Below are 46,863 nucleotides of genomic sequence, written 5' to 3' on the forward strand. Positions count from 1 at the left end.
CCAGGTCCACCGCGACGCGCCCCGGGTCGTGCCCGGTCCCGCGTGGCCGCAGCCGGTGCAGAGCTTCCGAGAAGGCACTGGTCAGCGAGGTGGCGCCAGCCAGATCCGCGAGCAGACGCGAGCCGGCGCGGCTGACCACCCCATGCCCGTCGGCGCTGACAACGAGCTTGGGACGTGAGCGGGTAGGGTGCACGCAGAAAGTGCCTTCCTGCTGGAACGACTGGGACCTTAGACAAGCCTCATCGTTGCAGCTCAGAAGGCACTTTCGCTTTTTCGATCATGATCCGGACGCGACTCCAGATGAAACACGCAGGCTAGCGTTGCGCCCAACGGTCTTGTTGCCAAAGTCATAGACATGAAGATAACCTGGCCTTCCACCCGTGTTCGACTGAGCCGGAGATCACACCTTCAGATGATGCGGCGACCGAGATTCTCTCAGTCATCTCGTCGCTGTCCATTTCAGCTCCTCAGTCGATACATCCGACTCCGTCGGGTCACGGCGATTACCAATGGTGCTTGAACGCGTGCTTACAACTGCCACCAGGCGCACCCGGTTCGCACCACATAGAAGATCGCATCCACAATCCGCCGCTGCGGATGCTTCTCCCGCCGCCTGCCCTTCAACCCCACCCTCGCTGCTCGCAGCAACGGCTCCACCAGGGCCCATTGCTCATCCGTTGAATCCGACGGGGTACCCACCCCCAAAACCACTCATGCAGGGCTCAACGACCTCTCCCGCCCCAAAGCACGGCAGATCTCAAACGCGGCCTGACGGGCACCGGGCCACTACATTCACCGCGCAGCCTTCTGATCAGGAAAACGCCGAAGTCCTGCTGGAATACTAACCGCCGCCTACGCAAGACGCTCGGCTGGGGAAACCCCAGCCGAGCGTCTGTCTAAGCTGATCGCGGCCTAAACAACCAGCCCCCATGCTGCAAACACTGACCATTGCTGGTCAATCATTTGGGGCTGTTGTCACCAAGAGCCGAGTGCTATCGCCCGAGCGGACGTAGAACAACGTCCCAGGCTCGGAATCTTAGTCGGAGTGTGGGTGCCAGAACTTCGAACACCGGCGGGAGATCGGCCCCGTACTCGTAGTACGTTATCGTATCGATCCCTTCTGGATCGTCGTTGGGGACACCGTGCCAACCGTCCGAGCTCACCACGGTCTGCTGCATGATCAGCTCGCCGATGTCCTGAAACTCCAGGGTGAAGCGTCCACGGCGCGGGTGCCCGAACTCCAGCCGCAGAGTCGACTTCGGGTGACCCACCAAGGAGACTCCCAATAGACCGAAGTCGTTATGGAGATCAAGGAAGCCGCCGTTCGGGAGGTCGACGTCAGAGTAGTCTCCCGGGGCGCCCCACGGCTTCATGCCGTCAAATCGGGCCTTCACTTGTTCCTCTTCTTCAAGATCTTCCGCACCTTATAGACGTCACGCCAGGACATCGACTTGGTATCGTTCCTCTGGAATTGGCCCCAGCCGTTCGGCGCCCTGGGGTTGGGGTGGCTCGGCACCTTGTGTGGCGTTGGAACCTTCTGCGTCTTCCCGCCACCGAGCTTGATGGTGTGAGTCGCCCCGCGGAGGTCGTACTGCCATCTCATGTTGGTACCCGTGTGGAACACCCGGCTCTTGCCACCATTGTACTTGTCGGCCAGCTTGCTGGTGTAACGGGCTTTGGCCTCGTAGTTCTGAATCTGCGCGTACCGGTAGACCGCCTTGGCTTTCTGGACTACCTTCGCTGCCTTCGTCGCGGCCCGGGTGCACTTGACGCCGACCACTACAGCCTTGACCACCGGGCCGGCGCCGACTGTCTGGGCGACCGCCGTGACGGCCATTTCGGCGGCTTTCTCCCAGTTTCCGGTGGCCGCATAGGACACCGCCGAAACCGTCGCCGCGATCGCGCCGATGGGACCGGGGATGTTGGAGGCGATCTCGGCTACGACCGCGACGACCTCGACCGTCTTCTTCAGCCACTTGGGCATGCCCCAGTTGCCGTCGAGGTCGGTGCAGTTGACCGGGTCGCCGGTGCAGTAGTCGTACGCGCTGGCGTTGCCACCCGGCATCGGGTCGATCTGGAGAAAGCGGCCCAGCGCCGGGCTGTAGAGGCGGGCGCCCATGAGGATGTCGCCGTCCTGGGCTTCGGCGGAGCGTTGCTTGCCGCCGAGCCAGCCGTAGCGGACACCGGCCTGGCCGTCCTGGGGGATGCCGAACTCGTCGAAGTCGAGAACGACGGGCTTGGTCAGCGCGGTGTCGGTGGTGATGACGACCGAGCCGAACAGGTTGGTGAGCTGGAGCTGGACGTCACCGGTCTTGCTGGTGGTGGCCACCAGGTCGCCGTCGGGGCCCGAGACGTTGCGGGTCAGGGTGCCCTGGGTGGTGTCCTCGACGGTCCAGCGGACCTCGTCGGAGTCGTCGCCGTAGTGGTTCAGCTTCGACGTGGCGTTGGCCCAGGAGCCGTCCGCCTGCTTCTTGCTGGTGGTGAACGAGGTCAGGCGGTGGGCGGCGTCGACGGCCCACTCCTGCTTGGTGTCCCCCTTCTCTTGGGCGGCGACGCGATCGTTGGCCCAGTAGGTATTGGTCGCACCGGTCGCGGTCTTCACCGTGCGCCCGAAGGCGTCGTAGGTGAAGCCCGCGTCGGTGAGCCGGTCGGCGCTGTCGTAGGTGTGGCTCTCGGCGACCGCTCCAGCCATGCCGCACTCGCCGGACGTCCCCATTGGGGAGGTCTGCTTGGAGAGGCGGTTGGAGTGGGCGTCGAAGGTGTACTGGCGGGTGACGCAGCCGGTGGCGACCGTGCTCTGCTCGGCCTTCACCAGCCGGCCGAGCCGGTCGTACTGGTAGGTGCGGGTGGCGGTGGAGCTGGTGTCCTTGGCCACCTGGCCCTGGGTGGAGATGTCGGCGCTCTGCGCCCAGATCACCTTGTTGTCGCTCGTGCGGGTGTAGGTGCGGCCGGTGGCCTCGCCGACGGCGTTGACGGTGTCCTTGCGGACGATGCCGCCGGGGTAGGTCTGCTCGACGAGCTGGCCGTCCGGACCGTACTTGGCGGTGAACTCCCCGGCAACGCTGTCCGTGACCGAGGTGACCAGGCCACGCGGCTCCTTCGCCCGGTCGTAGGCGTAGGTGGTGGATCCGGTCGGGTCGCTCACCTTGACCGGCTTGCCGAACCTGTCGAACTCGCTGGTGGTGGTGCCGCCGTCGGCGTCCGTGTAGGAGATCAGCCGGCCGAGCGAGTCCAGGACGCGGGTCAGCGACTTGCCGCCGGCGTTGGTCTTGACGATGTCGCCGGTGGCCGGGTCGTACTCGGTGGTGACCTTGGGCAGCGGCTTGCCCTCGTCCGAGGTGATCTCGGTGGAGAGGATCCGGTCCGCGTTGTCGTAGGTGGTGACGGTCTTGCGGCTCTTGCCTGCGTTGGTCTCGGTGGTCTCCTCCGGCTCGCCGAACGGCGAGTATCGGGTGACGCGCTTCACCGGCAGGGTGGTCGGCATCCGAGCGGCGTCGGCCCCGGTGATCGTGCCGCCCGGCATCGTGACGCAGGGCAGGCCCGCCCACTCCGGGCGGTTGGCGCACGCCGCGTCGTCCGGGTTGGCGCCGGCGGTGTAGAACACCGACTTCACCGTCCCGGCGTCGGTGCCGTTGGAGCCCGGCTTGCGGGACTCCAGGGCGCGGCCGGAGGCGTCGTACTTGACCGTGGAGGTCAGCTTGGCGCCGAGCGCGTCGGTGGTGACCGAGGTGGCGGTCTTCAGTGTCCAGCCTGCGGTGCCGCCGATGGGGGTGTCGTAGCCGGTCCTGGTGACCCGGAGTTCGACGTCGTCGGCGTAGTTCTCGATGCGGGCGCCGTCGGTGGCGGTGGTGACCAGGTGGTAGGCCTGGCCGTCGGGCTTGCCTTCGTCGTAGGTGCTGGTGTTGTGGTCCCGGGCCACCACCGAGGTCCCGGGCAGGAGGGTCTGGTTGAGGGCGGTCTTGGTGAGGGTGACGGTGTCCAGGCCGGCGTGGAAGCGCTCGCCCTGGCTGGCCGTGTTGGTGTCGGTGACCGTGAGCTTCAGCTCGTGGTCACCGCGCGCCAGGTGGATCGACTGACCGACCGTGTAGGGGGAGGTGGCCCCGTTGTCGTCGGCGTCGTAGGTGTCGATCGGCGTGCCGAGGTTGTGGCCGTCGATGGCGAACTGGATGAAGCCGTGGTCGTTGAACCGGGTCAGCTGGCCGGAGAGGAGGTAGTCGCCTTCCTCGGGCACGCTGACGCGCATCGTGTCGAACACGCCGGCCTGGGTGCCGGCCAGACTGAGCTGTGCTCCGCCGGACCAGACGAGGGCGTTGTTGTCGTTGATGACCCGCACCGGCGCGCTCGCGCCGAGCTGCGGGAGCTTCTCGGCCTCCCAGGTGACGGTGACCGGGTTGGTCTGGCCGTTGACCTGCTCGGTGAGCGAGGCGCGGTAGACCGGGCCGAGGGTCTCGGTGACGTCCAGGCCGTCCGGGGTGTACGTGGTCCGTGAGTCGAGCAGCCGGGCCCGGGAGGCGCTGTCCGTGGGCAGGTTCAGCTCGTCGATGAACTTGTCGGCGTCCGGGTGGGTGCCGAGCGCGATGGCGCGGTTGGTGGCCTCCAGGGTTCGCACGACGTGGCCGTAGCGGTCGTACTCGCTGGTGTCGATGTCACCGCCGGGGGTGACGGAAGGGCTGGCGGTGTTGACCTCGTTGCCGGAGGCGTTGAGGTAGTGGACGGTGGCCGGCTTGTAGCCGTCCGCACCGGGCTTCACCACGGTGGCGGTGTTGGTGCCGGGGTCGTCCTCGGGGCCGAAGACGGCGGTGGCGTCGGTGGGGGCGTCGGTCTGCGCCCACTTGGCGACGTCGGCGCCGGCCAGGTCGTACGGGCCTCCCGCGCCGCGGGTCAGCGGCACCTCGTAGACGACCTTGGTCGCGATCTCCCCGTTGACCTGGTCCTTGCTGCCCGGCACCAGGGTCGCGCGGCGGACCTGGAGCAGGCGGCCGGGGTCCTGGTCGGTGGCGGCCTTGCCGTAGTCGAAGTTCCACGGCAGCTCGCCGGCGGCGCTGACCTGGGTGACCCGGCCGTCGGTGTCGTAGGTGTACGTGGTCTTCAGCGGCTGGGCCAGGCGCAGGTCCCAGACCTGGGCGATGCGTCCCTTCGCGTCGTAGACGTAGTGCGTGACCTCGACGGCCTCCTGCTGGGAGGTCACGGGGTTCCACGACCACACCTTCACCGCCCGTACCCGGTCGAGGTAGTCGCCCGGGGTGGTGGCGGTGGCGGTGGTGACCTTGGCGTAGTCGTACTCCGAGACCTCGCAGCCGCGCGGCAGCGGGTTGACGGTGCAGTGATTGACGTCGTCGACGCCCGGCTCCACGGCCGGGATGACACGCTTGACCAGGGAGCGGCCGTCGGTGGTGTCGTACTGGTAGCGGGTGGTCGAGGCGGCCTCGGGACCGGTCTCGCTCACCACCTGGTAGATCGAGGAGCCGGCCTGACGGGCGAAGACCGTCTTCGAGCCGTCCAGGTCGGACAGCTCGTAGGTGGTGCCGGCGGTCTGCACGTCCCAGACTTGGTTCGGTCCGGCCCAGCACACCCACACCGACGCGCCCTTGTCGGTGTCCAGGCACTTGCCGGAGTGGCGGTTGATGACCGTACCGTCGGTGCGCACCTCCCACTGCTGGTTCTCACCGGCGTTGCAGTCCCACAGCACCAGCTGCGTGCCGTTGTCGACCTGGCCCCAGGCGTTGTCCAGGCAGTAGCCCAGCAGTCGCAGGGTCAGGTCGTCACCGCGGGTCCACTGCTGGTTGGCACCGCCGGTGCAGGGCGCCGGCTGAAGCTGGGCGCCGTTGCCGGCCGAGCCGTTGGGGACCTCCAGGCACTGGCCGGAGGTGGAGAGCACCAGCGCGCCGGCCGCGGCCGGGACGGGCTTGAGGGTGAGCGACTCGGCGCCCGGTTCGGGGAACAGGGTTCCGTCGGTGCCCTTGGCGAAGGTCAGCGCGGTGTCGTCGTTGCCCTTGATCTCGACCAGGTCGGACTGCGGGAAGGACAGGGCGCGGTAGTCCGAACCGGTGCCGGCGTCCGGGCCGCCGGCCCACTGCGGGCCGAACGGCGCGACGATCTCCTTCAGCGACAGGTCGTCGAAGAAGACCTCCTTGCCGGTGCCCGCGTCGAAGCCGTTGCCAAGCCGGAACCACGCCTCGGTGGCATCACCCGGCACCGCCATGTCCACGGTCAGCTGCTGCCAGCCGTCCGTGAACGAGGCCTTCGGCGACAGCACGTCGCCGTAGCCGGCGGGCGTGCGGTAGACGCCCGCCATGCGCAGGCCGATGTCGGCCCGGTCGGGGTTCAGACCGGTCGCGCCCGGGACGTAGATCCAGCCGGTGAGGCGGTACGTCTTACCGGGCTGCATACCCTGGGCGAAGGTGTACTCCGGGCCGACGGCCGCGTACGAGGCCCAGCTGTCGGCGGGCTTGATCAGCAGCGAGTCGGTCGAGCTGTCGTGGCCACGAACCGTCGAGCGGGAGACGTCGGCCGGTCCGGGAGTGAATCCCGTCAGGTCCGTGCCGATCTGACGCTGGTTGATCGTCAGGCGCTCGCCCTGCGGCTGCCAGCCCCGACCGAGATCGCGCGAGGAGGCGGTGCGGGTCACCGACATGCCGAACTCGTTGGCGTCCGTGACATCGGTGGACAGGTCACCCGTGAGCAGGTTGACCGAGCCCGGGCCGATGCCCGTACCAGCCGCGCCGTCGGCGTTGCGGTCGACGGTGATGGTGTTCCATACGGTGGCGTAGCCGTCGCCGGAGCCGTCCTCGGGGAACAGCTTGGCGCGGACCTGGACGACGCCGCCCACGTTGCCGAGGGTGTCGAGGACCGTCCAGTTCGCGTGCGGGCCGAGGTCGGCGAGCAGCGGCTTGTCCTCGGTGACGGCCGTGTTGTCGGCCTTGGTGAGGTTGGTCCGGGGGACGGTGTACTCGGTCGCGCCGGGGCCGCGGCGGTACTCGTAGAGCACCCGCTTGAACTGTGACTGCGCGTCGACGGACAGCTTGACGCGCTTTGCGGCCTGGGTGCCGTTGACCGGCGAGCTCATGCCCGCCTTGCCGACCTGGAAGGGGTAGGTCACCGGCGGGGACAGATTGCCCGCGCGGTCCTTGGACTGCACGCTCAGCACGCGCCGGCCCTCGGTGGTCGGCGTGATCGAGGTGGTGATGGAGGCGGTCGTGTTCACGGTGACCGGCGCGGCGCCGTCCAGCGTGTAGGTGTAGCCGACCAGGTCATCGGTCCCCGCGGGCGGGGTGAAGGTGAAGGAGCCGGGCTGGTCGGCCGCGCCGTGCCACAGCCCGTCCGACGGGTAGTCGGCGGAGGTGACGAACGGTGCTCCGGGTTTGGTGGTGTCGGCGATGACGTTGGTGCCGGCCCAGGCTGAGCGGGCCTTGCCGTCGTCGAGCATGGCCCAGATCGAGTACTGCACGCCCTCGTCGAGTCGGGCCAGGCCGTAGTCGGACGGGCGGACGGTGGCGATCGCTCCGTTGGGAACGTCACGGGCGATGCTGCCGACGAACGTGCCCTCGCGCCACAGGTCGAGGTAGACCTTCAGCGGGTCGCCGTCCACATCGGCGGCCTGCACCTGGAACCTGGGGTTCGCGTCCGGGGTGTAGACCGGGCTGCCGGGCTGGGACGGCTGCACCTGCACCGCCGCCGGAGTCTCCGGGACCGAGTTGTAGGTGATCGAGACGAACGGCGGAGCGCCGCCCTCGGCCGAGCTGAACCGCTTCCAGGACAGCGGGCTGGACTCGTCCGCCGCCTTCAGGCCGATGCCGTAGTCCGCGTAGTTGTGCGACGCGAAGTACCGGATCATGTCGGTGACATCGGCCTTCGCCCACACCGAGCCGTCACCGGCCGCGCAGTCGTGCGAGTCGTCCGGGTCCTCGTCGAAGGTGTCGTTCGACGTGGACCACTTCTGACCCCACACCGGCTGGTCGTTCCAGCGGGTCCACCAGGCCGCACCGCCGGCGTTCCACACCTCCCACTGCTTCGCGAGGCAGGAGGAGGAGTGGTAGTTGTACAGGTTCAGCGTGGCGCCGAGGATCTGCTTCCCGTTGAACTCGCCGCCCGGGATCGTCAGGAACGAGCGCGCCACGACCGAGCCGTTGTAACTGCCCAGCTTCAGATCGCCGGACGACGAGGCGTCGACGTTCTCATTGCTCTGCACGTAGGTGTCGTACGTGCTCAGGACGTCGACCACCGGGTCGATCGTCACCGGGTACTGCGTCCTGGCGTCCGCCAGGAAAGCCGCGTCCGGGGTGAACACCAGCTCGGTGTCCGCACCCTGACCGCGTACCTCCATCTTCACCGCTGCCCGGTGCAGGTGCTCCAGCGACGCCAGGTCCACCGCCGCGTCCCACATCACGGGCGCCGGTATCTTGACCGTGGGCTTGCCGGACACCTTGTCCAGGAGCTGGATCGAGCCGTCCTGCTGCGGCGCCACCGTCAGACCGGTGGTGTCCAGCGGAAGCGTCAGCGTGCCCGCCTGGGACACCGCCGCGCGGTCCTTGACCACCAGGAACTGCTCGAAACCGGTACGCGTGGCCTGCAAGACCAGGTCGACGCCCGGGCGGGCGTCGACATAGGTCGCCTTGCTGCCCTCCAGCCTCGGCTTCGGCAGCTTGCCCAGCCAGCCGAACCTCAGCTGCTGGTCACCCGAACCGACCTTCACCAGCTCGCGCTCGACCGGCTGCGCCGGGGCCGGGTCAGCCGCGGGAGCCGCGGCCCGCGCTGCCCCCCGCGAGGCCCGCTCTGCCGTCGCGCTCGCAGTCGGGGACGGGGCCACGGACGGGGCCAGGGAGGCTGACGGGCTGTTCGACGGCGAGGCGGTCGCGGCAGGCGTCGCCGCACCGGTCGGGGACGCCGAGCTGCTCGGGGCCGCCGAATCCGGGGAAGGGGACGTGGCTGAGGCCGACGGGCTCGGTGAGGGCGAGGCGGTTGGCTGTGGCGTCGCGGGCGTGCCGGGAAGGCTGTCGCCCACCGTGACCCCGGCGTCCCCGCCTTCAAAGACGAGCCCTTCGGGGTGTGCCTTCGGCGCGACCTTGCCGTCCGCCGTCTGCACCAGCGTGGTGTCCACCGGGACCCACGCCTCACCGACCTTCATCCGAGTCGGGCCGGTCGACCTGTCGGCGGTGAGCGTGCCATCGGCGTTCGCCCACAGCGTCGTCGTCTCGGTGCGGGCACCGGTCACCTCGACCCGATGGCCCTGCAACCGTGCCGACAAGAGAGCCGACGCCTCGTCCGGCGCCTCATTGCCCTTCGGAGCGGGAGCGGGAGCCGGAGCAGGGGCGGGAGCCGCCGCGGCAGACGCCGGGGCGAGCGCGTCCAGCGCCACCCCCGTCTGGACCAGCAGCCCCAGCGTCAGAAGGCCGGACATCCGGCGCAGCTTGCGCGTTGAGAAGGCCCCACCCGCGAACGCGGGCGAGGCCTGGAACCGTCGTGACATCAAGTTTCTTTCAATCGGTGCTCGATGAGCATAGGTAAGCCGCACATAAGTGCAGCGTGCACCAACCTCTCATCCACCACTGGCACTCAGATGCCAACCGGCATTGCGAACAAATAACGAAACGATGATTAACCGTCAGAAGTGATAGAATGTCTGATATCATCTTATTCCTTCCGGCGATTCCGGATTCTCCCGCACCTTCTACGACGCCTTCCCACCCGCCGCACCATCCCGGCACGCCGGCACGCGCCCACCGCGAGCCGGACCTCGCCACCATCGAGAGCGCCCTCGTCGCCCAGTTGCTTGTGGCGAACTTCCATGACGGCTCCAGGGCATTCCTCAACCACGCCCGCTGACCCGCCCGGCCGCCCGCTTGGCCAGCCCATCACTCAGTCCCGTTCGTCGTGGCGTCCGACCGGCCGGGTGGCCGCCTCACACCCGCGTGCGCCCACGTGCTCTCCCGCGGTTCCAGGCCCGCCTGCCCCGGGAGCTGACGGGTCGAGGCGCCGCACCAGATACGACTCCTCCCCCACCGCCACGACCAGCAGCCGGCGCCCGGGCCGGGCGGCCTCCGCCAGGAGGTCTCCGACGCGATAGCGGGGGCCGGCAGCGCTCACCCCATGCTCGCGCGCGGACGGCCGCGGTGCGCCGCCTGGCGGTGCGGGGTGCCCGCCCGGGCGCCGGACGGCTCATCCTGGGAGACATGGCGCCCAGAGGATCCGCACGGCTCAGGCTGCCGCACATCGAACCGATGCTCGCGACGGCCGGCCCGCTGCCGTCCGGGCCCGGAGCGCCGGAAGCTCCTCGCTGGCTCCCCGGCCGCCTACCTGCTGTCGGCAGAACGCAACCTGACTACCTCTAGGATGCTTGAACGCCTCACAAGGCCGCGGCCTGATTTCCGGTGATCAGAAGGGCTCTGGAAGCTCTTCCGAGCTAAGCCAGCAATGCGTACATCCTGTCGGCAGCCTCTCTCGCCTGGCTCTCCGGAGCCCGGTTCGACGTCGCTGCCTTCACGAGGCGTCGTCGATCCGAGTCCGCCTTCTCCGACAAGCAGCATCTCGCATAAACGACCCTTTCCGGGAGCAAGATGCCGGGCACGGCCAGGCCCTGGGAGCCGGCAGTGCCGCGGCCATGAAGTGTTGTCCTTCGAGCAGCGGGTCTCAGGAGAGCGGTCGGCGGTGGACGAGGGCGCGGCGCGAGTCCTTGTCCGTGGTGTACGGGATGGGCAGGTTGTTCTCCTTCAGGAGTTCCTTCGCGCCGCTCTGGTCCAGTCGCCTTCTACCAGGGAAGGTCTTGACCTCCACTTCGAAGCCGTCGGCCTCGTAGCCTCCCAGGCGGGTGCGTCCGAGTGCTGCCAGGTGGTACTGCTTCTCCTTCTTCCAGTTGCTTTCCTGTGCGGCGGCTTCGGTGTAGCCGAGGGCGTGGGCGACGACGTCGGCGTTGGTGCGCACCTCGGCGGCCTGGGCCGGCTCGGCGCCGGGCCAGCACCGGGACATGAACGGGCAGGAGTCGCAGATGATGTCCAGGCCAGGGCCTCGGTGGGCGTCGCGTGGCGCGAAGGCGGGTGCCTCGGCGTGCCGCAGCAGGTCGCGCACCCGAGCGTCGACGTAGGCCTCCTGCCGGGACCCGAACTCGCCGATCCACGTCCCGGAGGTGCCGCCGTGAATGCGCGACATCGGCACCACCGCCACCCCCTGGATCAGATATCCCATCAGGCGTAGCGCCATGGCGTAGCCGTAGAGCTGCAGGAGGCGGGCGCGCGAGGGTTCGTCGCCGTCGTCGCTCTGGTCGTAGCCGTGGGTCTTGAGGTCGACGAGCAGTCCGCCGCCGATGGCGGGGGTGAACAGGTCGAGCCTCCCCGGGATCTGCAGGCCCCGTACGCCGAGGACGACGTCGTGTTCGACGAGGGTGAGGTCGTGGCCGAGCTGGGCGGCAAGGCGAGGCAGGACCCAGTCGTGGACGGCCTGGCCCAGATGGGAGGCGCGCTGCTCCTGGTGGGAATGGTCGTCGGTCGGTTGGTAGCGGGCGAGTTGGTAGGCGGCGCGGCGGGTGCAGCCGCCGAGGCCGGAGATGGACAGGGTTCCGGGGTCGTGGTGGTTGGTGGCGGTGGCGGTGCGGAATACCGCTGCCAGCCCGTCTTCGAGCTGGCGGCGGCGTCCTTCGAGTTCGGCTCGGTTCACTGTCGGGAGTCCGGGCAGTCGTTGCGGTGGTGGCCAGCGGCAGCCTGCTCGCAGAGGCACAGGTCGGGCAACTGTGCTCGGGGGGCGAGCTGGAGCGGGACGGGGGGGCTCTGGTCGGGCTCGGATGCGGCGGGCACGTTCGGCTTGCGCAACTGCCGGTAGATCGCGTGGGCGGAGATCCCGAGGGTCCTCTGTGCCTCGAGGATGCGCTGCTCGGCTTCGTCTGTGAGCGTGCCGCTCGCCTTGTCCTTCTTGATCTTGGATTCGTTGCCGACGAGGGTTTGGTAGACGCCGTTCGGCTTGAGTGCCCGCGCCTCGCGGCGGAGGACTTCCCAGGCGGCCTGGCGGGGGTCAGGGGAGTCAGCGGTGGCCGCCGTCGCGGGGTCGTTCTGGTGAGGGGTGCGCTGGACCGGGTCTACGTCGGGCGGTGGGGCGGGGAGAAGCGCCGGGGCGGCGTGCTCCGGGATGGGCGTGTGGTCGTCGCGTTCGGTGGTGCCAGCCGGGTCGGTTGTGGGTCGATCGGTGGGTTCGGCGGCCGGCACCATCACCATCAGCGCAGTGGCGGGCGTGCGGGTATCGATCGCCTGCAGCGGGTTCGCCGGCGGAGTCGGCAGGACGGGCGCAGCCGCCGAAGTGGCGTCACCCTGCGGCATCGGAGCCTCATTGCCGAGTTCGGGCGCGGGGACCGGGTATTGAAGGGGGCGCTGCGGGGTCGGGGCGCTGTTCGGGATGGACTGTGGGGTGGCGTCGGGGGTCGCAACGGGGAGGGGGGCGGGGTCGGTGGTGAGGAGGTTGCCCCAGCCGCGGGGGGCTCCTCGCACGACGTGCGCGGCGTGGGCGTTGACAGCCAGGGTGGTGACGCGGGCGTAGAGCATCTGCTTGGGGTAGCGCCGCCAGAAGTCGGCCCGCGGGCCGCTGGTCAGCTCCGCCACCAGGGCGTCGCGCATCGTGTAGGTGGTGAGGAGCTCGCCCTGGCTGGGCCTGTTCGGGTCGGTGACGGCGACGACGCAGCGCTCGTCGGTCGCTTCGACGATGCGCCAGCCCCAGCCGGCGCGGCGCAGGAGGGCCCGCTGCGCGGAGGCGTGGAGGGCCAGCCCGCTCTCCTCGCTGTCGTCAGGGTAGAAGCTGTTGATGGTCTCCCAGGTGGTCAGGCCGAGGTCCTGTCCGGCCAGCAGGACGAGCACGAGGTCGACGGCGTTGCCCTTGAGCCAGCGCGGAAGTCCCCGGGCGTGCGAGAGCAGTTCGGCGCGACGGACGTGCCGTGCGAACTGCGGGTCGTCGTCGAAGAGGTCGGCTACGTCGGACAGGGCTGGGAACGGCGACGCAATGGGTGTGCTCATGACAATCCATCTCTCGTGGTTCTCGTCCGTGGGCGGACAGGTGCTTGGCAGGGTCAGCAGGGCCGTTGAGCTGGATCGGGGGGTCACGTCCCCCTTGCGTGGCGGGTCACGGCGGTTACTCCGCTCCCGCAAGGGGGCGCGCCACGTGCGGATGCCGCCGCAGAGGCTCGAACGTGCCGGGCCTCAGGAGCAGGCCCCGGCTCACAGGGTGAGTACCAGCGGGCCTTCGATTATCGGGCAGTGGGCGGCGATGAGCTCGAGGAACTCGTCGTACCCGTCGAGGTCGGCGAAGACGGCAGTGTCGCCGTAGGTGATCTGGACTCCGTGCTGGCTCCAGCAGTCCCCGTCGCTGGCAACGGGGAAGGCCAGCTCGGAGGCAAAGCGACCGTCATCGGTCCTGCCCTTCGGGTGGCTGTGGAAGTGGCCCCAGATCTCGGCCCGGAGCACCGCCAGTGCCGGGTCGGCCTCGGGTCCGCCATCGCAGCGAAGCCGGCGAGCCCCCCGGATCTCGGTGGCGTCCTGCTCCGCGGCGGCGGGCACAGCCCGACCGAGCAGGACGTGAGCAATGACCTCGACGACTCGGTGCGGATCGCACAGGGGTGTCAGCGGAAGGGGGGTGGGGATGTCACTGGTTCCGTCTGATCGGACGGCTGCGCCCTGCCAGCCGTGCGTGGCGGTCCAGGTCGCGACGGCGCCATGGGGAAACCGGTCCGGGTCAAGCCGGGAGTGGCCGGCCGGCCAGGCCAGGACCGCGCCGGGAAGCGCGGTCACGCTGCCGTCGGCACGTTCGTCGGTGTCGCCTACGGTGAGCTTCTCGGGGCGCAGGCCCGTGGAGGTCAGGGCGCCGTCGACGGCGTCCAGATAGTCCTCGGCCTGCTGGCTGGTGACGCTCATGGTTCCTCATCTCGTGGTGGCCTCATTGAGGCTCTGCGTGCGAAGATGCGGCGCGAAGCTGCCCGGTACGGGTGGTCCGGTCGCGGCGCGGGAGGAACCTAGCCGGATTCAGGCGCGGGTCAAGGGGGGTTCAACGGCGACGTGGGCCTGGTTCGCGATCCGAGTTCTCGCCTCGAAACGCGCAGGCCAGAGGGTATGAGTTCGAACGTGCCGAGTCGACGGGGCGATTCTGGTGGCATGGTCGGCGGCATCGGAGCGGTAGTCGGCAACGGATTGTCGTGCCTCACCCAAACTGGCGCCATGGTGGCCGGACGGTTCACGGCCGATGTCATGGAGAACTGTTGGTCCGTCCGGACCGGCTGCGGCCTGCTCGGCGCCCGCCTGGCCCGGCGGCACCATGGATTGATGCTCCTCGCGCCTACGCCGACAGTCCACCGAGGCACAGCACCGGCTGCACGCCTACGACACTGAACGAGGCCGTCACGATGCCTCCCCCAAGAAACTCGCTCAAATTCGCTCTCGGGTGAGGTCACGCCCGCCTACGCGTTGGAGGTTGGCGTATGCCTGACGGCGCTCCGCCCGACCGGCGCAGGCCCAGACTCGGCCGGATACCCGCTCCTCATCGGCCGGTACAGGGCATACGTCAGCACCGACCAGCACCGCTGGCGCTGGCTGGCTTGGTGCTGGGCCCCGAGGAGCAGGGGAGCACTGCCACCTGGGTGTTGAGGACAACGAGGTGGCCGCCGCTGGCAGAGTGATCGCGACGCCATTCTCGGGCGCCGGACAGAGCGCTGCCTCCCAAGGCGGTAGTTGGTCGGTCGATGGCGCGGGAACCCGGCCGGCTCGAGGCGGGATCTCCGGGCGGGTGGGGGGGAGGGGTGAGGTCAGCTTCAGGCTGCTCTGACGGGCGGCCAGGAAGGAGCAGCCACGAGCCACGGTGACGCCCGCCGGCGAGGTGTCCATCTCGGTGCCGGCGGGCGCTGCAGGAGAGGGTAGCGCGTGGGCTGACCGGCAGGCTCCGTCCCCTCGCCCGGCTTGGCCGTCTCGCCGGGGCGCCTACTGGGGTTCTCACCCGGCGCAGGAGGGAACCGCCCGGTCGGCAGCCGACCGTGGCGTGGTGCCGCCCCCCTTCACGAAGAACGCCAGGACAAGATCGTGGGCGCCTGGAACGATGCAGCCGGCCGGCGCGTCGGAGGTTGTGTTGGTCAGCAGGCGGCGTTGCAGCAGCTGCTCGGCACTGCGTAGGTGGACCCTCACGGTGGCGGGGTGGAGGCCCACTAGATGGGCGGTATCTTCGATGCGGGCCTTGGCCTGGATCCAGGCCGACAGAGTCTCTCGCAGCTGGCGCCGGTCGCTGTCCAGGCGGCCCAGGAACCGTTCGGCCCACTGTCGCACCGGCGCGGTGTCCAGTATGTCCGTGACCACGAGAGCGTCCGGATCTTGCTGAAGGTGTGCGGTCGCGGCCCAGACTTCCAGGGCCAGGCCGATCAGAGCGCGCTGCCATACGTCTTGGAGGTCGATTCCCAACAGGGCAGCGGCATCGGCCAAGCGGCGCGCGACGGTGTTGCGGTGGGTGCCCAGGGTTCGGGCGGTGGCGGCCGGAGTGAACAGCAGCCCCAGGCCGAGCGTGGTCAGGAGCTGGTCGCGGCGGTTGTCGGGCAGCTCGAGCAGCGGGCGTAGCTGATGCCGGGCCCAGGCGCCGGCGTGCAGCTGGTCGAGGACGTGGGCGAGTTGGACCTCGGAGATATAGAGGTGTACTCGGCTGGAGGTGCGTTCGGCCACTGCCAGGGCGCGGGCGGCGTCCCGGTAGGCGCTGGCGGTCTCGTCGAGGGTGTGGAGGGAGCTCCCGCCGAGGTAGCGCTCTGGCGCCGCCTGCGTGAAAGTGACGAGACTCCTGATCGTCTTGCTCTCGAGGTCGCCGGCGGTGCTCGGAATGAGCACGATGATGCGGTCACCGTGTGTGGGGCAGCCGCTGACGATCGCTCGGTTTCCGATGGCCTGGTGGCACTGCATGATGATCGCCAGCCGTTGCGCCCGGGGGACCTTGAGGATGAGGGTGCGGGCGACTCCGTCGTCCAGCGTTTCGGGGGCCAGGCTGGTCGCGGCGCTCCTGGCGGCACTGACCTGGCCGGTCATGAGGAGGTTGAGGATCGCGCCGCGCACCACATGCTCGCTGCACTGCAGACGGCTCCGCCCCCGGTCGGCCTCCTCGATGGCCAGCCGGGCAGCGAGGAGGTCCAGGACGCGTGCCATGGCAGCGCTGATCTCCGGGCAGAGGTCCTCGCAGGCAACGGCTAGGACCGGAGCGGGGCGGGTGGCACCGACGGTGAACAGGCGTATCTGGCGGCGGCCGTGGGGAAGGTCGATGGCGGCGGAGCGGCCCCGGCCGGCGGCGGCCAGTTCGGCGATTCGGGCGCCGGCCGGGACCATCGTGGTCGGGGCGCTCTCGGGAACGGCCGCCAGCACGGCACCCCGGGGCGTTGTCAGGGTGATCTCGGCGTCCATGGTGGAGGCGAGCCAGGAGATGATCCGCTGGGTGCCGTCAGATCGGCCGAGGTGGCGTACCTGATCGATGAGCTGGGAGTGCAGGCGAGCGGTACGCAGGATCCTGCGGTGGACTTCTTCGGTGACCGCGCGGTGCAGGCGCATCCAGGCGGCGGGCTGCGGGGATACGGTGAGCAGCGGCACCGCGTGGCGGTGGGCCGCGCTGCGCACGTCGGTGGTGATCTCGGTTGTGGCCGGGGCCGCGACGGCCAGCCCCGCTGCCTGCCGGAGGGCGAGATGCGTCATGAGATCGGTAAGTTGCTGACCGTCGGACAGCCGCGGGTCGTCGGCCTCGATGATGACGAGTTGATGGCGTGTCCGGTCGGGATGGAGGACTTGCTCGGGGCCCCACAGGTACACGCCTTCCAGTGGCCGGTCCGTGTGGGCGGCAGGGGGATCTCCTACAAAGCGGAGGTCCGCATCATGCAAACTGGTGGCGAATTTGAGCGTGGACACAGGTCTGGTCCCTCCCCGAGAGTGGAACCCGTGGCTTCGGGCCCATCCACTTGCGTGCTCTGGGTGTGCGGCGGCACTGTCGGGGCATCTGCCTTCGAAGTCTGCACAGATTCAGAGAACGCAAGTGGCGATCATAGGTAGAAATCCGGCCGGCTGTAACCAGAAGTGACAAGGCGGTAGCAGAACTGCTTCCTCCGATGGTCCTGCCGGGACACGACTTGGAGGCGGAGCTGCTGTGATTCACGCGGACGGCAAGCCCGGGCAAAGCCTGGCGGAGAGGTTCGAGACCCTGCGGCGTGCCGTGACCCCGGCCGGTGGGCGGCCGCCGTCCGACGCCGCCGTCGCCGCGGCGATCGCCGCCAGGACCGGTGCTTCGCTGGTGGACGAGAACACCCTCTACCGGCTGCGCACGGGTCGGTCCGCCAACCCGAGCATGAAGGTCCTGAAGGCATTGGCCGACCACTTCCAGGTCTCCCCCGGCTTCTTCTTCCCCGGCTCGGTCTGGGAGCCCGAGGAACACCTGGCGCTGGCCGACGCCTTGAGGAGCCCTCAGGTGCGCCGTCTGTGCGTGCGGTTGGGGCAGATGTCCACGGACGAACTCGCGCAGGTGGACCGGTTACTGCCCGACGCCCACGCCTGAGCTGCCTACGGGGGGCGCGCGCCGGAGCGAAGTGCGTGCGCCGGGTGTGCGCCCGCTGAGGTTTCGGCCGACGCGGTGGTGCGCTCGTGCAATATGTGGCCGCGCGGACTTTGATTATGTTCAAGGTTCTCCGCCCGACAGTATGACGCTGAACATCGCCGGAGCCCGGGTCGGGTCCTCGCGGCCCGGGCGTACGGTGGTGCGGGCGACCATCACGAGGAGGCCGCCGGCCATGTCCGTGAACATCTTGTCCGCCCCCGAGGACCTGCGCGGGATGCTGGCGTCCTGCCGGGACCGGGTCGAGGTCTCGCAAGAGAAGCTCGCCGAGATGGTCGGGGTGTCGGGCCGCCACTACGGAGACTTCGAACGGGGCAAAGTCCCTCATCCCAACCCGCAACTTCTGGAGCGGGTCGCCGCCGTGCTGCAGATGAGCACCACCGAGAAGCAGTCCATGTATGAGCTGGTCTCCGGACTCCAGGTCGCCTGACACGTCAACACCCGCGCCCGGTCAGGCCCGAACGCGACAGGCAATCACCACGGGTCTCCGTTCCCGGGCGGCGTGGCGGATCCCGGCCCGGGCGTCGACGGCGGCCGCCTCCTGCCGGCAGCAGGCCGCGTCCTGGGCGATCCGGGCGCGGTTCGCGTCGGCGTCCTGGGCCCGCCGCATCCACCCGGCGGCGCTGGCCAGTCGGCGGCGGTGCCGTGCCAGGGCCATGGATTTCGGTCCCCGGCCGAACAGGGCCTCCGCACGCAGCCCGCTGCCGCCGAAGGACGCGGCACAGGCGCGCTGGTCGGCCTGCCACATCGCCCACTCCGCATGCATCAGGGCCCGGGCGAGGTCGTCGTCGCCGCGGTGGCCGTGGGGACGCGGCACGGTGGCCGCGGTGTCCGGCCGGCTGTCGTTGTCGTTCCCGGTGGGGAGCGGTCCGGGAGTCCACCCAGTGGGAGGCCGGAGGTCGAAGGCGTCCTCCAGCGCCGCGCTGGCGGGCCTCGGCACGGCCTGGTCGGGGATCGAGGGCAGGTCGAGTTCGCGCTCCAAGTCGCGCAGCCACCGCTCGACGGCGGCCCGCTCCTGGACGGTGGAGGACTCCAGGCGCAGGCTGTCCGGCACATCCGGGTCGGGGTCCGGGGCGGCCGCGACGATGCCCTGCTCGCGGCCCCAAGTGTCGAGGTCACAGCCCTGGAGGTAGCGGCGCCGCTCGATGGCGTCCAGGCTATCGGTCGGCGCCGCCGTGGTGTAGCTCTCCTCAGGGAGGTACTCGAAGGCGAGCTGGCCGAGCGGTTCGTCGGGCGCCGACGGGGAGGTGAGGAGCAGCCAAGCGCCGTAGAGGTGTTCCGGGTGAACGCCTTCCAGCAGGAGGTGCAGGGCACCGGAGGAGCGCAGGGCGTACAGGGCGCGGGTGCCGGTCACGGCATGGTGGTCAACGAGGGTGTAGAGGGTGTGCCCCACCTGCCAGGACGGGCCGATGGTGGTGAACGCCGCTTCGACCTGGCGGCCGATGGGATCGTCCTCCTCGACGGTGCGTTCCTCCTGCGGGATGCGCAGCCACGGCGAGGCGGCCCACCAGTCCCGTTCCGTCCACCAGTCGGGGCGCACCGCGCGAGTCCTCCTTGTCCGGTTACGGGGTGACAAGCCGGGCAGCGCGGCTCGCTGGCCGCGCGCGGCGCGCTGAGGAAGCCGGTGGTGCCGGGCGGTGTGCCAGCGACGGTGATGCCTGGAGCTGGCGGAAGCCGGACGGGCTGAGGAACACCTCGGCCAGCGTGCTGGCCGGATAGACGAGAGCGTCGTAGGGGACGAGAGTCGGCGCCCGCCAGGTCGTCGAGGTTCTCCCTGGCGCCGGCGTGGTGGGATCAGTCCGCCCGCCGCTCGTAGCCGTCGTCGTCGTGGCCGAAGACGTCCTCGATCCTGCGGCCCATCGCCCGCTCCCACTCCTCGTCGCTCACCTCGTCACGCTCCAACGGGCTCCTCCTGGTCTGGCGTGCGGATGGGCCGGGACGGCGAGCGGTCATGGGGGGGAGCTCGCCGTCCCGGGTGGCCGGCCCGGGTGGGCCGGGTCCCCGCCACAGTGCCGCGCCGCAGGTCCTCGGCGCAGCCCGGCGGGCGGCGTATCCCGCCTGACGGGATACGCCGCCCGCGGTTTCCTCCAGGCGGGATCGGACGCCTTGTCAGCTGCCCGGTGTGCCCTGTGCGGGCCTTTCATGGCTGGGCAGGGCCCGCCCCCACGTGCCTGTTCGGCGGGCTGCGGTGGCGGGATACGACGACGGGAAGGGACGGGGGCCATGGCCTTGAGCGACGGGCAGCTGTCCTCCTTGGCGGACTTCGCCACGGCCCGGGCGGAGCGGCTGCGCTCCGGGCCGGTCAGCATCGAGGCGATGCGCCAGCACCTGGACGCCTGCGATGCCGTGCTGCTGGGTGACTTCCCCGGTGCGCCGGTGCGCTTCGTGGAACGGTGGTGGCGTGCGGGTGAGGGGTGGTGGGAGCCGCTGGAGGAGGCGGCCGTCGCGGCGCTGGACGAGCAGGCTCGGCGCTGGGCCCTGTCCCAGGAGGCCGTCTTCACGCAGGCTGCCCCGAGTCCGGTGGAGCTCCGGTGAGCGGCCCGGAGGCGTACTCCGAGGAAGCCTTGCTGGGGTCGGTCCTTCAGGATCCCCGCCGGGCGCTGGAGGTGCGCGACTGGCTGCGGGCCGAGGACTTCGCGGACCCGTGGCGCCGGGAGATCTACCGCGTGCTGGTGGACAACCATCTCTACGCCCATCCGACGGTTCTCGCCGCACCGCCCCGGCAGCGGACTCAGGTGCTGGGGCGGCTGGTGGTGGACGACCTGCACACGCGGGCCGTCGCCGAGGGCTGGGTGGACACCGCCGACTGGCAGCAGGTCGCCGCCTACGTCACGGGCCTGCCCGCCAGTGTGCCCGACGCCGCCAACGCCGCCCAGTACGGCCGGGTGGTGGCCCAGTCGAGCCTGGAGCGCACCGTCGGCGCGCAGGGCGAGTTCGCGGAGCAGGCCGTGCTGGCCGCCGTCCTGGCCCGGCCTGAGGAGGGCGCGCGTCTGGCCGGCTGGCTCAAGGCCGGCGACTTCCAGGACCCGTGGCTCGGGCAGATGTACAAGGCCCTGGTCGAGGAGAAGCTGTACGCCCACCCGGCCGTCACCATGCGCCACTCCCCCGCCGAGCGGCGGGAGGTGCTGGCCCGGATGCTCTACGAGCAGCTGCAGCACAAGGCCGCCGACGAGTACTGGACGGTCCCCGCCTCCGCCTGGCTGGCCGTCGCCCAGCAGGTCCACGCGCTCGCCACCACGCAGCAGGTCCCCCACCCCGAGCACGCCGCCCAGCTCGGCCAGCGGGTCCTGCAGACCAGCATCCAGCAGCAGGTCGCCGAGGGCTCCTGGCGTGTGGAGAACACGTTGAAGGTGCCGGGCACGCCCGCCGCCGAGATGGAGATCAACGCCATGCTCGGCACCCTCCAGCAGCTGGAGGGCCGCTGGGAGCAGGCCATGGGCCGGCCCGCAGCCGTCGGCGCGGCGATGGCTCCGCAGTCCTCCCCGCGTCCGGAGATGGCGTTCACCGAGGACGCCGTGCTGTCGTCGCTGCTGCGCGACCCGGGTCAGCTGGAGCAGGTGGGCCGCTGGCTGCGCGCCGAGGATTTCACCCAGCCGGGCCGGGCCCAGCTGTTCACCGCCCTTCAGGACGCGGTGGCCAACCGCGGCACCGTCGACCCGGCGTTGATGGTGTGGGACGCCCACCGGCGCGGCACCGCCGGGCCCGGATCGCTCGCTCCCGAGCAGGTCTGGGCGATGTACCAGAACGGCCGGCCCGGCATGGCCCACGGCGGGGGCCGTCAGTTGGTGGAGGCCAGCATCGTGCATCACGTGCGCTCCGCGACCTCGGCGATCAACGCCGCCGTCGGTGATCCCACCGCCACCCCCGGAATGGTGATCGGCACCGCCCGCGGACACCTGCAGCACGCTTCCGCCCAGGCCGCCCGCCTCACACAGGCCACCTGGGCCACCGCGCGCACCGGGCAGGGAGTGCGGTGACGGTCCGCGCCCAGGCGGCGGTGCGTCCTCCGGCCGCCTTGCTCGCCCCGTGGTGGCGCCTGCCGCAGCTTGCCGGTGTTCTCGCGCACGCCTTCGCCCCCGCCGCCGCCCGCCCCCGATGGCTGCGCGCGGTGTTCGCCCCGTTCTGGCTGATTGAGACGGCCGTCCACCGCTGTGCGCGCCGGGTGATGTGCTGCGGGCCGGCAACGCTGGTACTGCGCCAGCCCCAGTCCTGGGCGCGAAGCCTCCTGCAGACGCTGCTGCTCCTGCCCTGCGTCGTGGCGGTGTTCTCCGCCATGCTCGTCCCCGTCTGTCTGGCGGCCGCCGGCGTCGGGGGCGCCGTCGCAGGGCTCGACGGCAGCCGGTACACGATGACGGGGGTACTGCTCCTGGTCGCGGTGCTCCTGCTGTGGCAGGTCGCCTCTGTCATGCGGGCCGCCCCTGTGGGTCTCCGGCTGCGCCGTGACGTCAAGGTCCTACGGGGGCAGGGGCGGTGGGCGGAGGTGGGGTCGCTGGCGGGCGGCCGTGACGGTCAGGCGACCCGTGATCTGGTGCGCTCGGTGCTCGTGTTCGCCGACGACCACGGCATCGCGCTGGTGGCGGTGGCCGCCGACGAGCGCCTCGGCGGCCTGTACGGGCGGGTCGGATTCGTGCCGCTGTCCCCCACGTCGCCGGTCCTTGTTCGCCGGCCCCGGCCGTCCGGATCCTCCTGGCGCCCGGCGCCGCGGGCCGCCGACGCCGGTTCGTCCGAGGTGGAGATATGAGCGGGGGTGCCCGTGCGGGTGCGGGCCGCCCGGAGTATACCCCGGGCGGCCCGCCGGCGAGGGGTCATGCTGACGGGGAGGTCCAGGTCACCAGGAGCGCGCCCATCGCCACCCCCGGGCCGAGGCCGAAGACCAGGCCGCGCCCGCCATCGGCGGGAGGGGTGCGGTACGTGCGCTCCAGGACTGAGAAGATGGTCGGCCCGCCCAGGTTGCCCTCCTCGGCGAGGACCTCACGCGAGTGCCTGGTGAACTCCTCTCCGACGTTCAGCGCGGTGGCGAGCTTGGCCAGGATCGCCGGGCCTCCCGGGTGCAGGACGCCGAAGTCCAGCGGGCCCTGTGCGTTCTTTTCCAGCCACTCCAGCAGGACCGGGGACAGGTCGGTGACCGAACGCAGCGATGCCCGGGTCGAGGAGAAGTGGTCGCCGTGTTCGTCGGTCTCCTTGCGGTAGCGGTCGGTGGTGTGGGGGATCACGTACTCGAGGCTGTGGTCGATGCGCAGGCTCGCGTCCGCGCCCAGCGGCTTGGCGCAGACAACGGTGGCGGCCACCAGGTCCCCCCACAGCGCCTTGTAGATGAGGTCCTCAATAGACAGGAGCGACTGCTGGTACAGCGAGGACAGGAACTCTCCCGCGACGACGAGCACGTTGTCGTCCGGGTAGCGGGCCAGGTGCTCCTCCGCCATGATCAGCGCCTGGGCTCCGCCCGCACACGCGAGCTGTGTCATGGGGCGGCGCCGGATGTCGGGGCGCAGGGGGAGGGTGTTCTGCAGGTGGACGTCGAGTCCGGGCATGCGGTCGCCGGTGGAACTGGTGGTGATGATGCAGTCGATGTCGGCGGGGGTGACGCCGGCGTGGTCCATGGCGGCACGGGCGGCTTGTTGGGCGGCTTCGAGGATGACGCCGAAGACGTCGTCCTTGCGCTGGGTGGGACTGCGCTCGGCGACTATCTCCTCGTAGGGGCGCAGGTAGCGGCGGGTGCCCGGGAGGTTGGCCAGTGCCTTGCGGGCGACTTCGTACTTGGGGTGGTCGGGGTTCCAGGCGAGGATGTCGTCGCGGACCCGGGCTGCGTCGACGACGTGCTCGCCGAGGACGAGGGCTGGGCGACTGATGTAGGCCGTGGTGGTGGTCAAGTCGGTGTCCTTCGGGTGTGGCCCGCGGCGGCGGGGCGTGGGTGCAGACGAGCCCCCACCTGGCCCGGGCGTCCGACCTGCTGGGCAGGTGCGGGCGGCGAGGCACGGGCGGGGGCCCTGGGGTGCGCACGCAGGGCGGCGCGAGGGCTTGGGGTGATTGATCCGGCTCAGGCGAACGGCCGGGGCGCGTTCGGACAGTCAGCACCTGGGAGAGGCCGTGGGGGCGGGCCGCCGCACAGGCTCTTCACGCCGGCGGTGGCGCGGCTCCCTGCGGACGTCCGGCAACACGGCCACCGGCTCGCGGCGCCCGGCCGGGAGGGTGCGCACGGCACGTGCGGGCCACTACGGGATCTTCCGGTCCTCGGTATGCGCACGGTGTTGTGCGCGGCGGTACGACGGCCGAGCGCCATGACATCCTTCCCCCCTTGGCGGATGCTGATGGCGATCACGCTACCCCGCGGTATCGGGTCTGCCATCGGCCGCTGGGAAGCGGGCGTCGCATCCCACCTTGTTCAGGTCGGTGGTTGACGGACCGTCACCCGGTCTGCGCGCCGGGGCCGCGGCTGTCACAGCGCACCGGCCACGGCCGCGTGCTGCGTGATCTTGTGCATCTCGAAACCGTCCAGAACCTGCCGCAGTGCCCTGTCCGGGTCCACGACGCGGGCGGTGCCGGCGTCACTGTCCGGCGCGAGGGGGAGGTCGAGGCCGAGCAGGTGATGCAGGCAGGCGCGCGCGAGCTGCGCCGCGCAAGTGACGAGCGGCAGCAGGGCGACGACGGGCTCCGGCGCGGCCAGGGCGCAGCCGAGAGGCTTCGTCGCGCTCTTGCGCAGGGGGCGGCCGCCGGGCATCTGCTCGGCCAGGGCGAGGCGGGTGAGCTCGATGAAGCTTCTCTGCGCCACGTCCAGGGGCGCGGCGCCGGTGCTGCGCAGGCCGGCACCAAGCCGGTCGAGGACACCGGCGATTTCACGGGCATGCGCGGCGGTCGGCGCCGGCCGGTCCTCCGGGGTCTGGGCGGTCAGCGGGTCGTGACGCGAGGAGGCCGCGTGCAGCACCGTGCAGGACAGCCGGGCGAGCGCGGCGGTGAGACCGATCGCGGCGGCCTCCTCGGCCAGGGCCGGATGACGCTGCGCCAGGTCGCGCACCGCGTGCTCGGCGCGGGCGGTGGCAGCCGGATCGGCAGCCCGGCGGACGAGCTCCAGCGCGAAGATCTCGCTGTCCTCGTAGAGAGGCCGGTAGGGGTCGGCGGGCACGGCGTTCTCCCGTGGTGCGGCAGGACGGCCCGGGCCGGGCGCACTGCAATCGGCTTGGCGGGCGGGGGCGTTGCTCGGCCTCCAAGGAATATCACCTCGGCTCGAACAAGGCGGTTCCGCCCCGAGGTCGCACCCGCGCGCGAGGGAGAAAGGGGTGGCCGCCGGCAGGCCGGGCTGTGCTTGCGCTCCGGAGGGTGTCGGACCGTGCGCGGTAGGCGCTGAGTTACGCCCTGGTGAGCGCGGGGGCGGCGGCAGGCTGATGGCGGCACTGCTCCTGGTGGCCGGTGTTCTCGGCATCCTTGGCCTGCTTGGCCTTCCCGGCCAGACGACGGGCGCGGGCGGCACGACTGCGGATGGCGCGTAGTTCGTCCTCGCTGACGCCTCCCCATACGCCGGATTCCTGGTTGGTCTCCAGGGCCCACAGCAGGCATTCGGCCCGCACCGGGCAGCGGTTGCACACGGCCTTGGCCTGGTCGATCTGCAGGAGGGCCGGCCCCCGGTTGCCGACGGGGAAGAACAGTTCAGGGTCCTGTTCGCGGCACAGGGCCCGCTGCAGCCAGTCGCGCCGCGGGGCCTGGAGGTCTTCACGGCGGGTCATCGCATTCCTCGCTTCACAGGGGTGGGACGGGTCTCGTGCCGGGGCAGGTCGCGGGCTTGGCGCGGCCCGGGTGGTGCGGTGGTGGTGGCCGGGAGGCCGCCGGTGAGGTGCTCGGTGAGCCGGCGGCGGTGGCGGGTCAGCCGGTCGGCGCCGTCGCCGGGCGCCGCTGGTGCGGGCAGATCCATCACCGCGCGCAGCGCTCTCAGCGCCGCGGCGGTGGCGGGTCTGTCCTTGGTGACGATGTCGTCGTAACGCCGGCGCGCTGCGGCGGCGCGGGAGCGTGCCTGGGTGATCTGCTCGGCGGTGGGCCGCAGTCGTGCGGCCGGGTCGCGGTCCTGGGCGAGGAGGTCGTCCAGTTCGCGGCCCAGGACGGCGACGGCGTTCTGCGCGCGGGCGACGGCCTGGGTGTCGATGCCGGCGGCGAGCTGGTCGGCCAGGCGGTGGCCCGGCCGGGGGTAGTGCGCGGCGATGCTGGCCCGCACGGCGGCGCGCTGCTCGCCAAGGGTCTCGTCCAGAAGGGAGCGGGCGGCGTCGTAGGTCGCCGTGTAGGCGACCTGCTCGGCGAAGTGGACCTCCATCGGGCGCAGGCCCGACGTCTGCGCCCGGGTGCGGGCCGCCCGGGCGGCGGCGCCCGCCACCTCGTGCAGGTGCGGCTCGTGGACGGTGGCCGCGCGCTCCGCTTCGGCCAGGGCCAGCAGGCGGCCGAGGACGGCGTGACGCCCGGTCGTCTCGGCGGCCAGCGTGCGGGCGGGCGCGGTGGTGGCCTGGCCGGCCAGGGACCAGCGGCCTTCGCCGGCCTCGCGCAGGGCCTGGGCGACATGGCGGTAGGCCTGGGCGAGGGTGGCGTCGGTGTCCTCGGCCGCCCGTTGCGCGGAGGGCACCCGGCGGCGCCAGTGGAGAGCGGCGTCGGCGTCGCCGGACGGCTGGCCGGGCAACGGGAGGGGACGGGGCGCCTCGAGCACTCCGGTGGCCGCGGCCCGCACTCTCTCGCGCACCTCGCCGTCCAGCGGCAGCAGGTCGAAGGCCCCGTCGAGGGCGGTGTCCAGACGCCGGCGCTCCGCACTCGTCTTCTCGGTGGGGGCGGTGTCGCCGGACGGCCGGTCGGCGGGTTCGGTGCGCACGTGGGCGGTGAACGCCTCGACCCGGTCGGGGTGCCGCGCCGGGTCCAGGACGAGGAGATCACGCTGCAGGTCGATCGCGCCCCTGCGCCAGCGGGCGCGCTGGGTGTCGGTGAGGTCGGCGGGAGGCTTCGCGGTGACGGGGTCGAGGTCGGCCAGGCGCTCCAGGTACCAGGTGGCCGCGGCAACGGCCGTTGGTTCCTCCCGCGCCGGCCAGGAGGAGTTCAGGATCCGCCAGTTCGCGACGAGCAGCTGCCGGTCCTCCTCGCCGACGGGGCCGGAGGTCCGGCGGATGGCGCGGGCGGTACGCAGGGCCGCCATCACCACCGGCCTCTGTGGCTCCTCGGTGCCCGGGTAGCGCGAGGAGAGCTCGCCGAGCACGTCGGCGCCGGGCAGCGCGGTGAACGCCGCGCCCCAGGCGGTTCCGGCGCGGATCCAGTCCGGTCCGCCGGACGCGGCGCCGAACGGCTCGTCCCCGCGGTCCCACAGGCGGTCCTCGAGCCAGTCGGCCTGCGCCATGCGCAGCGTCTCGCGGCGCGCGTCGCCGGCGGGCAGGTCGGCGAGCGCCCGGTTCACGATGTCACCCGGCCTGATCGGCACCAGCGTGGCGTCGGGGCCGGTGGCGTGGGCCATGACCTCCAGGTGTCCGAGGCGGTCGGTGTCGAGGAAGAAGTGCGCGGCGGCCACCGGGTCGGCGGTGAGCAGCGCGGGTCCGTCCGTGCCGCCGAGAAAGGGGTCGGTGTAGACGCTGGTGAGTGCGTACTGCGTGGGCTCGGACAGCGGCGGGGGCGCGGTCAACGGCCTGGCTCTCTTTCTGGTGGCGGGAACCGGATGGGGTCGCAAGGCGAGCGTGCGCGGGCGGCGCGGACGGCGACAACCGCGGCGGCGCCCTGGTCCCGGTGGGCGGGAGCGGTGACCGGCCCCTCCCACCTGGCGGGATCGGGCGCTGGTCGACTGGCCCGGTCGGGCGGGTGGCCTACCGGCGGCGACGGCCGCCGGGGCGGCGCGGGCGGGAGGGCTTGGAGGCGGGCGCCCGGCGCGGCGGCGGGCCGGGCGGGGTGCCGGGCCCGGGTTGAGCGGCCTGCTGGGCGGCGGCCTCAAGGCGTTCGCGGTCGGCTTCGCGGCGCACGCGCAGCAGTTGCAAGCGGTCGGTGATGCGGGCGGTGCGGTAGAGGTCGAGGGCCTTGGACAGGTGCTGCCACTCGGTGGCCCCCTCGCCCTCGGGCGGCGTGCCGAGCGGGTCGGTGCCGGTGACGCCTCTGCGCAGCCGCCAGTCGGCGACGGCGGTGACCAGGCGCCGGTAGAGGTGCTGCTGGGCGGTGTCGTCCTCGTCGGGGGCGGGGATCTGTTCGATCCACTCCTCGGGCGCTTCCTGTCCGGCGAGGGTGGCGGCGAGGGCGTCCTGGCCGAGGCGTTCGGAGCGGGGCAGCAAGATGGGCGCGGCGGGCCGGCGGTCGGCCGGCCCGGCCACGGCGGGGGCCGCCGGGTCGGTCGGATCGGGCCGCACCACGGAGGCGGGGGCCTGGCTGCCGTGCAGCAGTCGCAGGTGGGCGAGTTGCTCAAGGGCCTGGCGGGTGAGCTGCTCGGGCGGCGGCCCGGGGTGGGGCTGGTGGGCGGTGCGGGCGGCGTGGTGGAGGGCGCGGATGCGCTCCTCGAGGGCGCTCCAGGCGGCGGCGTGCTGCTCGGCGTCGGGCTTGGGGCCGAGTCCCGGCAGGTCGACTGGGACTCGGTGCAGGGTGCGCCAGGCGTCAGTGAGCGCCGCGGTGCGCTCCCACCATGCGCGCAGGGCGCGGCCAGCCTCGGGGGGTGGGAGGGGTCCGAGCGGCGCGGCCCAGGCGGGAATGGAGGCGGCGAGCTGGGCGCCGCGGGCGGCGAGATGGCGCTCGACGACGTCGCGGCGGGCGCTGAGGTGGCGCCGCCAGTTCTCGGGGGTGTGCGGGTCGGTGACGGCAGCAGTGGGAGTGAGCCAGTCGGGCAGGTCACCGTTGAAGTCACCGGTAGGCGGCCGGTCAGGCAGCAGCCGGCGCAAGTGCCGCTCCGCGCCGACGCGGGCGGTGACGGCCTCGGCCCGCTGCCAGCCCTCGCGGGCCGCTGCGGTGCGCATCCGGGCCCGCTCGGCGTCGACGGCGGCCGCCGCGGCGGGGTCGGGTGCGGTGGCCGGGGAGCCGGGGCGGGTGCGCTGGTAGTCCTCCCGGGACCGGTCGCGCCACGGCATCGCGCGACGCAGGGCCTGTTCGGCGCGCAGGTGCACCAGGTCCTCGACGGCGGCGAGCTCGGCGCGGTGGTCGCCTTCGTCCTCGGCCCGCAGGCGGGCGCGCCTGCTCGCGCGCAGTCGCTCGGCGAGTTGCGCGGCGGTGAAGGTGCCGTACGGGCGGTCGGGCCAGGCCGGGTGGCGGCGGCCTTGGGCGGCGGGCGGGCGGGGGGCCGCGGCGGCCTGGGCGTCGGCGGCGTGCAGCTCCTCCAGGGCCCGGGCGCGGTGCTGCTCGGCGAGGGCGGCGATGCGCTGCAGCTGGTCGTCGGCCAGGGTGCGCAGCAGGCGGGTGTTCGGGTGGGGGTCGGCCTGCGCGTGGGCTTCGGCGGCGCGGGCGGTGGCGAGGCGGCGGTCGATGCGCCAGGCCAGGACGGCGCCGGGCACGTCCACCCCGGTCAGGGTGCCCTCGCGGTGGGCGGCGGCCAGGATCCGTTCGGGGGTGAAGCCGGCCTGCTCCGCGCGCCCGAGTGCGTTGACGACGGCGGTGAACGCTTCGTCGGCGATGAGCGGTTCGGCGGCGTGGCCGAGGGCGGCGCGGGCGGCGGCCTCGTAGCGCAGGCGGGTGGCCTGGGCGGTGGCGTCGGCGTACTCGGCGGTCAGCTGGCGGATGCCCCAGGCGCGTTCCTGTTCGGTGCGGATGGTCTGGCGGGCGGAGGGGGCGAAACTGCTGTAGGTGGCGATCCGCAGGAGGGCCTGGTCGAGACTCTGGTCGTCCTCGAGGGCGATGTAGAGGTGGTTGCCGGTGCGGCCGCGGGTGGCGGCGACGTAGGCGGCCTCTCGGGAGGTGCGGATGGTGAGCAGAGCGTGGGAGCGGGTGACGGTCATGCCCTGGGCGCGGTGGATGGTGGAGGCGTAGCCGAGTTCGCAGTGCTCGCGCAGGTAGTCGGCGGGCAGGGTGAGACGGCCCCGGTGCTGGGTGTGGCGGATGACGGCGTCGCCCTGGGGGGTGTAGCGCTCGATCGCCCACACGTCGCCGTTCTTGACGAAGTCCTTCCCGCCCCTGGTGGTGAGTCGGCGCTGGTTTCGGCGGGTGACGATCAGGTCGCCGACGTGAGCGCGGTGGCCGTCGCGCAGCCGGACGGGTGTCGGGCGCCAGCGTGAGGGAGCCAGGAGCTGGCCGCGGTCCATGCGCCACTTCTGGGCACGGCGGTTGAGGGCGGCGACCAGATCGCGGTCGGGGGCGGTCATCAGCGGGGTGCGGCCGGCGGCGAGGTCTGTGCGCCAGGCGGTGAAGACGGCGTCCGCCATGGCGGCGGTGGTGCCGCCCTGGACGCGGCCGTGCTGGCGGTACCACGTGAACGCCTCTGCGGGGTCGCCGTCGCGCAGCTTCAGGGAGGCGCCGGCCTCCTCGGAGTGGCGGAAGCGGTGCACGGCGCTCAGGTGGACGGCGCCGACCTCGCTCTGCAGCAGGCGCAGTACGCCGCCGGCCTCGACGGCGGCGAGCTGTGCGGGGTCGCCGATCAGGCGCACGTGCGCGCCGGCCCGCTCGGCGCGGCGCACGATCGCGGCCAGCTGGGTGGTGGCGGCCATGCCGGCCTCGTCGACGATGACGACGTCGCCCTTGCGCAGGCGCTCGGCGCGCGGCAGGACGAGCTTCCCGGCGTCCGCGAGGCGCTGGCGGCGCAGCCAGGAGTGGAGGGTGTGGGCCGGGCGGCCGAGTTCCTCGCCCATGACGTGGGCGGCGCGGGCGGAGGGGGCGAGCGCCACCGTAGTGCGGCCGGCGGCGGTGATGGCGTTCGCCGCGAGGCGCAGCGCGGTGGTCTTGCCGGCGCCGGCCGGTCCGATCGCGGCGACCAGGGCCCGCTCGGAGGTGGCGAACGCTCGTGCCATCGCTTGCTGGCCGGCGTCGAGCGGGCCCTTGTGGCGGGCCGCGGTCTTGTCGAAGGTCCGCGGCGGGCAGGCGGGCGCGGTGCGGCGGCCGGCGGCGGCGACGATGCGGTCCTCCGCGGCGAGGATCGCCGGGGTGGTGTAGAGCTCGGATGCGCGACGCCGGTAGACGCTGGTGCCGTCGCTGCGCTGCAGCGGCGCGAAGGCGGGGTTGATGTCGGGCGGTGTGAGGTCCAGGCACAGCCGCGCCAGGGCATGCGCGGTGATGGCTTCGGCCCATCCCTCACCGCCGCGGCCCAGGGTGGCGGCGGTGACGTGGCGGTGGGCCTCGGCCAGCAGGTGACGCTCGCCGAAGACGGCGCGGTGCAGGGAGACGGTGGCCACCACCTCACGGGCGGCCGCGGCGACGTCCAAGCGGGGCGGCGGTCCCTTGTCGCGGCGCACGTCACGGGCCGCCCTGCGGGCGTTCGCCAGCAGACTGTCGACCAGGGGCCGGCCGAACGCGGCCGCGATGCCCAGCTGCCAGCCCTCGCGCAGCGCCGCGAGCGGGCGGGCCTGCTTCTTGGACGGGCGGGTGTCCAGGGTCGCGCGGCGCATCAGGGCGATCCGCGCCGGCAGGGACGGCTCCTTGCCGTGCTCGGCCCGGTAGGCGGCGATCAGCCGGGGCAGCTGGGCGCGCACCTGCCGGGTGCGGGAGGAGTTCGCGTCGATCAGCTCCGCGCTGATGCCCGCGATCTCCATCACCGGGCGCCGCCCTTCCTCGACCTGGCGCTCGGCCACCACCAGGTCCAAAGCGGTACAGGCGCGGCGCAGGACCTGCGCGTTGTAGAGCTCGGAGGCGGCGACGGCCTGGGCGAGAAGCAGCCGGCCGTCGATGGTGCGCCACCGCCCGTCCGGGCCCTGCACCTTGTTGGCGATCAGCACGTGGTCGTGCAGCATCGCGTCGCCGCACCGGGAGTCGAAGTGCCGGAACTGGGCCGCCACCAGACCCGAGGTGACGTCGTGCTGGGCCACGCCGCCGGGCCCGGTACGGGTGGCCAGCGCATGCTCCTCGATCCACGCCAAGGTGACGGCGACCGCCTCGCCGTGCGCCTTCTCGACGGCGGCCCGCACTCTCTCGTCGCCCAGCGCCCACAGCAGGCTGACCGACTTGGGCGGTGCGAACACCGGGTGGAACGCGGCCACGGGCTGGCGCGGCGGCCGGGTGCGGCGGGTGATGAAGCGGTGCAGTTCGGTGCCGCCGGCCGGGTCCCTCTCGTACTCGGCGCGGAAGGCCAGCGCCCCGACCTGGCGGCGCAGCGAGCGGCGCTCAGCGTCGGTCGCGACCCGGCCGGCGTCCTTCTCCCACGCCTTGGTCCGCTCGTCAATCGCCACGGCGAGGGGGCTCGGTTTCTGCCCGAGCTGGTAGAAGGCGGCGCCCAGACGGGCTGCGCGGTGCGCCTGGCGCACCGTCGCCCCGGAGCGCAGTTGCTCGGCGATGAGCTCGTCGGCCCGCGGGTGCAGGCCCTCGCCGAACAGGGCCCGCATCTGCGCCTCCGTCACCTCACCGGCGACACCGAGGACGGCTGCGGCGCGCCCGGTCCACCGCCCCGGTGGCACCTGCAGGGTCTCCTGGTGCTCGGTCAGGTCCCGGCCGCGGGGTCGCGGGTCGTCGCCGCTGGTGATCTGGCGCATGAAGTAGCGGTAGCCGTCCCCCGGGCTGGTCTTGCCGAACGCCACCGTCATGGGCGACAGGGTCCGCGACGCTGTCTCACAGATGCAAGAGGTGTCAGGAACTTGGCCCCCTGCCTCCGGGCCCCCATGGCCGGGCACACCTGGTGCCCGGCCCCGGGCACGGGCCGCCACCGGGTGGCGTTGTCGCAGGCCCGGGGCATGGCAACGGCAGCGCAAGTGGGGCGCGGGTGCGGGGTGGGCCGGTGCCGCCGGGTGGGAAGTGTCTGGGAAGCGGGTTCGTCAGATCCCGCCTGGCGGGATCTGACGGAGCGCGGTCTTCCCGGGCGGGGGCGGTGGCGGGTTGCCTGGGGTCGGCGCGGCGCCCGGGCTCGATCGTTGCGGGGGCGTCGCGGGTTCCCCGATCGCGCCGTTCGGTGCGGGTGAGTGAGAGAGGCGGGATGGTCATGGCGAAGGGGGTCCAGCGCAAGGCCGTGGGGTCGGTGGCGGCCCGGCGGCGGGCGCGGGAGTTGCGCAGCGAGTACGAGGCCCGGGACATGGCGCTGTTGGAGGGGGCGGAGGAGTTCCTGACGCTCCAGGAGCGGGCCGAGAAGGTGGTGGAGGGCATCGACGAGCAGATCGGGAAGCTGGAGGCGGCGCGGGAGCGGGCGCGGCGCGAGGGGTGGGAGGCGGGGGCGGTGGTGGCAGCGCGGATGCGGGGCCTTCAGGTGCGGGGGGTGGCGGTGCGGGAGGACGAGGTCGCGGACCGGCTGGGGGTGGACCTGGGTGAGCTGCGGCGGCTGGTAGCGCACGTGAAGGGGTCGGTGGGCGGCAGCGCGGCGGTGGTGCCTGCGGGTGGTGAGCAGCCGGCCGGTACTGGGCGGGCGGCCGGTGAGGCGCAGCGGGCGGCGGGCGGTGACGGGCCCGGCCCCGGTCCGGGGGTTCGGGTGGCACCCGAGGGCTCGGTGCCCGCGAGCGGCGGTCCGGCGGCGGTGCGGCCTGTGGTGGGCGGGGCGGGCCAGGGCGGCGGCCCGCCGGGTCCGGGTCCGGGTTCGGGCCCGGCTGACGGCGTGTCGGGGGTGCGGTGATGGCCCAGGTGTCCGAGGTGACGGCGGGTGAGCTGGATCCGACGTGGCTGGGCGGTGGTTTCGAGGTCGTGGAGGAGGGGGCGGACGGTCCGCTGGTCCACGGGATGCGCCTGGTGTCGTACCGGAAGGTGGCCGGGCGGGAGAAGGTGGTGCTGGTGGGTGAGAACACCAGCGTGGTGGTGGACGCCGCGGTGCGCCTGGCGTTCCACGTCGCGGCGGCGGTGCCGGGCCGGTGGACGGGCGCGGTCGTCGACGGGGCCGTGCCGCAGCAGGTGCCGGTGGTGCAGCAGGGTGCGGTGGGCTGGCCGGGCGGCGGTGGGTACCCGCCGGCCGGGCCGTCGGGGCCGGGGGCCGGTCCGGTGGCGGGGCCGGGGCCCGGCACTCCCCCACCCGGATCACCCGGACCGCCCGGGCCGGGTGGTCCTGCGGCGCCGTGGATGCGGCGCCCGCCCGGGACCTGACGGCGGAGCGCGGGGACGACGGAAAGGCCCGCCCCGCTCCCCGCGCGTGGTGGCGCGGAGAACGGGGCGGGCCTTCGATCGATGTGCTGCCGGGACGGCGAGCAGGAGCGGGGCGGGTCAACGGGGGTTCTTCGCCCGGTGCATGCGGGAGGGTGGGGCCGGCGAGGGCGAGGACGATCTCCAGCCAGCGGGAGTGACGCGGGCACGAGCAGGGGACGTGCGGGGGCCCGAACGCGGGGATCGTCCAGTCGCCTTCGTCGTCGGGGGCGTGGCGGGCGCAGTCCCACTCGGGCAGCCGCCACAGGGCCAGGCCGCGGGCACCGTGCTAGCGGGAGAGAACCCAGGGTCCGATCCGGTGGTGGCCGGGGACGGCGAGGTCGCGGTCGGCGGGGTGGCGGCGCAGCCAGCGGCCGGCCAGGCGGGCGGTCAGCCGCTTCGGGACGGCGAGAGGCTGGCAGTGGGCGTGGAGGTCGATGACACCCCAGGAGACGGTGAGCAGCAGGGAGGGGAGGGGGCTGGTGAAGCCGTCCGGTATCAGGTCGCGGGGGCGGGCGAAGGCCAGGCTCCACGTGCCGGGGTGGCGGGTGAGGATCAGGCTCCCCCGGTGCAGGAGCAGGGCGTGGACGCGGGGTGTGGACGGTGCGGGCCGCATGGGCGGTTCTCCTTCGGCGTGTTGCGGGGCGTGGACAGCGAGGGCCCGTGGCGCTGCGCGGGTGCGGGCCGGGAGTGGGCGCAGCGGCAGCCGGGTGCGCGGGCCCGGTCCGGACTCGGTCCGGGCCCGGTGCGGCCTGCCTGGGGGTGGGCGGCACCGGGGGTGGGCGGTCAGGGTGTGAGTGCGGGGCGGCGGCGCAGGTGGGCGGCCGGGATCGGGTCGTTGATGCACGGGAGCGCGGTGAGGGCGCCGTGCGGGGCGAGCGCGAAGTAACGGGTGGTGTCGCTGGTGGTGAGGGCGATGACGTCACCGGTGGCCAGCCGGCCGATCGTGAGCGGCCACCAGGTGCCGTGGAGGTCGGCTGCGGCGGCCGTGGCGATGGCGCGGGCGCGGGTGGCGGCGGCGTGCAGGTTGGCGGCGTCGATGGTGAAGGTCAGGGGGTGGCCGGGGCGGGCGGGGTCGTGGACCTGGGCGAGGGGGTGCCAGGGCTGGAAGCCGTAGTGGCGCTCGGACCAGCCGTGCGGGCTGGTGGTGACGTTCATCAGGCCGGTCATGGTGTAGCGGGTGACGGTGTGGGTGGTGGTGTGGCGCAGGAGGGTGCGCAGCAGGGAGGGGCGGCGGTGGGCGGGCATGGCGAAGCTCCCGGGTGGCGGGTTGTGGTGGGGTTGCGGGAGACGGCGGGCCGGGGTGGTGGTCACCGGGGCCGGGCGCTCGGGTGAGGGCCGGGCGGTCTCTGCGGGGTGAAGGTAGCTACGCCAGTGGGCGGGTCAACGGCTTTTGCTGGATGGCTTGTTCGCCGGTTGGCCGGGGTCGGTGGGTGCCCGGGCCGGGGCTTCCCCCCTCTGGTTGCGGAGGTCTTGTGGCATGGCGCGGGCTCGGGCTCGGGGTTTTCGGGAGCCGACCGGCAGAGGTGCCGACGGTGCGGTCGCGGCCCGGCGCGGGGCGGGACGGCCCGGCTACCCGGGGTGGCAGGCGTACGGCCGCGCCCGGATCAGGCGGCTGGGATACGGGCAGGGCCGGCTCGGGGTGGCCCGGCGGCGGGTGGCGCCGTCTGGGCGCCCCGGTGTGGACGGAGCAGCCCCCGGCGGCGGGTCGCCGGGGGCTGCCTGGTACAGCGGGACCGGACGGGCCGGCGCCACACCAGTGGGTGTTGGCGGGCGGGGTGTGCGCTGGGGAGGCGGGCATGGGAAGCCCCCGGCCGCCGGGAAGGGGGGCGGCGGCCGGGCGAAGGATGGGGCGTGCCGGGTTGGTTCAGGAGGATTGGAAGCCGGTGTAGCCGTAGGAGCCGTCCTGCTCGGTGCGCGGGAAGACGTCGGGTTCGGGGAGGGTCCTGGTCGGGTCCGGGGCGCCGGTGCTGTGGGCCCACTGCGCCCGGACCGTGGCGCAGGCGTGGGAGCAGTACTGGTGGCAGTCGCTCTCCAGCGCGTGCAGGAGGTCAATGACCTCCTCCAGCCCGACCAGGGTGGGCGCGCCTGCCGCGCAGTCCAGCTGAACGAGGGACTGGCCGTCGGTGTCGACCAGGCTGAGGATCTTGCCGGTGACGATGGCGCCGGAGCCGTTCCTGACAGTGGCGAGCTGGCGGCCGGGCACGATGTGCTGCGGACGGATTGTGGTGGGGCCGGATCGGGCCATGGGGTGTTTCCTCACAGGGTTGGGGCCGCGCGGCGTTCCCCTCTTGGGGGGCGGTTGCGGCGCGGCGTGTGGTGGGGCGCGGTCTTGGTCACGCGCTGATGTGCCGTCACCGTAGGTAGCTGCGTGGGCTGGTCAAGGCTCGGGGGCCCGGGGTTGTGGTCCCGTGCTGGGGTGCCGGGGATGGTGTTGGGCGGGTGGTGGGTGGGGGCCCGGCCGGCCAGGCGGGCGGTGGCTTCGGGGCTACGAGGGGCTGGCGGTGGGGGTGGAGGTCGCTGGCACCCCGGGAGGCGGTGAGCAGCCCGGGATGGGCGGGGCCGGCCGTCCGTTTCCCGGTCGTGGGGACGGGGGCCAGGGCCGGTGTCGGATAAGGAACAGGCTCCCTCGGGCCGGGTCGGACGGCGGCGGTGCTCAGCCGAAGCGGGTGGCGCGCCACTCGCGGTGCCGCGTCCGAAAGGTGGCGCCGCCGGCGATGTGCTTGGCTTCGCTGCATGTGGGGGCCTGGCCGACGCAGGACCACCTGTCAGGTGAGCCGGTCGGCCAGGAGCACCACGGCCGTGTACGGGTGCTCGGAGCCGTTCCCCCAGCCGTATCCGTGGCGATCCACGTGCACGACCGAGGGGTGGTCGGCGGGTAGCGCGCACCAGGGGCCGGGAGCGCCGTCGGGGCGGGCCTTGCAGAAGTCGGCGGCCATCGCCTGCACTTCTTCCCAGATGTCCTCCGCCGCGTCGGGTCCGTGTTCGGCTCTCAAGCGGGTGTAGAGCTGGGGGAAGGTGTCCGTGGGGTGGTCCAGCACCAGCATGACCAGTTCCCGGGCGTCCTGGGGCAGGAACGCGGCCAGGTGCGGTTCAAGGGGGTCGAACGGGGCGATGGTCACGTTCAGGCCCGCCGGGTGGGGTGTGGTGTGGAGCTGGCCGCCCAGTCCGCAGCGGAACTGGTCCGCGGCGACCTTGTTGTCGAAAGGTCCGATCCGGACCGTCGGGTGCTCGGGGCTGGTGAGATGGAGGGAGAACTGCATCGGGGCTCCAGAGGGGGGCGGTGGGGTGTGGTGACGGCCGGGCCCCGCGAGGGATGCGGGGGCCCGGCCGCTCGGTGCCGCGCCGAAGGGGATCGGGCGCGGCACCGGGGCGCCTCGACCGTGGTGGGGAGGCGCCGGGGAAGCCCGCACCACCGGAGGCGCATCGGCACTCGACAGCGGCCGGGCGGGAACAGGACACACCGTAGGAACGGCAGGACGCCGGTCAACCCCGGCGGGCGCCGGGTGGTCGGCGGGGCGCAGCCGGGCGTGACGGCAGCCGTCGGGCGGACACGGGGCCGGCCGGGTACGGGGGCGGGGACCGGCCACGCGCCCGGGGCAGGGTGCGGGGCCGGTCCCGGGGGGCTCGTACGACAGGGGCGGCGGCGGCGGGCTCTGGGGCGTATCGCAGGAGGAGCGGCGCGCCGGCGGGCGAGAGGGGCAGCGGGCGGCTCGGCCGGGCCGCGGCACCTCTGCCGCGCCCCGGTCGCACCACCGCGGACGAGCCGTGCGCCTCACCGGCCCGGGCTGTTCAGAGGGCGGCGGGGCAGGTCCAGCCTTCGGCGTCCTTGGGGGCGGGCCACTGCAGGGCCGTGAGGCGGGCGCGGTCGGCGGGGTGGAGGTGGAACAGGGGGCTGAGGGTGAGTCCGGCGAACAGGTTGCACCATGCGGGCAGCGGGACGGGGACGGTCCGCTCGCACGCGCACAGGCCGTCGTCGGCGCACATGGCGCGGTGCGCGATCCGGTGTTGCTGGGGGGCGGGGTTGCGGATGGTGACCAGCCGCCAGTCGGGGAGGGTGCGCTGCGGGGTGCTGGGGTCGGGTCGGCCGCTGTTACCGATCTCCCAGCAGTAGATCGGGTGGGTGAGGCCGTCGGCGACGAGGCGGTCGAGGGTCTCGCGCACGCGTCCGTAGGCGAGGGCTTCCACCGGGCCGTGGACGGCGTCGGTCGGCAACGGTCGGCGGTCGGCGTGGGTGAGACGGTAGCCGGTGAGGTGCACGGGTTCCTCCGTGATGATGTGGCCGGGTGTGTCGTGGTTGTCCTGCTGGGCGGACCCTCGTGGGAGGCCGCGGCGGGACCGGACAGGTGAGAGCGGTCGACTCCGGTGCGGCACGGGCCCAGGAGTCGGGCGGCCGACGGGTTGCAGCGCCGGGGGCAGTCCCGGAAGCGGGCGGTCGATGGTCGCCGCCGGATGTGGACCGGGCATCCGCCCATCGGGAAAGGGGTGGTCCGGCCGCCGGGGCCTGCCGGAGAAGGCGGGGCCGGGCCCGCCCACCCAGCCAGGTCGGGGCGCAGCGGCGCGGGCGGGGAGCCGGGCGGGAGGATGGCGCCCCGCGCCCTGGGGGGGGTGGGAGGGACGCGGGGCGGCACGGGCGCCTTGACCCGTGTGGTGTCCGGGGAGGCGCCGGGGAAGCCCGAACAGCCGCGGCGCAGAAGGGGCGCAGCGCGGCCGCCGGGCGGGCACAGGACGCACAGTAGACACCCGGGCGGGCGGGTCAACCCCCTCCCGGGCACCGACCGGCCCGGGGCGGGAGAGGCAGAGGTCGGCGGCGGCTCAGGTGGGCGCAGCGAGCAGGCCGGGCGGGCGAGCACCACACGGGCAGCAGGAGGGCGGACCCCTGGAACCGGGACCGCGCCCGCCCTCGGGGAGCGAGGGCGGGCGCGGCAGGGGTGCGGTGTGTACGGCGGGGCTGTCAGCTCGGCTTCGCGGCGTTCACGGCCGCGCGGTGGCCCGCCAGCAGCGGCGACCGGTTCACGTCCTGGGTGATCTGACGCATCGTGGTCGCGGCGACGCCGAGCTGGCCGAGCGCCTCGCGTTCCACGCCCGTGCACGCCGCGCGGTGCGCCTCGCGGAGGATCTCCTGGACGCTGTGGATCGCGAACAGGAGCATCGTGGCGGTGTTCTTCGGCAGTGGCCGGGTGAGGTGGACCCTGAAGAGTCCGGCGCCGGCCTGCTCCAGGAGGTCACCGGCGACCGCGAGGCGGCGGCGCAGCGAGGCCGTGTGCGGGATCTTCTCGTGGGTGGCGGGCAGGAGCGTCAGGCGGTCCAGATCGGCGGCGTATCCGAGGGTTGTGGCGAAGCGCAGGGTGTCGTCCTCGATCGCGCGGACTTCGGTGAGGTAGCGCGCGGCGAGGGCTTCCGGATCGGTCGAGGGCATGCGGGGGCTCCAGAGGCAGCGGGCGATGGGCAGGGCGAGGTCCTGGGCGGCGGCGGGTACCCGCGAAGGGCCCCGGCCGGTGGCGTCGGCGGGTGCGTCCCCGGCGGCGGACCGGTCCCTCGCCCGGGCCGCCGGTAGAGGCCGGTGGCGTCGGCGGGTGCGTCCCCGGCGGCGGACCGATCCCCCGGCCGGGCCGCCGGTAGAGGCCGGTGGTGTCCGGGGCCGGTGGTACGTGCCGGGGTGGGGCCGTGGCCGGGTCGGGGGCGCAGCGGCGCGGGACGCGGGCCGGGCAGGAGGGTGCCGCCCCGCGCCTGCCTCCGGGGGGTGGGAGGGGCGCGGGGCGGCACGGGCGCCTCAACCCGTGTGGTGTCCGGGAGGCGCCGGGGAAGCCCGAACGGCCGCGGCGAAGGGGGCGCGGCGCGGCCGCCGGGCGGGCACAGAACGGACAGTAGGGCCGGTCGTCTGCCGGTCAACCACCCTCGCGGGCACCGACCGGCACCGGCCGGGAAGCCGGACCCGGCGCGGGCGGCCGGGGCGGGACCCGGACCCCGGGCGGGGACCGAGGCCGGGGCGGGGGCGAATGTGGGAGGGCCCGCGCCACTGCTCCAGGGGAGGGCGCGGTGACGCGGGCTCTGGGGACGGCCGACCGCCCCTTCCGGGGGCGGGGGGCTTGGTCGGCCGGGCAGTCCGGTGGGACCCGGGTGCGGTGCGCCGCCTTGTGGTGGAACGGCACGGACGTCCGGGCCTGCCCGATGGCGGGGGAGGTTACCGGTCCCGTTCCGTGCGGCAGGAGGTCACTGCGACCACACGGCGGGGACACAGCGCACCGTAGGTGCAGCCTGGGGCCGGCCAAGTTCTTCCGGTCGCCGACGGGGACCAGGGCCGGAAAGGGTGGGCGGGCCGTCCTCGGGTAGGTCAGGCAAGCGTTTTCCAGGTCTGCCGCCACTCGTCGTACGGGGCCACCAGCGGGACAGGCGCGCCCGCGTCGAACTGGCGGGCGGTCCAGTCGTAGACGTCCTCACCGACCCGCACTGCGAAGTGCGCCCGCAGGATCAGCTTTCCGCCGTCCGGCAGGTCTTCCATCTCCGCGCCGGATACGACCGATGCCGAAACGCCGACTTCGGCGAGCGAGGCAGCGAACGCCTTTGACACTTCGTGACACTGGTCGTGGATGAGGCGGGGGTCGCGGCACTGCGGCCAGTTGTCCAGGAACCGTGTCACGGCCGCAGGCAGGGAGCCGGTCATGGGGCCCGGGTGATCGGCATGGGCGTGGCCAGGGGCGGTGGTGCCGTGCACAGATCTTCCTTTCACGAGGAGGGGTTAGGCGGCGGGCGGTGTGCTGACCGTGGCGTAGGTTCCGGTGTCCATTCAACACGGTGCCTCCGCGGGTGGGTAAGGTGCACACCCTCGTCCGCGGTGCGGGGCCGACTCCTGTAGGGCAGGACGAGGAGCGGTCCGGGCGGCGGGGTGGGCATGGCGGTGCCCGGCGACCGGTGGGGGCGGCGGCCGGGCGTGAACGGGGCGCGGTGGCGGGCGGGTTACGGGTGGGCGGTGGGTGGGGGTGTGGCCGGGAAGATGTCGAGGGCCTGGCTGAGGTGCCACAGGGCGTGGGCCATGCGGGGGCCGGGGGTGGTGATGTGGCCGATGGTGCGGGAGACGTGGGGCTGGTCCTGGGTGCGGATGATGTGGACGGCGGTGCCGTTGGCCAGGACGGCGGTCGTGGCGCGTTGGCGGACGCTTCCGGTGCTGTCGATCTTGAAGCGTTCGGCGATGGTGAGCAGGCCGACGGTCAGTCCTTCGAGGGCGTCGACCAAGCCGGGCTCGCCGAGCGAGGTGGTGCGGCGGTTGTCCAGGAGGGTCTGCGCGTAGGCCAGCAGATGCGCGGGCAGGTCGCCGTCGGGCAGGCGGATGTCGAGGGCGTGCAAGCTGATCGCGGGGTCGCGGTCGATGCCGATTTCGGCGAGGGCCGAGGGGTCGGGGAGGCCGATGCGGTAGGCGCTGGGCGCCAGCGCCCCCCAGGGGACGGCGTCGTGGTGGAGCTCTTCGAACGTGGCGACGACCTGGGTGGCCATGTGGGTCATCCCGGCGGCGAGGGGGGTGTGGTGGTCGGAGTCGGTCATGACGGGTCGGGGTTCCTTGTCGTCGGTCTGTGTAGTGGCGTCCGGCGCCCCCGTGAGCGGGGCGTGTCGGTGCCCGGCAGTAGGAGCCGGTGTGGCGGGTGGCCGGGCCTGCGGGTCGGGGCGGTGCAGTAGCGGTGGCGGCCGGGCGCTGCGAGGGGTGCAGCCGGCCGCCGGTGTGCCGCCCCTGCCCGGGGGACACAAGGGCGGCACACGGGGCGCCTCGACCCGTGGGGTGTCCGGGGAGGCGCCGGGGAAACCCGAACGGCCGCGTGGAAGGGGGCGCAGCGCGGCCGCCGGGCGGCCACAGGACGGACCGTAGGGCCGGTCGTACGCCCGGTCAACCGCCCTCGCGGGCACCGACCGGCCGGGGCGGCCGGGTGGCGGGGCCGCCGGGGCGGCCGGGGGCCCGGCCGGAGGGCGGCGCGGCCGGTACGACGCTGCCCGCCCGCCGGTGAGGCCGGTACGGGCGAAAGGGGGGCCGCTGTGCCTCCCCACTCGGGGCGGGGAAGACACAGCGGCCCCATTTCACGACAGCGGCAGGGAACGCCAGCGGCGGGCGTAGGAACGACCACACCCGAATTCGGCAACGCGACCGGACAGCGGAACAGCGAACGCGTTACAGCCGGCCCGGCGCCACTGGTCGTGACTCGGAGCGCGGCGCGACACCGGTCACCGCACTGGGCCGCCCTGGGAATCGTGATCGAGGACGGCCTGTCGGATTGCGGACAGACCGGAGGAGAACGCGTTGTGGGTCTGCGCCCGGTAGGCCTCGGCCCTCTCCCGAATGGTGGCGGCCCAGTCCGGCGCTGCGATGCGGGCGGCCACCTTGGCCTCGGCGACCTCGATCATGGCGTCCGCGACCTTGTCGCCGTGCCTGGTCATCTCGGCGGCCCACAGGAGGACCGGCGGGGCGTCCTGGACGCTGTCGCCGGTGCGGGCTGGCCTGCGGTTCAGTTCGGCGGTGTACGCGTCCTGGGCCTGGGCCAGGGCGGCCAGTGCGTTCTCGTGGCGGGTGTGTGCGTCGATGGTGGTCATGACTCCGCGTCTCCTCCGATGGAATGGGCAGGAAGGTGGTTGGTTGTCGGGCCGCGTTCGTGGTGGACTCCCCCGAACCGGGGCGGGTCCCTGGCGGGGAGTGCAACGCCCCTCCCCCGAGGGCGGGGCCCCGGCCGCCGGGCCAAACACGGCGACCAGGGCGGTCATCGACCGGAACAGGACACACCGTACGGGCATCGCACTGCCGGTCAACCCCACACCCACACCCTGGCCGTAACAGCCGCACGGCGTCCTGGGGCGGGCACAGGACGGACCGTAGGGGCGGCAGAGCGCCGGTCAAGCCTGGGGCGGAAGCAAGCGGAGCGGTCGGCGGCCCGGCCGGATCGGCAGCCGCCGGACCCGGCGGCCGGGAGCGGCCGGGGGCGGGGTGGATATGGCGCCGCCCGGCCACCGGTGGGGTCGGCGGCCGGGCGGCGGCGGTGATCAGGCGGGGGCGGTGGTCAGGGTGCGGCCGGCTGGAGCTGGATACGGAATCGCGGGTAGGTCCCGGTGGCGAACAGGCGCGCGATGTCGGCGTCGGTGACGGCCGGGGTCGTGTGGGTGCGGTCGGGGTTGAAGAGGATGGCGGCTGGGTCGCCTCGGCCGTGGACGGTGGGGTGGATCTGGGCGAGGTAGGTGCGGAGCATGACTGGCCAGGGCAGGCCCAGGAGGGTGCCCCAGACGGCGGCGGCCACCAGGGGGCTGAAGATGTCGCCGAGCTGCTGGCACTGGCTGGTGCGGGATCCGGTGACTGGGTGGGTGGCGGGCAGGCCGACCAGTGCGCAGACTTCGGGGATGGTGAAGCGGCGGCCGGTGTCCTGGCAGTACCAGCCGCGGATCTTGCCGGTGACGGCGGGGATGGTGCGGTCGAGGGCGAACACGTTGCCGCCACTGGTCCTGCGTTCGCCGCGGGTGTTGATCCGGGTCTGCGGCGGCCAGCCGAGCGCGAGGGCGGCGTTGGTGGTGATGCCGGGCACGGTGACGGGGCCGAGGTGGCGGTACCAGTGGGCGGACATGATGGCGCGTCTGCGGTTGCTGGCGGATCCGAAGTCGGCGGCGTCCAGGGTCTGCCAGTGGACGGAAACGCATCCGGCGGTGACCAGTTCGGCCTGGATGTATTCCTGGACGGTCTCGGGCAGGGCCGAGCTCTGCTCGATGACGATCGCTTCGACGGGGGCGCCGATGGAGCGCAGGCCCAGGATCCAGATGACCGGGGCGAGCATCAGTCCGGCGGTGTCGGCGGTCATGTCGTCGACCAGGGACCACAGTTCGGCGATGGGGATACCGGACGGCTCGATCATGCGGCCGTCGCAGACGTCGGGGTCGCAGTCGTCGGGGTCGTCGTGGGTACACAGTTCGCAGCCGTCGACCCACACGTTTCCCATGTGGGCGGCGACCTGGTCGATCGCGTCGAGGAGGATCTCCAGGTTCTGGGCGTCGCGGCCGGCACCGAGTCCGGCGCGGGTCCAGTCGGTGCACGGCATCGTGCACATGACGCGGCGGGTCCATCGCAGCGCGGGGTGGCGGGGGTCGAGGGTCTTGATGTCGCGTTGGACGACGGTGCAGCCGGCCGCCGTGCTGGTGGCGGCCGCGTTCTTGTTCCACTCGATGCACACCATGTCGGCCTGGACGCCGAGGACCAGGCGCAGCCCGGCGCAGCCGCCGCCGCACCCGGCGCACACGCTCACGCCGCGGGGCGGGTCGCCGGGGCCGGGCGGGTAGAGCCAGCGGGTCGGCCAGGGTCCGGCGAGTTGGTCGCGCTGCGCGGTGGTCAGGAAGTCGAGGACGGCGGTCAGTTCGGGACCGTCGAGGGCGAACAGGTCCTCATGCGTCGGTATGGGAACAGTGGCTGTCGTGGGGGTCGGGCCGTCGGTGTCGAGGGCGAACAGCGGGAGGTCCTCGTACGTGGCGGGGCGGGCAGCGGCAGGTGCGGCCGCGGATATGGGCGTGGGTGTGGGCGTGGACAAGGCGGGCTCCCGGCCTGGAGGGGTGACCGGCGGCCGTGACAGCGGCCCGTACGGCCCGTGCGGCCCGTGGGGCCGGTAGCGGGCGGCGGGCAGCCGGGGCGGCGGCAGGTGCGGCCCCCCGGGCCGGGGCCCGGCCGGTCTGTTGTCCTGGAACGTAGACCCGGTGCGCCGCCGATCAACACCCCGGCCAGGCGCCCGACGCCCCGGCCAGCCAGGGAGCCGGATGACCGGATGGTGGGAGGCCGGATCGTGGGTGGCCGGACGGCCGGACGCGGCCCCCGGCCCCCCTCCCGCCTGCCCCCTCCCGGCTTGCCGGACCGGGAGACACCGGCGGGGCACCCGGCCTCGGAGCACAGCGGCGGCCCGGCGGGGCGGGCCGCCGGGGGCGCAGCGGGAACGGCCAGCTCACCCCGGCCGGAGCGGCAGCACGGTGACGATCCCCGCCGCCTCGGGGCGGCGGCTTGCACCGGCGGGGCACGGGGACGGTACGACGACATCGGCGGCCGCCAGCGACCAGGGGCTGCGCGCCATCGCGTACAGGGCTGCCACGTCGGCAGGCCCAGGGCAGGGCATGGCGGGGGCGACGTCACGGCATCGACGCCCGCGTGGTGCCAGGGACTGCCCGGCCCTGTGACAGGACTATGGCAGACCGGGTGGGAGTTGGGGGCGGAGCAGCTATGACGGGACGCCCGCAGGGCTGCCACACCGGCTGACGGGAGTGGCCAGGCGCAGCGGAACCGGGAACAGGGCACGACGACAGGGCCGCGACAGGCACCACGACCCGGCGACGACAGGGCCGGCGCAGCGGACCTCGGCTGCGCCGCCCGGGTCCGATGGAGCCCCGGACGTCACCGCTCGGAGAGTGGGTCGGGGTGATGGTGGCGAGCGGTGGTGAGCTGGTGGTGAGGAGAGGCAAGAGCATGCGGAGGCCGGCGGACGCCCTCGCGCGGGCAGCCCGGCTTCGAACGGAGCCAGGACCGGGCGCGGCGGTCAGCACGGGGCGCGGGCCGACGGCTCGTGCCGCCGGGTCAGCGTGGGGTCGGGCAGGCTTGTGCGGCATCACCGGCCGATGGGCTGGGGCCGGTGGGCTGGGGCCGGTGGCGCTATGGCGAGGGCGCTCGAAGGACGTGCCATGCGGCGCGTGCGTAGTCGGCGGGGGTGGCCCCGGGTCGGTGCACGTCCGCGACAGCAGCCAGCACTGCCAGGTACTGCGGGTCGGTGTCGGTCGCCTCCTCGATCAGTTCGAAGGCGGCGGACCGAAGTCGCGAAAGGCTGGCGTGGGTCTTCTTCCCCACCTGGCCGCCGAGGTCGTGCTCGACGACGAGGTCGGCACGGGCGGCACCCACCGCGACAACACGCAGGCGCCGGTTGCGGGGCTTCATGTCGGGGGCGAGATCGCGGTAGAGCTGGCCGAGCGTCACTGTGGTGGTGGCCATGAGTGGTACTCCTCGTGTCGTCTCGCGGGCTTCTGCCCGCCCGAGTGGTAGTTCAGGAGGATGCCAGGGTCGGCACCGGGGCGGGTAGGCAGCAGTGTGTCTGAGCGTGCTCCGCTCTGACGGACCCCGGGTGGGCGGTCGTGCGCAGCCGAGGCGCACGTCCCGCCGCGTGCGTGCGTCTGGTCTTGCCCACCAGAGCGCGGGCCGAAGGACTGGGCTGGTCAATCTCACGCGGCCGTGGTCGCCCGCCTCGGCTCCCGAGGCGAACACCGGCGACTCGTGCCAGGGGCAACGGGGCGCATCGCGGGGGCCGGGGTCTGGGCGTCGAAGCTGCTTTCCGCTACGGCGCCGACTCCTTGGGCGGGCACGGGCGGCCGATGGAGGCCGCGGTGCCAGGTGGAACACCGTCGCGCAACAGAGGGTGGAGGGTCTCGGGCCGTTCCAGAACTCCGTTGGGGCGCAGCGGATCGGGGCGTAGCCGGGTGTCGGCGATGGGCAGGCCGATGTAGGCGACCCCGGCGAAGTCGGTCCAGGTCGGATCGACCACGTGGCCGTCCGGGGTGACGCACCAGGCGTGGGCGACGGGAACCGGCACGGATGCGGGCATGGCGAACCCCTCGGCGTACAGCAGGCCGGGGTGGGTACGCTCGGTGAGTACCGCGTTGGCGAAGCATTTCCCTTCGGGCAGGGGGGTGATCTGGGAGGGGAGCCCGGTAGGGGTGAACCAGCGGCCTTCTGCGAGCAGCAGCGCCTGAACCGTTCGGTGGGTCCAGGTCCGAGTGGCGTGGTAGACGGGTTGGGCGGCGACGAGCGCGTGCAGGAAGTCCAGCACCGCCGTTTCGGCGGCCGTGAGTGCGGTGGAGGTCTGCGGGGTGTTGATGTCAGCTCCTGGTCGTGGTGTTGACGTGACTCGTGGGCGGGCCGGGCGTTTCCTCTCCGGTGCCGGGGGGCGTGGCGAGGGGACTGCCGCTGGCGGGGGCCTGCGCGCAGGGATACCGGCGGGTGTTCTCCTTCCGGCAGCACGGGGCAGGGGGGGCGGGGGTGGGGGGGGCGGGGGGGGGGGGGGCCCCCCCCCGCCGGGGTAAGCTATACGCGCCCCGCGGGGGGGCGGCCGCGGGGGCGGGGTGCGGGGCCCCGGGGGGGTGGCCGGGGCGGATGAT

The 46,863-nt window shown here is 72.9% G+C and carries 32 protein-coding genes and 3 pseudogenes; 8 read left to right on the forward strand and 27 right to left on the reverse strand.

Features of this window, described 5'->3' with window-relative positions:
- From ABT263_RS29260 to ABT263_RS29275, 4 genes and pseudogenes are all read right to left on the reverse strand, one after another.
- Window positions 1-256 (reverse strand): annotated as a pseudogene (locus ABT263_RS29260) (hypothetical protein); the annotation flags it as partial.
- Between the two features lie 284 nt (window positions 257-540).
- Window positions 541-705: pseudogene (locus ABT263_RS29265) on the reverse strand (transposase); the annotation flags it as partial.
- 287 nt (window positions 706-992) lie between these two features.
- Window positions 993-1,394 (reverse strand): hypothetical protein, encoded by a 402-nt coding sequence (locus tag ABT263_RS29270; RefSeq protein WP_352294870.1) that lies wholly within the window; start codon window positions 1,392-1,394, stop codon window positions 993-995.
- Complete coding sequence (locus ABT263_RS29275) at window positions 1,391-8,692, reverse strand: ricin-type beta-trefoil lectin domain protein (RefSeq protein ID WP_352294872.1); 7,302 nt, start codon at window positions 8,690-8,692, stop codon at window positions 1,391-1,393. Before ABT263_RS29275 ends, ABT263_RS29270 begins: the two co-directional genes overlap by 4 nt.
- Window positions 8,693-9,615: 923 nt before the next feature.
- Here ABT263_RS29275 and ABT263_RS29280 point away from each other — a divergent pair.
- Complete coding sequence (locus tag ABT263_RS29280) at window positions 9,616-9,822, forward strand: hypothetical protein (protein ID WP_352294874.1); 207 nt, start codon at window positions 9,616-9,618, stop codon at window positions 9,820-9,822.
- An 804-nt stretch (window positions 9,823-10,626) separates the two neighbouring features.
- On the opposite strand, the gene ABT263_RS29285 is transcribed toward ABT263_RS29280, so the two are convergent.
- The 4 genes from ABT263_RS29285 to ABT263_RS29300 all read right to left on the reverse strand — a co-directional run bounded on the left by ABT263_RS29285 (window position 10,627) and on the right by ABT263_RS29300 (window position 16,880).
- Entirely contained in the window at window positions 10,627-11,646 is a 1,020-nt protein-coding gene (locus ABT263_RS29285) for a PD-(D/E)XK nuclease family protein (RefSeq protein WP_352294876.1), read from the reverse strand.
- The gene (locus ABT263_RS29290) at window positions 11,643-12,986 is read right to left on the reverse strand and encodes a hypothetical protein (protein ID WP_352294878.1); all 1,344 of its coding nucleotides are present in this window, start codon (window positions 12,984-12,986) and stop codon (window positions 11,643-11,645) included. Before ABT263_RS29290 ends, ABT263_RS29285 begins: the two co-directional genes overlap by 4 nt.
- Window positions 12,987-13,187: 201 nt before the next feature.
- Window positions 13,188-13,880 carry a hypothetical protein gene (locus ABT263_RS29295; RefSeq protein WP_352294880.1) on the reverse strand — a complete coding sequence of 231 codons (693 nt, stop codon included), beginning with the start codon at window positions 13,878-13,880 and terminating at the stop codon, window positions 13,188-13,190.
- Between the two features lie 1,068 nt (window positions 13,881-14,948).
- Window positions 14,949-16,880: a helix-turn-helix domain-containing protein gene (locus ABT263_RS29300; RefSeq protein WP_352294882.1), complete on the reverse strand. Its 1,932-nt coding sequence runs from the start codon at window positions 16,878-16,880 to the stop codon at window positions 14,949-14,951.
- A gap of 235 nt (window positions 16,881-17,115) precedes the next feature.
- Here ABT263_RS29300 and ABT263_RS29305 point away from each other — a divergent pair, with 235 nt between their 5' ends.
- Entirely contained in the window at window positions 17,116-17,520 is a 405-nt protein-coding gene (locus tag ABT263_RS29305) for a helix-turn-helix domain-containing protein (RefSeq protein WP_352294884.1), read from the forward strand.
- A gap of 232 nt (window positions 17,521-17,752) precedes the next feature.
- A complete protein-coding gene (locus ABT263_RS29310; protein WP_352294886.1) occupies window positions 17,753-18,007 on the forward strand; it encodes a helix-turn-helix domain-containing protein in 255 nt (84 codons plus the stop codon).
- A gap of 21 nt (window positions 18,008-18,028) precedes the next feature.
- Here the strand turns inward: ABT263_RS29310 and ABT263_RS29315 are convergent, their stop codons facing one another.
- On the reverse strand, window positions 18,029-19,117 hold the full coding sequence (locus ABT263_RS29315; RefSeq protein WP_352294888.1) for a hypothetical protein: 1,089 nt from the start codon (window positions 19,115-19,117) through the stop codon (window positions 18,029-18,031).
- 683 nt (window positions 19,118-19,800) lie between these two features.
- Here ABT263_RS29315 and ABT263_RS29320 point away from each other — a divergent pair.
- Genes ABT263_RS29320 through ABT263_RS29330 form a run of 3 tightly spaced genes read left to right on the forward strand, consistent with a single transcriptional unit; the run spans window position 19,801 to window position 22,318 of the window.
- A complete protein-coding gene (locus ABT263_RS29320) occupies window positions 19,801-20,112 on the forward strand; it encodes a hypothetical protein (protein ID WP_352294890.1) in 312 nt (103 codons plus the stop codon).
- Window positions 20,109-21,554, forward strand: a complete 1,446-nt coding sequence (locus ABT263_RS29325; RefSeq protein WP_352294892.1) for a DnaB-like helicase N-terminal domain-containing protein — start codon at window positions 20,109-20,111, stop codon at window positions 21,552-21,554. The genes ABT263_RS29320 and ABT263_RS29325 overlap by 4 nt, the downstream gene beginning before the upstream one ends.
- Window positions 21,551-22,318 (forward strand): hypothetical protein, encoded by a 768-nt coding sequence (locus ABT263_RS29330; protein ID WP_352294894.1) that lies wholly within the window; start codon window positions 21,551-21,553, stop codon window positions 22,316-22,318. Before ABT263_RS29325 ends, ABT263_RS29330 begins: the two co-directional genes overlap by 4 nt.
- A 64-nt stretch (window positions 22,319-22,382) precedes the next feature.
- Here ABT263_RS29330 and ABT263_RS29335 read toward each other — a convergent pair whose 3' ends face one another.
- The 5 genes and pseudogenes from ABT263_RS29335 to mobF form a co-directional block, all read right to left on the reverse strand.
- Complete coding sequence (locus ABT263_RS29335; RefSeq protein WP_352294896.1) at window positions 22,383-23,447, reverse strand: PhlD; 1,065 nt, start codon at window positions 23,445-23,447, stop codon at window positions 22,383-22,385.
- A 566-nt stretch (window positions 23,448-24,013) separates the two neighbouring features.
- On the reverse strand, window positions 24,014-24,697 hold the full coding sequence (locus tag ABT263_RS29340) for a hypothetical protein (protein WP_352294898.1): 684 nt from the start codon (window positions 24,695-24,697) through the stop codon (window positions 24,014-24,016).
- 328 nt (window positions 24,698-25,025) lie between these two features.
- Window positions 25,026-25,295: pseudogene (locus ABT263_RS29345) on the reverse strand (WhiB family transcriptional regulator); the annotation flags it as partial.
- Window positions 25,292-27,211: a hypothetical protein gene (locus ABT263_RS29350; RefSeq protein WP_352294900.1), complete on the reverse strand. Its 1,920-nt coding sequence runs from the start codon at window positions 27,209-27,211 to the stop codon at window positions 25,292-25,294. The pseudogene ABT263_RS29345 and the gene ABT263_RS29350, both read right to left, overlap by 4 nt.
- Window positions 27,212-27,389: 178 nt before the next feature.
- On the reverse strand, window positions 27,390-32,216 hold the full coding sequence (mobF, locus tag ABT263_RS29355; RefSeq protein WP_352294902.1) for a MobF family relaxase: 4,827 nt from the start codon (window positions 32,214-32,216) through the stop codon (window positions 27,390-27,392).
- 392 nt (window positions 32,217-32,608) lie between these two features.
- On the opposite strand from mobF, the gene ABT263_RS29360 reads away from it, so the two are divergent.
- Together ABT263_RS29360 and ABT263_RS29365 are read left to right on the forward strand one after the other, a co-directional pair.
- Complete coding sequence (locus ABT263_RS29360) at window positions 32,609-33,229, forward strand: hypothetical protein (RefSeq protein WP_352294904.1); 621 nt, start codon at window positions 32,609-32,611, stop codon at window positions 33,227-33,229.
- A complete protein-coding gene (locus tag ABT263_RS29365) occupies window positions 33,229-33,690 on the forward strand; it encodes a hypothetical protein (RefSeq protein WP_352294906.1) in 462 nt (153 codons plus the stop codon). The genes ABT263_RS29360 and ABT263_RS29365 overlap by 1 nt, the downstream gene beginning before the upstream one ends.
- Before the next feature lie 325 nt (window positions 33,691-34,015).
- Here ABT263_RS29365 and ABT263_RS29370 read toward each other — a convergent pair whose 3' ends face one another.
- From ABT263_RS29370 to ABT263_RS29430, 13 genes are all read right to left on the reverse strand, one after another.
- Window positions 34,016-34,342, reverse strand: a complete 327-nt coding sequence (locus ABT263_RS29370) for a hypothetical protein (RefSeq protein ID WP_352294908.1) — start codon at window positions 34,340-34,342, stop codon at window positions 34,016-34,018.
- A 170-nt stretch (window positions 34,343-34,512) separates the two neighbouring features.
- A complete protein-coding gene (locus ABT263_RS29375; protein WP_352294910.1) occupies window positions 34,513-34,974 on the reverse strand; it encodes a hypothetical protein in 462 nt (153 codons plus the stop codon).
- A gap of 619 nt (window positions 34,975-35,593) precedes the next feature.
- Window positions 35,594-35,974: a hypothetical protein gene (locus ABT263_RS29380; protein WP_352294912.1), complete on the reverse strand. Its 381-nt coding sequence runs from the start codon at window positions 35,972-35,974 to the stop codon at window positions 35,594-35,596.
- A 520-nt stretch (window positions 35,975-36,494) separates the two neighbouring features.
- Window positions 36,495-36,989 (reverse strand): hypothetical protein, encoded by a 495-nt coding sequence (locus ABT263_RS29385; protein ID WP_352294914.1) that lies wholly within the window; start codon window positions 36,987-36,989, stop codon window positions 36,495-36,497.
- A gap of 529 nt (window positions 36,990-37,518) precedes the next feature.
- A complete protein-coding gene (locus ABT263_RS29390) occupies window positions 37,519-37,986 on the reverse strand; it encodes a hypothetical protein (RefSeq protein WP_352294916.1) in 468 nt (155 codons plus the stop codon).
- Window positions 37,987-38,680: 694 nt separating this feature from the next.
- The gene (locus tag ABT263_RS29395) at window positions 38,681-39,145 is read right to left on the reverse strand and encodes a hypothetical protein (RefSeq protein ID WP_352294917.1); all 465 of its coding nucleotides are present in this window, start codon (window positions 39,143-39,145) and stop codon (window positions 38,681-38,683) included.
- A 915-nt stretch (window positions 39,146-40,060) separates the two neighbouring features.
- A complete protein-coding gene (locus tag ABT263_RS29400; RefSeq protein WP_352294919.1) occupies window positions 40,061-40,441 on the reverse strand; it encodes a hypothetical protein in 381 nt (126 codons plus the stop codon).
- Window positions 40,442-40,683: 242 nt separating this feature from the next.
- On the reverse strand, window positions 40,684-41,265 hold the full coding sequence (locus tag ABT263_RS29405) for a hypothetical protein (protein WP_352294920.1): 582 nt from the start codon (window positions 41,263-41,265) through the stop codon (window positions 40,684-40,686).
- A 669-nt stretch (window positions 41,266-41,934) separates the two neighbouring features.
- The gene (locus ABT263_RS29410; RefSeq protein ID WP_352294922.1) at window positions 41,935-42,300 is read right to left on the reverse strand and encodes a hypothetical protein; all 366 of its coding nucleotides are present in this window, start codon (window positions 42,298-42,300) and stop codon (window positions 41,935-41,937) included.
- 461 nt (window positions 42,301-42,761) lie between these two features.
- Complete coding sequence (locus tag ABT263_RS29415) at window positions 42,762-44,267, reverse strand: DNA cytosine methyltransferase (protein WP_352294924.1); 1,506 nt, start codon at window positions 44,265-44,267, stop codon at window positions 42,762-42,764.
- Window positions 44,268-44,672: 405 nt separating this feature from the next.
- The gene (locus ABT263_RS29420; RefSeq protein ID WP_352294926.1) at window positions 44,673-44,816 is read right to left on the reverse strand and encodes a hypothetical protein; all 144 of its coding nucleotides are present in this window, start codon (window positions 44,814-44,816) and stop codon (window positions 44,673-44,675) included.
- A gap of 554 nt (window positions 44,817-45,370) precedes the next feature.
- Entirely contained in the window at window positions 45,371-45,703 is a 333-nt protein-coding gene (locus ABT263_RS29425; protein WP_352294928.1) for a DUF6354 family protein, read from the reverse strand.
- Window positions 45,704-46,043: 340 nt separating this feature from the next.
- On the reverse strand, window positions 46,044-46,535 hold the full coding sequence (locus ABT263_RS29430; RefSeq protein WP_352294930.1) for a hypothetical protein: 492 nt from the start codon (window positions 46,533-46,535) through the stop codon (window positions 46,044-46,046).
- Window positions 46,536-46,863 lie beyond the last annotated feature (328 nt).

The sequence above is a fragment of the Kitasatospora sp. NPDC001603 genome (assembly GCF_040298365.1).
In the GTDB taxonomy this organism is placed as follows: Bacteria; Actinomycetota; Actinomycetes; order Streptomycetales; family Streptomycetaceae; genus Kitasatospora.

Coding starts and splice junctions, on each gene's coding strand:
- ABT263_RS29280 (WP_352294874.1), top strand. CDS start 9,616: ATGTCTGATATCATCTTATTCCTTCCGGCGATTCCGGATTCTCCCGCA.
- ABT263_RS29290 (WP_352294878.1), bottom strand. CDS start 12,986: ATGAGCACACCCATTGCGTCGCCGTTCCCAGCCCTGTCCGACGTAGCC.
- ABT263_RS29295 (WP_352294880.1), bottom strand. CDS start 13,880: ATGAGCGTCACCAGCCAGCAGGCCGAGGACTATCTGGACGCCGTCGAC.
- ABT263_RS29310 (WP_352294886.1), top strand. CDS start 17,753: ATGTCCGTGAACATCTTGTCCGCCCCCGAGGACCTGCGCGGGATGCTG.
- ABT263_RS29320 (WP_352294890.1), top strand. CDS start 19,801: ATGGCCTTGAGCGACGGGCAGCTGTCCTCCTTGGCGGACTTCGCCACG.
- mobF (WP_352294902.1), bottom strand. CDS start 32,216: ATGACGGTGGCGTTCGGCAAGACCAGCCCGGGGGACGGCTACCGCTAC.
- ABT263_RS29360 (WP_352294904.1), top strand. CDS start 32,609: ATGGCGAAGGGGGTCCAGCGCAAGGCCGTGGGGTCGGTGGCGGCCCGG.
- ABT263_RS29365 (WP_352294906.1), top strand. CDS start 33,229: ATGGCCCAGGTGTCCGAGGTGACGGCGGGTGAGCTGGATCCGACGTGG.
- ABT263_RS29370 (WP_352294908.1), bottom strand. CDS start 34,342: ATGCGGCCCGCACCGTCCACACCCCGCGTCCACGCCCTGCTCCTGCAC.
- ABT263_RS29375 (WP_352294910.1), bottom strand. CDS start 34,974: ATGCCCGCCCACCGCCGCCCCTCCCTGCTGCGCACCCTCCTGCGCCAC.
- ABT263_RS29380 (WP_352294912.1), bottom strand. CDS start 35,974: ATGGCCCGATCCGGCCCCACCACAATCCGTCCGCAGCACATCGTGCCC.
- ABT263_RS29385 (WP_352294914.1), bottom strand. CDS start 36,989: ATGCAGTTCTCCCTCCATCTCACCAGCCCCGAGCACCCGACGGTCCGG.
- ABT263_RS29395 (WP_352294917.1), bottom strand. CDS start 39,145: ATGCCCTCGACCGATCCGGAAGCCCTCGCCGCGCGCTACCTCACCGAA.
- ABT263_RS29405 (WP_352294920.1), bottom strand. CDS start 41,265: ATGACCGACTCCGACCACCACACCCCCCTCGCCGCCGGGATGACCCAC.
- ABT263_RS29410 (WP_352294922.1), bottom strand. CDS start 42,300: ATGACCACCATCGACGCACACACCCGCCACGAGAACGCACTGGCCGCC.
- ABT263_RS29425 (WP_352294928.1), bottom strand. CDS start 45,703: ATGGCCACCACCACAGTGACGCTCGGCCAGCTCTACCGCGATCTCGCC.